This window comes from Cohnella sp. GbtcB17 (assembly GCF_019091135.1).
In the GTDB taxonomy this organism is placed as follows: Bacteria; Bacillota; Bacilli; order Paenibacillales; family Paenibacillaceae; genus Cohnella.
Genome location: NZ_JAGXJW010000029.1, coordinates 21,665 through 76,929 on the forward strand (window position 1 = coordinate 21,665; position 55,265 = coordinate 76,929).

Sequence of the window (55,265 nt, forward strand, 5' to 3'; positions counted from 1 at the left end):
ATCGCCTCTTCTTCGAGAGGCGATGGCCCTGCGGGGCGGCCCGCCCACCGTATCGCCTCTTCTTCGAGAGGCGATGGCTCTGCCGAGCCACCCGCCCGCCGTATCGCCTCTTCTTCGAGAGGCGATGGCCCTGCGGGGCGGCCCGCCCACCGTATCGCCTCTTCTTCGAGAGGCGATGGCCCTGCGTAGCCGCGCGCCAACCGTATCGCCTCTTCAACGAGAGGCGATGGCCCCGCGGAGCCGCGGACCAGCCGTATCGCCTCTTGTATGAGAGGCGATGGCTCTGCCGAGCCGCCCGCCCGCCGTATCGCCTCTTCCACAAGAGGCGATGGCCGCGCTCGCCGTCCCGGCTGCGGCACGTACTAAACATCTCCCCAGCCGAGCCGCACGCGCGTCGACAACGTCGTCGCGTGTGCGGCTCTTTATTTTCCCCGCCAGCCTCGTTGCCTCCGTCTGCCTAAACCGTGTCTTCCGGGTTATACTGGTTATCGACGGACGAGCGCCGTCACGATCAGTGGGTAAGGAAAGTTAGATACAAACACAACATACGGGGGAGGTTCGTGCGGGTGACGACGTGGCTGCTGCTGGCGCTGCTTATCTTCATATTCCAGTCCGGCACGATCCTCGTGCTGGAATATCGCCGTCCGGCCAACGCGATGGCGTGGCTATTCATTCTGTTTTTATTTCCGATCGTCGGCTTCATTCTTTATTACTTCCTCGCGCGCGAGTATGTGCGTCGCCGCAAGGTCCGTCGCAGAGGCGGCCTGGACGAGCAGCGGCGGGGCGAGATATTGACGAAGAGCCATCTGATCAACGAGCCGGGCGATATCCCGGGCGGCGGGTTTGCGGACGAGGCGCGGCTGTTCCGCACGCTGCGCAAGGCGGGGGCGTCCCCGATCACCGGCTGCAACAAATCGAGGGTGCTGACGAACGGAGAAATGACGTACGACGCGATGATGAAAGCGATTCGCGGCGCCAAGCATCACATTCATTTCGCTACATACATATACCGCGACGACGAGATCGGCCGCATGTTCCGCGACGCGATGATCGAGAAAGCGAAGGAGGGCGTCCAGGTCCGGCTCATCTACGACGGCATCGGCAGCGTTTCGCTCAGCAAGTCCTTTTTTGCCGCGTTCGAGGAGGCCGGCGCCGAATACGCCTGCTTTTTCCCGCTTCGGCCGGCTTTTATGAAGAAGCGCATGAACTATCGCAATCACCGCAAAATCCTTGTCGTGGACGGCACCAAAGGCTTCGTCGGCGGGATCAATGTGGGCGAGGAATATTTGGGCAGGCACAAAAAGCTCGGCTTTTGGCGCGATACGCATCTCGAGCTGGAGGGGGACGCGGTATACGGGCTGCAGGAGGTGTTCCTCAAAGACTGGGAGCTCGCGACGAAGCAGCGGCCAAGCGATCCCGGATTTTTGCCGGAGCACGGCTGTACGGGAGGCGAGGTCGTGCAGATCGTCGCCGGCGGACCGAACAGGAGAGCCGACGCGATCCACGAGACGCTGTTCGCCATTCTGGCGACGGCGAAGCGGCGGATTTGGATCACGACGCCGTACTTTATCCCCAGCGCGGGCGTCGTTATGGCGCTCAAGACGGCCGCGATGAGCGGCGTCGACGTGCGCATGATCGTACCGCTTATTCCCGATACGAAGCTCGTTCATGCGGCGACAATGTCGTACGTGGACGAGATGATGAGCTGCGGGATCCGGTTCTGGCAGTACGAGCGGGGCTTTATTCATGCAAAAGTCGTCATCGTCGACGACCTGATCGCCTCGGTCGGCACGGCGAACATGGATTTGCGCAGCTTCTTCAGCAATTTCGAGACAAACGCCTACCTCTTCCATCCCGATGCGATCGCCGCGCTGGAGCGGGACTTTCTCCAGGATCTGAAGGACAGCAGAGAGCTGGAGCTGTCGTCGTTCCGCAAGCGCTCCGGCGGGCGCAAGGCGGCGGAGGCGCTCTGCCGTATGCTGTCTCCGCTGCTCTAGCTTCGCTCGCAGGAAGGCTCGCCGTTTTACTTGATCTGCTCCAGCACGTCTCCGAGCCGCTGCGGCTTCATCGAGCCGATCAGATCGCCACGCTCCCGCAGCCGCGCGACGATGTTGAGCAGGTTGAAGTCGGCCGGACTCGGGTCGGCGCGCACCTCGCTCCAATCGAGCGGCGTCGATACCGGCGCTCCCGCGCGGGCGCGCGGCGAGTAGGCGCAGACCAGCGTGCGGCCGGGATAAAATTGCAGGTAATCGAGGTAGATGAGCGATCCGCGGTTTTTCTTCAGCCGTTCGACGGTGAAGAGCTGCGGATTTTTTGCAGTCAAATATTCGGAGACGAACTTGCCGAACCGTCTAAGGTCATCGTAAGTCGGACCGGGCTCGATGCGCATGACGACTTGGATGCCCGTCGCGCCTGACGTTTTGGGGACTGCTTCGAGGCCTAGCGAATGCAGCAGGTCGCCGACCTTGTCCGCGGCTTCCATTATTCGCGGTTCGACCTCAAGACTCGGGTCGATATCGAGCATCCAGCGGTCCGGCAGCGGCTGGGCGATCCGTTCGCAGGAGACGTGGTACTCCAGCGCGTACAGGCTGCCCATCCATAGCAGCGTCGGCAGGGAGTCGAGCACGACGTACCGGATGCCGCCTTCCGTCTCGACGCGCACGAAGTCAGGCACCGGCGTAGGCGCATTTTTTTGATAAAAGGATTTGCCCGCATAGCCCTCAGGGAAGCGGATCGTCGTCAAATAACGGCCTTCGCTATGAGGTAGCAAATAAGGCGCCAATTCAGCCAGCGTCCGCACGTAACAGAGCTTGTCGATGCCCATGTCGGGCCACAGCAGCTTATCGGGATGGGAAACGAGCAGCTCGCGATCGCCGAGCCGGAGCGTGACCGGGGACATCGTGGCCGGCGCCATGGGCGTTCCTCCGTTCTGAAGTCGCCCCTTTGCGTCGAGGCGTTAATCTTCCTAGTGTAGCCGGTATTCGGGCCCGCCATTCCAGGGCGAATTCCTTTCGCACTTTTGCCTCCGCACGCTCATACAACAATAAAGAAAGCGCTTGGGGAGGGATCGCTACGGATATGCCGCTGCTGCAGCACGCCGGCGCGCTGCTATCGCTCGTTTTGGTGTTTTGGACGGGGTCCTCGCTGTTCGCCTTGCTTCACCCCGGTACCGTGCTCCTCCTCGCCCGCGGCGGCCGGGACGACGGGCTCTCGCGCCGGGAGCCTGCGTCCGAAGGACGGATCCGCCTGCAGGGCGGCCTGATGAGCTTGGCCGGATTGATCCTGCTGGCGCTGCCGCTGCTGCTTTAAAATCGGTCGCCGAACGCAAAAAAAGATGCCGCCGAAGTCGATAGAACGACTGCGGAGGCATCTTTTTCGTATGCGGATCAGCCCGTGAACTCTTGCACCCATTCGCCGTTAAAGTAGGCGACGCCGATCGATTTGAAGTTCGCGTTCAAAATGTTCGCCTTGTGGCCGGGGCTGTTCATCCACGCAGTCATGACTTCAGCAGGCGACTGCTGGCCCATGGCGATATTTTCGCCGGCGTAGCTGTACGTCACGCCGAACTGCTTCATCATGTCGAACGGCGAACCGTACGTCGGCGAGTTGTGGTCGAAGTAGTTGTTGTTGTACATATCCTTGGCCTTCGCGTCGGCGACCGTCGTCAGCTTAGCGTCGGTCTTCAGCGCGGATAGGCCGGCTTTGGCACGTTCCTGGTTGACGAGATCGACGACTTGGGCGGCGAAGCCCGACTTCTGAACGGTTGCGCCGGTGCTGGCCGGTGCGGATGGCGCTGTCGCCGGAGCCGGTGTGGCGGTCGGAGCCGGCGTCGGCGTCACTGCAGGCGCTGGTGTCGGCTTGGCCGGAACCGGCGTGGCCGAAGGCACGGTCGTTGGCTTGGCTGGAGCGGTCGGCGTGGCCGTAGGCGCCGTGGGCGTCGTGGACGTCGGATTCGAAGGCGTCTGGCCGCCGAACGTGCCGCCGTTCAGCTGCGACAGCAGCGATTGCCAATCGAACGAGCCGAGATATTGCTGAAGCTGCGAGGCGTCAATATTATATGTGTAAGTCCGGGTCGTCTGGGTCGTCGTCGCGGCATTCGCAGAAGCGCCGAACGGGACGGCAAGCGACAGCAGAAGCGCGCCGGAAACAGCCAGTTGACCGATACGATTGTTTTTCATATAGACGAATTCCTCCTTGGAATGTAAGCCTGCGAGGTTAGCTGACGGGTTAGGTCGGAGAACGCCCTGCCGCGGCTGCGGCTTCACCCCGTATACTTGGTTCCCCCGCGCCCTGTCGGGCTTCGGCTCGGATGTCTCACATTCTATCAGCGGAATCTCGCAGGTTCACGGCATAAATATTACCACGGCCCAGATGTTGGGAAATATAAAAAGAGCCGGTCCTTGTCCCGCGCGGGATTCAGGTGTACCGGCCATTGCTTCTTAAAAAACTCTCATCGTTTTTCAAATGCGCATCGCTTGTTTATCCGCTAACGATCAGGGCTGCGGTTCGGTCGCCTTGCGTCTGCGGGAAGGCGCAGCCTTGGAGCCGGCGCCGACCGCTTCTTCGCCGCCGGCGACAGCGGCGCCGGGTACCGGCGGCTTGGCGCGCGTGCGCTTCGGCTTGTCGGCCGCGGGTGCCGAGCCGGCTTCGCCCGTATCGCCGCGGATCGCCGACTTGCGGCCGGCACCTCTGCCGGCCGTCGCGCCGGCCGCGGGCGCGTCGCCCGTCTTGACGGCGGCGAGGCTGGCCTGCAGCGCGGACATCAGGTCGATGACGTTGGTCCGTTCCGCCGCCGGCGCGGTCACGACGTCCACGCCTTGTCCCGCGACCTTGCGGCTGATGGCGTCCAGCATTGCCGTCCGATAGTCGTCCGTATATTTAGCCGCGTCAAACGGCGCAGACAGCTGTTCGATGAGCAGCTTGGCCATATCGAGCTCGCGGTCGTTGACGTTCTGGCTTTGCGGCAGGCCGGGGACGCCGGAGATCGACCGGATCTCGTCGGGATAGAACATCGTCTCCATGCAGATACAGTTGTCGACGCAGCGAATGGCCGCCAGACTGCTCTTGCTGCGGATCGCGATCTTGGCGATGCCGATGCGGCCGGACTGGCGCATCGCTTCGAGCAGCAGACCATAGGCGCCGGCGCCGGCCTGATCGGGCGACAAATAATACGTTTTTTGATAAAACATCGGATCGATCTCCTCGAGCGCCACGAAGTCGAGAATCTGAATCGTCCGCGTATTCTCCGGCTTGATCGCCTCCAGCTCGTCCTCGTCGAACAGCACGAATCTTCCTTTGTCGTATTCGTATCCCTTCGTGATTTCCTCCCACTCGACCGCTCTCTCGCAGTGCGGACAGCTCTTCGCGTAGGAGATCGGCGTGCCGCAAACCTTGTGGATTTGCCTCAGGTGCACATCCTTGTCCTCGGTAGCGGTAAACATCTTCACAGGCACGTGCACGAGCCCGAAGCTGATGGCGCCTTTCCAAACCGTATGCATGACGCTTAGCCCTCCTCATGATTCCGTATACCGTTCAGGATTCCCATCGTTGCATGGGATTCATACCGTCTGGGCATCCTTTACCGGACGATCTTTTCTAGGCGAAACGAACAACCTGGCGAAGGGAGCGGCGTTCATGAACGAAGAGAAAGCGACGGACGGCCGGGACCATATTTACGAAGGCCGCGACAACTACGACATGGACATCGACCGTATGATCAACGAAGGGCTCGGCGGTGGTCAGGTGACGTTGGACAACGGCCTCATCGAAGAGACGACGACCGATACGATGCGCGAAAAAGAAGGGGACGATCCGTCATGAATACGCAGCGCGCCAAGCAAATTTTCAATTCGAAGGACACGATCGCCGTGAAGCTGGAAGGACAGCCGGTATGGATCGAAGAAGTGGACGAAGCCAACGGCATGGCAACGGTGCAGGTCGGGCAGAAGCCGACCAATGTGCAGACGGTGTCGGTCGACCGGTTGACGGAATAGCGCGCGTCGGCGCAAAAAAGAGATCGTACCCTTCTGAAGCCAACGCTCGAGGAAACGATCTCTTTTTTTGTTACGAATGCTGTAATTTGAAACTTAAATTTTACATGATATAATCGGAAAAAACAGGAAGCGGTCATTCATTTGAACAAGATACCTTTAGATAAAGAAACAATCCTCAACGCGACGGAAGAAGTTATTCGCCGTTTTGGGCCGGAAAAAGCGAATATTTCCGATGTAGCCAAATCATTAAACGTTAGCCATGCTGCCCTTTACCGATACTATAATGGGAAAACCGCCCTCTGGGATGCCGTTACGGAACGCTGGCTTAATCGCATGAGTGCTGCTTCAATAGCTATATTAAAAGAAGATACGCCTGCTGATATGAAGCTTTTTCGATTACTCGAAGACTTTGCGGAGGGGAAACGCCTCAGCGCGATCGACGACCCGGAAATGTTCGCGAATTACATCAAAGTCGCACACAGCTCGGTGGAAGTCATTCAAAAAAGTATCGAAGAAGGCATTAATCGTATCAAAGAGAGTATCGCTCAAGGAATTTCGGAAGGTCTGTTTTTTACGGAATCTCCATATCAAGCGGCGAGAGCCGTATATTTTGCAACCAGTGCTTTTATTAACCCCAACACATTTGAAGACCCGAATCGAAAACAAAATATTGAAGCGGTTATCCATCTTCTGATAAGAGGACTTAAAAATCCGGATCTATGAATTGAACTGAAGCACACGATCCGCCATCGTTCGCTCGCAACGCCTTGTTTCCGAGAGGGGAATAGGATCGTTGCGGGCGTTATTTATTGCGACTGGTTACAAGTAATAAATATTGTAATTCGTTTCTTGGCATGATAGTATCTATCTCATGAGTGACAAAAAATAAATTTTGTAACTTGAATCTTGGAGTTTAAAGGAGAGGAATATGGATGCTAAATCAAAAATCGGGCGTCGATACGTCGGCAGTCGTGAGCAGAGCGGTACGGCTCGAGTCGTTCGGCGGTCCCGAGGTTCTTAACGTCCGCGAAATACCCGTGCCGCAGGCGGGCTCGGGGCAGATTCGCGTGCGCGTTGCCGCGGCCGGACTCAATCCGATGGACTGGGTCATAACTTCCGACGCAAATACCGCGGCCCGATTCGGCTTGCGTTTGCCGTGCGGCTTCGGAACCGACTATGCCGGGATCGTCGACCAGGTCGGTGAAGGTGTGACCGGGTTCGCTGTCGGCGATCGCGTGTTCGGCGGCGCTCTCTCCCGCACAGTAGCCGAGTATGTCATCATAGACGCGGCAGGGACCATCGCTTCAGGCGGCGAGGCGCATCCTACCCCCGACGGCGTCGACGGCCGCACCGCGGCCACCCTTGCTATCGCGGGCTGCACGGCATCCGCCGCCCTCGCCGTGGTCAACCTCGGTCCGGGCGACACGGTGCTCATTGGCGGCGCAGGAGGCGGGGTCGGCGGGTTCGCCGGCCAGCTCGCTCGACTGAAGGGCGCGCGCGTGATCGGAACGGGATCGGCGGCTTCGGGCGATGCCCTGCGCGCCCTCGGGGCGGATCCGGTCGTCTACGGCGACGGTATGGTCGACAGGGTCCGTGCCATAGCACCCGCAGGCGTCACTGCGGCGATCGATCTATTCGGGACAGACACGATGCAGGCTGCGCGAGAACTCGGCGTTTCGGACCAGCGCATCACCACCATCGCGGCACAAGTCGGCGGGATCAAGCCGGCAAACGGTGCCGGAGTCGCTCCTGGCGCCATAGAAGAGATCGCTCGCCTGGTCGCGGCGGGCCGGCTCCGCGGGCCGATCGCAGCAAGTTTTCCGATGGCGCAGATCCGCGCGGCGGGCGGGCTTCAAGCCGGCCGGCACGTGCACGGCAAGATCGTCATCGACATCTAGATATCGCCACGCCAGTCCATCTCCCGCCGCCGCAAAAATGTTGCTTTTTCCAGCCGAATACCTTTACCCGCCGCATAAGCGAACGAACAGAAGAATACGTATGAGGATGCGTTCTTCTGTTTGGAAACGCTGTCTCGCGGGTAAGGTCACCATATAACCAACTCATGCAAGAGAAGGGAGAGGCATTCATATGGATCGGCAAACGGAAGGCTGGAGCGACAAAATCAAAGGTGCAGTCAACCAGGCGAAGGGCGAGGCCAAGGACCAATGGGGTAACCTTACCGACGATCCGGGTCTCCAGGCAAGAGGCAAATGGGATAAAGCCAAGGGCAAGGTGCAGGAGCAGATCGGCGAATGGAAAGAAAACACCAAGTCGCGCACAGATCACTGACGCGTCCTTTATCCGCCTAAATATAATGTTCTGCCGGATAAGCAGCACGCCGGCGGAACGCAAAAACGCAGCCCAACAGCTGCGTTTTTTGCTATAATCTAGCAGGTCGAGCGAATACATAGGCGCTGCCGGACATATAATCTTTTTAATAGAAAAGGACGGGCCGTCGGCCTGAAGGAGCGGTTAACTATGGAAAAGAAGGCGTCGATCCGCAACATTCAGGTGCAATATCCGCTAGGGACGAGGCAAATCTCGGGATTCCTGCTGCTTTTCCTGCTCTCGCTGGGCAATGTAATCCACGGCGCCGAACATTTTGTCTTGTATGCGCAGGCGGGGGTTATGACGTTGAGCGGCGGTTGTCTCGTCTATTTGCTCGTTCGGCGGAAGGCGCTGAAGGCGGAGCTGACGCTGGCGGGCAACCGCTTGACCGTGAACGGCCTGACGATCACGGGCGATTCGCTGCTAGAGCTGCGGATCAATCGGGGCCTGATCGGCCTGCTGCCGCGGGGCAAGCGGATCGTGCCCGTACGTCTGTGCCTCGATCTGAAGGACAGAAGCGCCGGCCTGCTGCTGCTGCGCTGGGCGGAGAAGCAGGGAGTTCCCGTCAGGCAGGGGAGCTTCATGCGCTGGCTGTAAGCGCGCGGCCGCCGGCCGCCGTCTTGGCGTCAATTCTCCTCGGAGGCGACGATTTCTTTGCCGGCCGCGAAGAGCACGACGAGGCCGAGGACCATGCATAGGGACAAGATGACAATGTATAGCATACTGTGCAAGCACCTCCTCGAACGATCAGCGATTTAACAGTGCAAAAAAGACGGCCAGTACGATAACGACGCCTAACACGTACAACAAGCCAAGACGCGTCCACTTTTTTCCCGTTCCGCTTCCATAGCCCGCGTTTTCGCTTCGGTTGGCTTTGGACCAACCGACGCTTAGCGTGCCCGCAAACCCGGCGCACATCACGATGAATACCAGGCCGATCAAATAAACCATGCTCATTCGGCTGCATCCCCTTTGTCGTAGGCGCCCATCAGCCGGATCGCGGCTTCTTGGTTCGCCTCTTTGTCGTTGCTACAAGCATAGAAGGCTTTTCGTCTGCCGGCATCCTCCAATCAGCCGATTTTTAAGCCCATCCAATTCATCCTCCAATTGCAGGAAAGACGTCTTCCACAGTCTTGCCGCGTCCCTGACTTATGGGGATAATGGTACCATTGGAGGGGACGGCGCATGAGTTGGCAGCCCGATCGGTCGTTGGACAAGCCGGTGTACCGGCAGATCGCCGAGCATTTCGAACAAAGGATCCAATCGGGGGAATTGACGGCAGGCAGTCCGCTGCCCGCCGAACGCAAGCTGGCTGCACAGCTGGCGGTCAACCGGACGACCGTCATCCAAGCCTATGAGGAGCTGCGCGCCTCGGGATGGGTCGTGAGCAAGATTGGCAGCGGCACCGTCGTGGCCGGCGGAGACGCTTCTCCGTTAAGGCCTGCGGATTGGCGCAAGTATTTGGACGTCGGAACGATGCTGCCGAATTCGGACGCGATGCGACGGATCCGTTCCGGCCTGCGCAAAGAGAACGGCCTCGTGGATTTCGCGAGCGGGGAGTTGTCGGACGAGCTGTTTCCGGGGGAGACGGTGCGCGGCATTTTTTCCGAACGGCCCTACGACGGCCCGCTCGGCTACGACGATCCACAGGGCTACGGCCCGTTTCGCGAAGCGTTGGCCGCCTTTTTGTCGCGGCATCTGCATATCCGGGCATCTGCTTCTTCGCTGCTGATCACGTCCGGCTCCCAGCAGTCGCTCTTTTTGATCATGCAATGTTTGCTGAACCATGGCGATGCCGTAGGCGTCGAGACGCCTTCGTACTGCTTTTCGCTGCCGCTGCTACAATCGGCCGGGCTGCGCGTCTATCCGCTGCCGGTCGGTCCGGAAGGCATCGATCCTACTGACGTGGAGCGGCTGCATCGCCGGCACCGGCTTAAGATGCTGTTTTTGAATCCCAACTTCCAGAATCCGACGGGGACGGTGCTGTCCGCCGAACGGCGGGCAGCCTTGCTGCGGATCGCGGAAAAGGAAGGCATTCCGATCGTGGAGGACGATCCGTTCAGCCTGACCGCGTTCGACGGCCGTCCGCCGCTGCCGCTGAAAGCAGAGGATGCGGGCGGCCGTATACTGTACGTCGGCTCGTTATCCAAGATCGCAGCGTCGGGTCTTCGGGTCGGCTGGCTGGCAGGGCCGCAGGAGATCGTCTCGCGGCTCGCGGACGCGCGGCAGCAGATGGACTTCGGGATGAGCGTCATTCCGCAGTGGCTGGCCGCCAAGCTCATCGAGGGAGCGGCGTTCGACAGTCAGATCGGCCGTCTGCGCGACCGGTTGGCGCTGCGTCTGGACGAGCTGCGAGCCAGCCTCGATTATCATCTGCCCGGACTTGTAACGTTTGAGCCGCCGGGCGGGGGGCTGAACCTGTGGGTGAAGTGGCTCGGGGATTCGGATCCGAGGCAGCTTCGAGTGCTCGAACGCGCGATGTCCGCCGGCGTGGCCTACGTACCCGGGCAAGTGTTCGGCGCGGAGGAGCCGAGCCTGCGGCTATGCTACGCAAAGCCGCAGGCGGGGCAGATCGAGCTCGGGGTGATCAGGCTGAAAGAGGCGCTGCTGCGCAGCTAGGGGCGGTTCCGGTGCGGTGCGGAGCTTCCGCAAGGAGCACAGGCGGTCGCTGCTACTGCGATACGGGAGCTGCCGCTTGCTTCGTTCGGCGCCGCCTTAGCATCCACAGCGCCGCGAATGTCGCCCCGCATGCCAACGCGGGAGCTGTGGTGCCCCAGGCGGCCGGCGCATAGAGCGCGAGGCTGGCGCCGGCTCCGAGCGCTGCGGCACGATACGGCGCGACAAGAGCGGCGGAGGATGCTTTGGTCGCAAGCGGGGCCGGCACGGGAGCGCCGTTCAGGCGCGCGGCTTGCCGCCACAAGCGCATGGCGCCGGGCAGGGCCGTCAGCCAGACGGCCGCGATCGGCAGCGCGATCAACGTCAGTTGCAGCGCGACGCGTTCGGTCGAATAGGCGCCGTCGTACGATCGCGACAGCAGCCAGACGGCCGCGGCCGCGCCGATCGCCGACAGCGAGGCGAGCGCGGTCCAAGTGAGCAGCTTGCGCGACCTGCGGGCGAGTCGTTCGGCCGATCCGAACCATCTCAGCTTGCCGGCCTTGCTGCCGGCCGTCCATGCAAACGCGAGCAAGAGCAGCGTGAACCCTACAGCCATGCCGTTCAAAGCGCTGTACACGATTCATTCCTCCGATCGTATCTTTCATTATTTATGGTTATCATAACTCGCCGAGCCGGCCGTCCGGCACGTCCTCGGGGATAAGATGGAATGCGACTTCGGGCGGGGCCGGCGTCGGACTCGCGGAGGGCGCAGATTGGTCGCCAGCAGACGAGGGGAGTTTGACATGCGCAGTCAAACGTTGGCGGAGCTGATGGCTCCGAAGCCCGCAATTCCCGGATTGCTTTCAAAAAGTTCAATGAACGCTCCTTCCAGGCATCCTGTCGAACTTGGTCTGCTCATCCGTGCGAATCGAGATTTAATAAAAGCGAAAACGGACGCAGGGGAATTGATCCAAAATGGACGCAAGTGGCGAATTACTGGCTCAAACCCGAGCTGACTGGGCGCACTGCTGCAACGAAAAATCGATGAATTTACCCACGAAAACTTATACCCCCTAACTGCAGGCCTGTTTTCGACTTAAGACGACGTTCGCCGATCGCCTCCGGCGCGCTTATCTCTCCTTTCCCCTCCCCTCCATAGCTTTGCAAGTTCGCCCCCGCACCGATATAATTAAGGACAACCTGCGGACTGTCCGCATTGAAGGAGAACGATCGACATGCACGACTGGAGCGAAGGCGGCAGAGAGGCCGCCGGCGCCGGACGATTCGTGCTGGAGCTGCGGTCCGAGGCGGACACGGTGCGTTTTGCCGAACGGCTCGCGGACCTGTGCGTACCCGGCGCGCTGATCGCGCTGGACGGCGATCTCGGCGCGGGCAAGACCCGCTTCGCGAAGGCATTCGCGGCTGGCCTTGGCGTGCCGGGCATGGTGAACAGCCCAACGTTTACGATTGTGAAAGAGTACGAAGGCGGCCGATTGCCGCTCTATCATATGGACGTGTATCGCCTGTCGATCGCGGAGGCCGACGAGCTGGGGCTGGACGAATACTTCGACGGCGTCGGCGTATCGCTCGTCGAGTGGGCTTCGCTCGTCGAGCCGCTGCTGCCCCCCGAGCGCCTGCATATCCGGCTCGAGCTGACCGGACCGGAGAGCAGGCTGGCGACGTGCGCGCCGATCGGCGCCCGGTACGAGGCGTGGTGCGCGGAGCTGGGGCTTCGGCCGGCGAAGGAGGAGGGAAGCGGAGATGACGAACGGCAATAAGCGCACGGCAGGCGACAATCCGCTGATGCTGTGCTTCGACACGTCCACGGCCGTGCTGGCGGCGTCGGTTTGCCGCGGCGCGGAGGTGCTGGCGAGCCGTCACTCGCACACCGAACGCAACCATGCCGTGCGCATCGTGTCGGATCTGAAGACGCTGCTGGAGGAAGCTGGCGGCGAGGAGATCGACGGGATCGCGGTAGGACGCGGACCGGGCTCGTATACGGGCGTGCGCATCGGCGTGTCGGCTGCCAAGACGCTGGCTTGGGCTTGGGACAAGCCGCTCGTCGGACTGTCGAGTCTGGAGACGCTGGCCATGGCGGCGGCGCCTTATTTGCGCGGCGATAAACAGGCGACGGAGACGGCGGCGTTCGCATCGCGCCATGCAGAGCGGCCGGTCTGGGTCGTCCCGATCATGGATGCGAGGCGCGGACAAGTATACGGCGCCCGTTTCGAGACGACGGACGGATCGGTCTGGCGACGGCTCGACGAGGATGCCATCAGGCTCATCGGCGAGTGGGGGCCGTCTCTTGCCGCGAATGCTGCCGAAGCGGGCGCGCTGCTCGTTTTCGTCGGCGAGATCGGCCCTCATGCGGCAGTCCTTGCGACGCTCGAAGGCGCGGTCGCTTTGCCGCTGGCGATCGACGCGAGCGAGATGGGCCGGCTCGCGGCGGCAAGACTGGCCAAAGGGCTCGTAGAAGATGTTCATGGCTTCGCGCCCAACTACACGCAGCTGACCGAGGCCGAGACGAAGCTCGGCGACGGCGCCCGGACGGAGGGACAAGCTTGAACGACAAGATCGAGTTCCGGTCGATGACGCTCGCGGACATCGATGCCATCGTTGAGATCGAGCGGGAAGCTTTTACGGCGCCTTGGACGCCCGAAGCTTTTCACAACGAGCTGACGCAAAACCTTTTCGCTAAATATATGGTGATGGCCAAGGACAACGAAGTGCTCGGCTACGGCGGCATGTGGCTCATCGTGGACGAGGCGCACGTGACGAACATCGCGGTTCGCGAGGCGTATCGCGGCAAAGGGCTCGGCGAACGGCTGCTGCGGGAGCTGATGCGGACCGCGGCCTGGCTCGGAGCGGCGCGGATGACGCTCGAAGTGAGGGTGTCCAACGAACGCGCGCAGCGACTTTACCGCAAGCTCGGCTTCGGTCCCGCGGGACTTCGGCCGGGCTACTATTCGGACAACAACGAGGACGCGCTCATCATGTGGGCGGATCTGGATCCGTCGCTTGGCCGGGAGCGCGGGGGGATGTCTTCATGACGACGAAGCACGTATCGGAAAAGAAAGACGGTAGTCTGCTGCTGGCGATCGAGACGAGCTGCGACGAGACGTCCGCGGCGGTCGTTCGCGACGGTCGCGAGGTGCTCTCCAACATCGTCTCGAGCCAGATCGAGACGCACCGCCGCTTCGGCGGCGTCGTGCCGGAGATCGCTTCGCGCAAGCACGTCGAGAGCATCACGCTGATCGTCCAGGAGGCGCTCACGGAGGCCGGCGTATCCCGGCGGGACATCGACGCGATCGCCGTCACGCAAGGTCCGGGCCTGATCGGCGCGCTGCTGGTCGGCGTCGTGGCGGCCAAGTCGCTCGCGCTCGCCCTGGACGTCCCGTTGATCGGTACGCACCATATCGCCGGACATATTTACGCGAACCGCCTGATCGGGGACATCGTATACCCGGCGCTGGCGCTTGTCGTATCGGGCGGACATACCGAGCTGGTGCTGCTGCCGGAGGAGGGCGTGTTTCGAATCGTCGGCCGCACGCGGGACGACGCGGTCGGCGAGGCCTACGACAAGGTTGCGCGCGCGCTGTTCTTCCCCTATCCGGGAGGGCCTCACGTGGACCGGCTGGCGCAGCAGTCCGATGAGGAGATCGTGCTGCCTCGCGCCTGGCTGGAGGAGGGCTCCTACGATTTCAGCTTCAGCGGCTTGAAGTCGGCCGTGCTGGCGGAGATCAACCGCACCAAGATGAAAGGGCTCGATCCCGATTTTGCCGCGCTGGCGCGGGGATTCCAGAACTCGGTCGTCGACGTCGTGACGACGAAGGCGATGAAGGCTGCGGCGGAGTTCGGCGCGCGCCAGCTGCTGCTGTGCGGCGGCGTCGCCGCCAACCGCGGCATCCGGGAGCGCCTGGCCGCCCGCTGCGAAGAGGCCGGGCTGCCGATGCTCGTGCCGCCGATGTCGCTGTGCAGCGACAACGCCGCCATGATCGGCGCCGCCGCGGACCTCAAGTGGCGCAGAGGGCAGTTTTCGTCGCTCGATCTGGCCGCTGCCGCGCAGGTGTCGCTGGAGGAATGGTCCGTTTAATAATCGGAGCTTCGGTAAAAGGCTACAGCGACGGCAGCTTTGCGCCGTATGTATCCGAGTCCTGCTGGGCTTACGCCGATATTCAATCGAGGGGCACTATTTGGCATGTTTGTGTCAACTATTAATTTTTTATGTGATATATGTTGACATGGATTTTGCGGCGTGATAAAGTAACGGCATACCCCCTTTTGAAAAGCGTCTGAGCGAATCGACACCGACCCCGTCGATCGCGCAGGCGCTTTTCTTCATACTCGCATTTAACGAGAGAAAATCGACGTTTTGCCAGGAAGTCAATGGTTTCCGTTCCCAAATCGCAAGCAGGCTCATGTGGGTAAAGTTATGCACAGTCCCTGTGTATAATGGGGATAAAGCTGCCCAATGTGTTGGGAGAGTAAACGCAGTGTAATCTTGAAAACGGGGATTATATTTTCAAGCGTCTTTCTTTTGAGTTGGGGATTGTGGGGATAAGACGATCCTCCAACCGGGCGTGCCATATGCTGCGACTAAATCGTCTGCGTCACGAAGCTATTTTTAAATAGCAGAAACGCTTTTGCCGATGAATTATGCATGCACATGCAGTGGATAAGACTGTGGATAACATTTTTTTATGAAGACTTTTAAAATGCCATTTTATCGTCACAAAAAGGCCGTATACAAATACAAAAAAGCCGCCCTATGGCTCGTCAGACGACGAGTAGGACGGCAATTGGGCAAAGCAAGGACTGCGGCAAAGCTTATGAACGTCATCGCCTTCAAGCGTCAACGTTTATGCCATCAACGATTCCCAGACAGCGAACGCCGTCTCCAGCGCCCGCTGCTTCTCCTCTAGCTTCGCCTGAACCTCGCGCAGCCGGACGAAGTCCGTGCACACTTCGGGCAGTGCCATCTCTTCCTCAAGCGCCGCAACCTCAGTCTCCAGCTTCGAAATGTCGGCCTCGGCCTGCTCCAGCTTGCGCTGCTTCGCGCGTTCATCGCGTTTGGCCTGCTTTTCCGTCTCGTAATCGGTGACGGAGGACTGGGGGGCCGGGGCGGCGCTGGCCGCGGAAGAAGACGCGCCGGCTGCCGAAGAGGCGGCCCACTCCTCCAATTCGCGCTTTTTCGCGACCATTTCGTCATAATTGCCCAGGAAATGCACGGCACCCTCCGGGCCGAGCTCTACGACGCGATCCGCAAGCCTGTTCAGGAAATAGCGGTCGTGGGACACGAACAGCAGCGTCCCGTCATACTCCTCCAAAGCGCCCTCGAGCACCTCCCGGCTCCACAGGTCCAAATGGTTCGTCGGCTCGTCGAGCACAAGCACGTTGGCCTTCATCAGCATGAGCTTTGACAAGGCGACGCGCGCCTTTTCGCCGCCGCTGAGCGAGCCGACCGTCTTGCGGACGTCCTCGCCGCTGAACAGGAAGTTGCCGAGCACGGTGCGGATCTCGGCTTCGGGCAGCATCGGATAGCTGCTCCAGACTTCCTCCAGCACCGTGTTGGACGGATTGAGGCCGCGCTGCTCCTGATCGTAATAGCCGAGCTGCACGCCCGTCCCCCAGCGAATCGTGCCTGCCGCGAGCGGCAGCTGTCCGACGAGCGCGCGCAGCAGCGTCGTCTTGCCGACGCCGTTGGGACCGAGCAGCGCGATACGCTCGCCGCGCTTGGCCTCGAAGCCCACATGGCGGAAAAGAGGGCTGATGCCTTCTCCCGGTGCGGCCGAGGCGTCATATACCTGCAGCACGTCCTTGCCCGTGCGCCGTTCGGCCGTGAAGGAGAAGCTCGCCTGCTTCAGCGTGCCCGGACGCTCCAGCCGTTCGATACGTTCGAGCGCGTTCCGGCGGCTTTGCGCGCGTCGCGTCGTGGTGGCGCGAACGATATTTTTCTGAATGAACTCCTCCATCCGCTGGATGTCCTTGCGCTGCTGCTCGTACAGCTTCACCTTTTGGGCAAAATCGGCTGCCTTAAGCTCCATGAAACGCGTATAGTTGCCGGTGTAACGCGTCGCCGCGTGGCGCTCGATCTCTACAATAGAAGAGACGGTCGCGTCTAAAAAGTAACGGTCGTGCGAAACGATGACCATCGCTCCCGAATACGTGCGCAAATATTGCTCGAGCCAGGTCAGCGTATCGATGTCCAGGTGGTTCGTCGGCTCGTCGAGCAGCAGCAGCTCGGGCTGCACGACGAGCAGCCTGGCGAGCGCGAGGCGCGTCCGTTGTCCGCCGCTCAGCGAAGAGACGACCGTATCGCTCGGAAAGTCGCCGAAGCCCATGCCGTGAAGGACGGCGCGGATGCGGTTGTTCATTTCAAAGCCGCCGGCTTCGCGGAACCGGTCGTTCGCGTCGGCATACTGCGCGAGCAGCGCTTCGTAGCGGGCCGCGTCGGCTTGCTCGGCAAAATCGGCGATCCGCGCCTCGAGCCGTCCGAGCGCGCGCTCCTGCTCGAGCAGCGGACCGAACGCGGCGTTCATCACTTCCTGGATGGTCAACCGCTGGTCCAGCCCGCTGTTCTGTGCCAGATATCCGATGCGCAGCTCGCGCGGCTTCGACACCGAGCCTTGGTCGGAATCGAGTTCGCCGGCCAAAATTTTAAGGAAAGTCGACTTGCCCGCACCGTTTACGCCGACGAGGCCGATGCGGTCGCGTTCGCCGATTTGCAGCGAGACGCCTTCTAATATAGGGGTGACGCCGTAATGCTTGACGATGCCGGATGCCTGTAAAAGCAAGAGGATTCCCTCCGAACGAGATCTTGTAGTTGAATCAAGTTTATCGCAAAACCGCTTGAACGTCCAAAGCGCCCTCCCGGCCTCGGATGATGCGCATTTGCAGGATAGCGCCAGGCGAAGACCAGGCGGGTCGTTTTCGTGCAAAAGCGCTTTGGCGTACCGTGCGGAAAAATGATACACTATTGCTATCTATGAATTCGCGTGTATTAATGAGGGATGGCGGATGAGTGCGAGGGAGCCGGGAGGCGCGGGGAAGCCTGCGCTGCGCAAGGCGATGGCGGCACGGCGCGACGCGCTGACGCCGGACGAGCGCCAGGCGCTTTCGCGCAGACTCTGCGACGTCGTCGTGGCGCAGGCGCTGGAGCCGCTATGCCTGACGTTGGGGCGGCCGTTGACCGTGGTTCTGTACGGCGCGTTCCGCTCGGAGGCCGATCCGGCGGGCGTGCTGGCATGGTGCGTCGCCGGCGGCCATCGGGCGGTCGCTCCGCGCATTCGCGACGACGGCGGCGGGATGGACCTGCGGATCGTCTCATCGCCGACGGACTGGCGTCCGGAGCGTTATGGCGTGCCAAGTCCGGATCCGCTTCGCACGGAGCCGCTTGCGAAGGACGAACGGCCCGACGCGGTGCTGGTTCCGGGCATGGCATTCGACCGGCAAGGCGGCCGGCTGGGCTACGGCGGCGGCTACTACGACCGCTTGGCCGAGGCGATCGGCCCGGGGCGGTTGCCTTACTGGATCGGCTTTGCGTATGCGCTGCAATTGTGCGACGAAGCGCTGCCGAAGGAGGCGCACGATCTGGCGCTCCATGGCGTGGCGACCGACGAAGGATTGATCTGGTTTGCGAAGGAGGGTCCATGATGACAGGCGGCGAAGGACGATTGACGCATTTTAACGAACAGGGCCGCGCCGTCATGGTAGACGTATCGGACAAGGCCGCGACCGCGCGGACGGCCGTGGCGGAGAGCCGAATCACGATGGCGCCTTCGACGCTGTCGCGGATATTGGACCGTACGGTGGAGAAGGGCGACGTGCTGGCGGTCGCGCAGATCGCCGCGATTCAAGCGGCCAAGCGGACGTCGGATTGGATACCGATGTGCCACCCGCTGCCGCTTACGGGCGTGAATGTGAGTTTCGGCACGAGCGGCGACGATACGCTGACGATCGCGGCCGAGGTCAAGACGACGGGCAAGACCGGCGTCGAGATGGAAGCGTTGACGGCGGTGTCTGCGGCCGCGCTGACGGTCTACGATATGTGCAAGGCGCTGCAGAAGGATATGGTGATCGGGCCGACCCTGCTGCGGAGCAAGACAGGCGGCAAGAGCGGGGATTACCGGGCGGAGAGCTAGGCCGATCGGGCCGAGGCCGCTTGCTTAATATTTGAGGAGACGCGAATCGGGGGGATGGGCATGATTTGGAAAGTGGCGCTGCTGACGGCCAGCGACAAAGGCTCCCGGGGCGAACGCGAGGATACGAGCGCGCAGGTCATCCGGGAGCTCGTCGAGGAGGAGCTTGGCGGAGAGATCGTCGACTATCGCGTCGTGCCCGACGAACAGGACGAGCTGCGCGCCGCCTTGATCGAGATGTGCGACTATTTTCAGGCCGATCTGGTGCTGACTACGGGCGGCACCAGTCTCGGATTGCGCGACGTGACGCCCGAGGCGACGATGATGGTGTCCGAGCGGACGGTGCCGGGCATGACCGAAGCGATGCGTGCCGCGGTCATGCAGCGAAGCAGGCACTATATGCTCTATCGCGGCGTCATCGCCATCCGGGGCCGCTCGCTGATCGTGAACTTGCCGGGCGACCCGAAGGGCGTCAACGACATGCTGATGGCAATTATGGATCAGCTGCCCGAAGCCCTGCTGCTCGTCTCGGGCATCGGGAAGGACCGGGACTACTGATGAGCGGTCTATCCAGGCCGAGCGGGACCGTGCTTCGCGAGGTGAAGGTCGAGGATGCCGTCGGGCTGACGCTTGCACACGATCTGACGCAGATTGTGCCCGGTACCTTCAAGGGAAGGCTGTTCAGCAAGGGACATCGCGTCACGGCGGACGACATTCCGAAGCTGAAGGACATCGGCAAGGAGCACTTGTACGTCATCGAGCTTGCGCCGGGCGATCTGCACGAGGACGATGCCGCGCTTCGGCTCGCCGCCGCGCTCGCCGGAGAAGGAATCGCGTACGGCGAGCCCCATGAAGGAAAGGTGACGCTCAAGGCCGCATCGCCGGGGCTCGCCGTCATTGTGCGCGAAGTCGTGGACGCGATCAACGCGCTCGGCGAGATCGCGCTCGCCACGATTGCCGGCGGACGCTTCGTGACGGCCGGAGAGGCGCTCGCCGCTTCGCGGGCGATTCCGCTCGTCGTGCCCGAGGCCAAGATCGTCGCGGCGGAGGACATCGTGGCAAGCTACAGAGCGTCGCACGGCGGCGCAGCTCCCGTCGCGGTCAAGCCATTGCTCCGGATGCGCGCCGGGTTGCTGTCCACGGGAACCGAGGTGTTCACGGGGCGCATCGCCGACAAGTTCGGACCCGCCGTCCGGGCGAAGCTGGAGGCGCTCGGCTCGGAGCTCGCCGAGCAGCGCTTCGCACCCGACGACCGTCAAACAATTGTCAACCACTTGCACTACTTCCTCGAACGGCGTTATGATATGATACTGGTATCCGGCGGGATGTCTGTCGATCCGGACGACCGTACGCCGGGCGCCATCGCCGACGCGGGCGCCGACATCGTCAGCTATGGGACACCGATGCTACCGGGCTCGATGCTGCTCTTCGGCTATTTGGAGGGCGTGCCGATCTTCGGATTGCCGGGCTGCGTCATGCACGATCCGTATACGTCGTTCGACGTGCTGCTCCCGCGTGTGTTGGCAGGAGAGCGCATCACACGGCAAGAGATCGCCGCGATGGGGTATGGCGGATTGCACCGTTGACCGGCCACAATGTAGTCATTTCAGGCGCAATGTACGAATTTGCGACATGCGCCATTTCGTTTATTCGGTTTTAATGCAAGCCCAGTCACCAAGACAAGGGAGGGATAACCATGGGAGGTATTGGGGCATCAGGACTGATTCTGCTGATTCTCATCGCTTTGCTACTGTTCGGACCGAACAAGCTGCCCGAGCTGGGCAAGGCTTTCGGACGCACGTTGCGCGAATTCAAGAAGGGCGCCAACGATCTGATGGACGACAGCGAGCGTCCGGCTCGCCGCGAAGTCGCGGCGGCTCCTGAAGCGGAGCCGATGAAGGCCGAGCGCCGTCTGCCCGAATGACGGGTTGATGATTCCTTGCGGAACCTGCATGGATTCGGGTGGCCGGACATACTCATTTCATGAATACGGAGGGCGGCTTGATTTCCGGGAGCCGTCCTGATTTTTTATGCCCGGTGGGGCTGGGGGCGGAGGTCGCATATGGCGGAGCGCTCGGGCGCAAGGGCCGATACGATGGATATGGGCGGCATGCCGCTCATGGAGCATATCGGAGAATTGCGCAAAAGGGTCATTTATATCATCATCGTGCTGGTCCTCGCGCTGGTCGGAGGCCTGTTCGGCGCGGAGCCGCTGTTCGATTATCTGATCGACGCCGCACCGTCGGGGCAGGTCGACCTTAGCGCTTTCTCGCCGTGGGACGCGATCAGCCTTTATATGAAGTTCGCTTTTGTCATCTCGTTTGTCGTCGTTATTCCGTTCACCCTTTTCCAGTTGTGGGCGTTCGTCAAGCCCGCGCTCGGAAAAAAGGAACAGCGAGCGACGCTGCGATACATACCCGGAGCTCTTTTCATGTTTTTGGCCGGTTTGGCTTTTGCCTACTACGTGATTTTCCCGATGGCGTATTCTTTTACGGAAAAAGTGACAGAAAACCTGGGGCTGAAGCAAGTTTACGGGGCGAACCAATACTTTAGCTTCCTGTTCAACATCCTCGTGCCGATGTCGCTCCTGTTCGAGCTGCCGATTATCATCTTATTTCTCACCCGGATCGGCATCTTAAGCCCGGCGCTGCTGCGCAAGCTGAGGAAGCTGGCCTGGTTCGTCATGGCCGTCGTCGGCGTCGTCGTGACGCCGCCGGACGTCATCTCGGATCTACTCGTGGCGGTGCCGCTCATCCTGCTCTACGAGATCAGCGTGCTATTGTCTGCGAGCGCCTACAGCAAGCGTATGCGACGCGCCGCCGAACGGGAAGCCGCGTTGGACGAAGACGATTAGCGTGAATAGGGAACGTTTGCCGACAAGCGGCTGACTTTGCTTGCGCGGCGAACGTTTTTTTGTTTTTGCGCGTTTGAACGATATCCCCTTCGAACAGGAGAACGGGCACCATTTCCGCCAAATTCGTATGCGTCCTTGTATCTATTGAGTCCGGCCTAGGAAATTTGGCATGCGTTCCTGACTGAAGGGGATATCGTTCAAACGGGAGGAAACATAGTCTCCTAGGGCGAGAGAACCGTCCTTTTAGGGCGGTCGATTCAAGTTTGCCGACAAAAAATTAAAATCCTTTCATGCATTCGACATAATCCGATATTATCCAATACGAACTTGTGCTAAAATGTGTCTGTGATTCGAAATGGAAGTGCTTACATAGAAGTGGGCAAGCGACATTAATTCGGAGGGGTAAAGCATGCGCAATTCGGGATTCGGCTTGCAGACGAAGTTTTTGATCGGTTATGTCGCGTTGGTCGTTCTGCTGGCGCTGTCGTTTATTATGCTGGCGGCGGCTTCTGTGTTCAAAGGGCATTCGGCGTTATTAATCGAAGTGATCGTCATTTACGCGCTCATTGTGGTGGGCGGCGGCTTGGCGCTGCTGAGCGTCTCGCGCAAGCTGCTCCATTCGATCGGAGGCGTCACGGGTACGCTCAAGAACATTGCGGGTTCGGGCGGCGACCTGACCCAGCGCATTCCGGTTTATACGAAGGACGAGGTCGGCGATCTGGCGACGGCGGCCAACGCCATGCTGGACGGACTCCAGAAGATGATGAAGGAGCTTCGGGAAAATACGGCCGAGCTCGCGGCATCCGCCATTCAGTTGAAAACGGGCGCAGACGAGAACGCGAGAGTCAGCAGCGAAGTGTCGAGAGCGGTCGAGCGCGTAGCCGCGGGCTCGGAGACGCAAGTGACGCAATCGCAGCAAATCTCGGCCGTCATGACCGAGACGATCAGCGGTCTGACGCAGGTCGCCTCGACGACGACCGGCGTATCGGATGCCGCCCAGTTGACAAGAGACCGCGCGGAAGGCGGCTCCACGCTGCTTCAGACGACCTCGAGCGATATCGTGCAGGTCGAGTCGGCGTTCCGCTCGCTTCAGGAGACGGTTCGCGGCCTCAATCACAAATCCGAGAAAGTTATCGAAGTCATCGGATATATCTCGGAAATTTCGAGTCAGACGAACCTGCTTGCCTTGAATGCGGCGATCGAAGCCGCGCGCGCGGGAGAGCATGGCCGCGGCTTCGCCGTCGTCGCCGGCGAGATCCGCAAGCTGGCCGACCAGACGCAGCAGTCCGCCGTTCAGATCGCGACGACGCTCGAGGCGATGTCCGGCGACATCACCAAGGTGGCCGCCATGTTCGAGCAGAGCGCGGAGCAGGTGTTCGGCGCCGTATCGGGCATGCAGCACGCCGAGTCCGCGTTCAGAGAGATCGTCGGCGAGGTCGGCAAGCTGAGCGCCAACATCGGGGATGTCGCCGCGGCGGTCGAACAAATGTCCGCGGGCAGCCAGTCGGTGCAGCAATCGATCAGCGACATTACGCGCATCACGGAGGAGAATGCGTCCTTCACCGAGCAGGTCACCGCTATGAGCCAGCAGCAGCTGTCTTCTACGGAAGAGATGGCCCGTACGGCGGACAGGCTCAGCACGATGGCCGCCCGCTTGAAGACGTTGGTCGGCAACTTCCGAACGTAAAGAAGAGCTAAGTGGACGCTAGATGCCGCAACCCAAGCGTATAGGCCGGGACGTTTTGCGGAAACGATAAAAGGATGTCGAATGAGCGCGGATCCGCCTTTCATGCGGGTCCGCCTTTATTTTTTAACGCAAAGGGACTTGAAATGGTTATCCAAAATCAGTATTATAGGTATTGGTTATTAGCACTTAACACGATTGAGTGCTAAACTTCGCAAAATTCTCCGCAACGGAGTAAAAAAGGAGGCTATTTTCATGATCAAACCTTTGGGTGATCGCGTGCTTGTCGAAGCAAGCGCCAAGGAAGAAAAGACGCTGAGCGGTATCGTTCTGCCGGACACGGCCAAGGAGAAGCCGCAAGAAGGCACCATTATCGCGGTAGGCGCCGGCGCAGTCGGCAAAGACGGCGCGCGCATCGCGCTGGAAGTCAGCGTAGGCGATCGCGTTCTGTTCTCCAAATATGCGGGAACTGAGATCAAGTACGAAGGCAAAGAGTATTTGATTATGAAAGAAAGCGACATTCACGCGATCGTCGGCTAAGCCGGCGGACAACCGCTGACATAAGCAATCGCAAGCATTACCTATCCGAATAGGAACCAATTTCGAGGAGGGTTATTGAAGAATGGCTAAGGAAATCAAGTTTAGCGAAGACGCGCGCCGCGCGATGCTCCGCGGTGTGGACGCACTGGCCAATGCCGTTAAGGTAACGCTCGGACCGAAGGGCCGCAATGTCGTGCTCGAGAAGAAGTTCGGCTCCCCGCTGATCACGAACGACGGCGTGACGATCGCCAAGGAGATCGAGCTTGAGGACGCATTCGAAAACGCGGGCGCACAGCTCGTTAAAGAAGTCGCGACGAAGACGAACGACGTAGCCGGCGACGGCACGACGACCGCGACGGTACTGGCGCAAGCGATCATCCGCGAAGGCCTGAAGAACGTCACCGCCGGCGCGAACCCGATGGTCGTCCGCAAGGGCATCGACAAGGCCGTACGCGCCGCTGTCGAGCAACTGAAGGCGATCTCCAAGCAAGTCGAAGGCAGCAACGACATCGCGCAAGTCGCATCGATCTCCGCGGCTGACGAAGAAGTCGGCAAGCTGATCGCCGAAGCGATGGAGAAGGTCGGCAAGGACGGCGTCATCACTGTCGAAGAATCCAAGGGCTTCTTAACCGAGCTCGACGTTGTCGAAGGCATGCAGTTCGACCGCGGCTACGTGTCCCCTTACATGATCACCGACACGGACAAGATGGAAGCCGTGCTCGACAACCCGTACATCCTCATCACGGACAAGAAGATCTCCAACATCCAGGAGATCCTGCCTATCCTTGAGAAGGTCGTACAATCCGGCAAGCAGCTGCTGATCATCGCCGAGGACGTCGAAGGCGAAGCGCAAGCGACGCTGATCGTCAACCGTCTGCGCGGCACGTTCACTTGCGTAGCCGTCAAGGCGCCTGGCTTCGGCGACCGCCGCAAGGCGATGCTGCAAGACATCGCGGCTCTGACCGGCGGTCAAGTGATCACCGAAGAGCTCGGTCTTGAACTGAAGTCCACGAACGTGAACCAACTGGGCTCCGCCCGTCAAATTCGCGTCAACAAGGAAAACACGATCATCGTCGACGGTGCAGGCGACTCGAACGACATCAAGGCGCGCGTCAACCAAATCCGCGCTCAAATCGAAGAGACGACGTCCGACTTCGACCGTGAAAAGCTGCAAGAGCGTCTGGCGAAGCTGGCCGGCGGCGTAGCCGTCATCAAGGTCGGCGCAGCTACCGAGACCGAGCTGAAGGAGCGCAAGCTCCGCATCGAGGACGCGCTGAATGCGACTCGCGCAGCCGTCGAAGAAGGCATCGTATCCGGCGGCGGCACGGCGCTGGTTAACGTATACAACGCGGTTGCGGCCGTGAACGCCGAAGGCGACGAGAAGACAGGCGTCAACATCATCCTGCGCTCGCTCGAAGAGCCGATCCGCACGATCGCTGCCAACGCCGGCCAAGAAGGCTCGGTCATCGTCGAGCGTCTGAAGAAGGAAGAAGTCGGCGTCGGCTACAATGCCGCTACCGGCGAATGGGTCAACATGTTCGAAGCCGGCATCATCGATCCGGTGAAGGTGACCCGCTCCGCGCTGCAGAACGCCGCATCCGTCGCAGGCCTGTTCCTGACGACCGAAGCGGTCATCACCGACAAGCCTGAGAAGGACAAAGCGCCTGCAGGCATGCCTGGCGGCATGGGCGATATGGGCGGCATGGGCGGATTCTAATCCGAGCCACCGCGAATATACAAGCATACCGGCCGGACTCCAATCGGAGTCCGGCTTTTTTGCGTTGCGGCATATCGTCGGCAAGGGTAATAAAACGGTTATGGACACTATTTTGCTAAATAGGCGAGGAAAGAAGGCGTGATGCGGATGGAATGGGAATGGCTGCTCCGAATCGCGGCCGCCGGATTATGCGGAGCGATCATCGGCTACGAACGAAAGAGCAGAATGAAGGAGGCAGGCATTAAAACGCATTTTATCGTCGGCATGGGCGCGGCGCTGATGATGGTGCTGTCCAAGTACGGCTTCGGCGATCAGAAGGATTGGCCGAATCTGTCGCTCGATCCTTCGCGAATCGCGGCGCAGGTCGTCAGCGGTGTCGGGTTCCTAGGCGCGGGCATGATCATTTTGCAGAAGCAGACGGTCAAAGGGTTGACGACTGCGGCCGGCGTATGGTCGACCGCGGGGATGGGAATGGCGATCGGAGCGGGCCTGTATATTGTAGGCGGCGGCGCCGTCGTCCTGATCGTGCTCGGGCAGACGGTTCTTCAACGCAGCATCGGACGTCTGGGCCATGCGTCTGCCGAGCATGTCGGCATTCGGCTGGAGGACGGCGATGGCGCGATGGATGAACTGCTCGCCAAGCTGAAGGAGCTTCAGGTGTCGCTGGTCGCGATCGAGACGAATCGGGACGACAAAGGTGAGGTTGCCGTCGACCTGTCGATCAAGCTGCCGCCGTCCTGCGATAAGGAAAATGTGCTGACGTCGCTGCACGAGCTGCGCCACGTACGGCGCGTCGAATGGCAATAAAGCCATAATAGCGCGCAAAAAACGCAAGAAAAGGAAAGGGACAGTTTTTCCAGTCTATGGTACAATGAATACGCTTCAATACGGACGGAGCCGGGAACGCCATCCCGCCATACCAATCGTCAAAGGGGAAGATTTATCGTGCCAGCACTGGATATGCCGTTAGATCAGTTAAAGGAGTACCGGGGACGCAACCCGCGCCCGGCCGACTTCGACGAATACTGGGATCGCGCGCTCGCCGAGCTGAAGGCAACCGATCCGCAGGTCGAGCTCGTACCGAGCGAATTCCAGACGCCGCAGGCGGATTGCTTCGACCTGTACTTTACCGGCGTCAGAGGCGCGCGCATCCACGCGAAGTATATCCGTCCCAAAAACGTGCAGGAGCCGCATCCGGCCGTCGTGCAGTTCCACGGCTATTCGGGCAGCGCAGGGGATTGGAGCGACAAGCTCGCCTTCGCGGCGCTAGGCTATTCCGTTCTGTCGATGGACGCCCGCGGTCAAGGGGGCTCGTCCGAGGATGTGGGCGGCGTTAAGGGTAATACGCTGAACGGGCATATTATCCGGGGTCTGGACGATCATCCGGACAACCTGCTGTTCCGCCACATTTTCCTCGACACCGCGCAGCTCGCCGGCATCGCGCTCGGCCTGCCCGAAGTCGACCCATCCCGCGTCTACGCGGCAGGCGGCTCGCAGGGCGGCGCGCTCACGATCGCCTGTGCCGCGCTGGAGCCGCGCGTATCCAAGCTCGCGCCGGTCTTTCCTTTCCTCTGCGACTACAAGCGAGTGTGGGAGATGGACCTGGCGAAGGACGCCTATCAGGAGCTGCGCGACTACTTCCGCCGCTTCGATCCGACGCACGAGCGCGAGGAAGAAGTGTTCACCAGGCTTGGCTATATCGATCTTCAATATCTGGCAGACCGCATTCAAGGCGAAGTGCTCATGTTCGTCGGACTGATGGATTCCGTCTGCCCGCCTTCGACGCAGTTTGCCGCGTACAACAAGATCACGGCGAAGAAGGATCTGGTCGTTTATCCCGACTTCGGTCACGAAGGCCTGCCGGGTTCGAACGACAAAACGATGCAGTTCTTTATGCGGGACTAATTCGATATAACATGTTATAATAAGTTACGGTACGGACTCCCCCAGCGCGGGGGGGTCTGCTTTTGTTATTACACCCGAGGAAGTGAATGGCTTTGAACGTATCATGGAAGAGGAATTTGTACGTACTCTGGACCGGCGTGTTTTTTTGCAGCATGGCTTACTCTGCCGCCATACCGTTCATCCCATTGTTCCTGAAAAACGACCTGGGCGTGGAGCATCACGTCAACCAGTGGTCGGGTTTCGCGTTCGGCGTTACCTTTCTCGCAAGCGCGTTGATCGCGCCGTATTGGGGGTCTCTGGCCGACAAATACGGACGCAGGCCAATGCTGATCCGCTCGGGCTACAGCCTCGCGGCGCTGTACCTGATCACCTTTTTCGTGCAAGATCCGTACGTATTTCTGTTGGTCCGGGTATGCCAGGGCTTGCTCGCGGGCTACGTGCCGGCTTCGATCGCGCTGGTGGCGACGAACACGCCTGAGGAAAAATCGGGCTATGCGCTCGGCGTCATGGCGACGGCCAGCGCCAGCGGCGGCATCATCGGGCCGCTTGTCGGAGGCGTGGTGAGCCATCTGACGAGCAACCGGGAGGCTTTTTTATTTTCGGCGGCTGTCGTCTTCATCGCGGCGCTGATCGCAAGCTTTTTCGTCAAGGAGGAGAAGTTCAACCGCTCGGCGAAGCGGTCGAGCGTTCGCGAGGATCTGTCTCAGGCGATCCACAACCGCACGTTTATCACGCTGCTCCTGATCGTCGGCCTCAGCACCTTCTCCGTCATGATCCTCGAGCCGCTGCTCACGATCTACATGACTCAGCTTGGCGGGGAACAGGCGGACGCTTCGCTGCAGGCGGGCATCGTCTTCTCGGCGGTCGGCATCGCGACGCTCATCGCGGCGCCGCAGTGGGGGAAGATCGGCCAGCGGATCGGTTTTATCAAGGTGCTCGTCATCGGGCTCGCGGGCGGCGGCATCGGCAATCTGCTCCAATACTTCGTCGGGCACTACGTCGAATTCGGCGCGCTTCGCTTCGTATACGGCTTGTTTTTCGCGGGCGTCTACCCCGCGCTTAACGCCATGATCGTGCGGGTCACCGAGCCTGAATTCCGCGGCCGCGCCTTCAGCCTCAGCCAGTCGTCCACGCAGTTGGCCACGATGCTGGGACCGGTGCTTGGCGGCTTGCTGTCCGGTTGGATACCGATCCGCTGGGTATTCGTGCTGAACGGGCTCATGCTGCTCTGCTCGGCTGTCCTGCTGTTCCGCAAGCGGCACCTGGACCGAGTCGAGCCCAGCGTTGCCGGGGAGGCCCGCGGATGACCGTTTTTCTCCACATTCTCGTGAGCAACGTGCTTCCGATTTCGATATTGATCGCGCTCGGCATCGTATTGCAACGCGCCTTCAAGCTGGACATCCGGACGCTGTCGAAGCTGAACTTTTACTTATTTTCTCCGGCGATCATGTTCAAGCTGCTGTACAATACGGCGATCTCGCTCTCGCTGTTCGGCACGGTCATGGCTTTTTTCGCTTTATTTATGCTGCTCCAGTACGCGCTCGTCTCGGCGGTCGTCCGTCTTCGCGGATACGAGCCGTCGATGCGCAGCGCGATGCGATGCAGCGTGCTTTTTTACAATAGCGCAAACTACGGAATCCCGCTGAACCAGCTGGCGTTCCACAACAATCCGTACACGCTGTCCGTTCAGGTGCTGATCATGATGATGCAGTCGCTCATTCCGAATACATACGGCGTATACAGCGTCAACGCGCACAAGTCGGACTGGCGTCAAATTCGCCGGGTCATTCTGTCGATGCCGGTCATCTACGTGATTCCCGTGGCGCTGCTGATGCGCTACTTCTCGGTGCCGCTGCCCGACTCCGTCGTAACCTCCGTCGATTATTTGTCCAACGCCTTTATCGGCACGGCGCTCATCACACTCGGCGTCCAGCTGGGCAGCATGGCCTGGCGCATCAGTCGCAGGCTGCTGTCGGACATCAGCCTGTCCCTCGCGCTGCGGCTGGCCGCAGGTCCGCTGCTCGCCTGGGGCGCCTGCGAAATAATAGGCGCACACGGCCTGCTGGCAAGCGCGTTGATCGTCTCGTCATCCGTGCCGACCTCGCTCAGCAGCGTGCTGCTCGCCGTCGAGTTCGACAACGAACCCGAGTTCGCTTCGCAGACGGTTTTTGCCTCGACTGCGATCAGCACGGTGACGGTGGCGGCGGTGATCGCGATGCTGGGTGTTTGACGGCTGCATGCAACTATTCCTGATCTGGAAGCGTCTGGATGTTAGGCGGTAACAGAACGGAGGACGGCCGATGAGAAAATATGCGGTTTGCTGGCTATTGGGCGCGCTGCTGGTCTTGCAGGGGTGCGGAGCTCGCGAGGGTTTTAATGGGGCGGAGAACGGTGGAGAGTCGCCGAAGCCGCCTTCCGCATCCGCTTCGACCGCGCAGCTGCCTGCGTCGTCCGAAGACCCTTTTAAGATACCCGATGTGGTGCCGCATCTCGAGGTAACTGCAGGCGGCGTGACCTTTGAGGCGCAGAAGGGCGGCTACTGCTGGAACGACAAGGAGAAAGGCGTCGGCGTATGCGCGGATGCGGCAGCGATGCCGCCGAGCTTCGAGGATGTCAAGAACAAGCCGCCCGCGAACGCAGGTGACGAGATCGCGCTTGCCTGGTCGGGGGATCCGCCGGACAGCCTTCACAGCATCGTGTATTTCCCCGGATCGGAGCGGCCAGTCGAGGCCATCGAGCTGCAGGACGGGAAGCTCCGAGTCGCAGCCGGCAAAGGGAATCAATTGTACGTGGTGACGGCGACCTGGCCGCAAGGGACCGTGCCTTACTTTTTTGGCATTCGCGCAGACGTCGACGAAGATGCCAAAGAGACGACAGAGGCTGACACCGCCCTGCGCAAGCTTGCCTGGGAGGCGATGCCCGAGGGCGACAGGACAACCGTCGTCGGGGAGTGGCAGGAGGCGGAGATCGATGCGAAAGGGCTAGATCCGGCAGGCCTTGCTGCTGTCAATGGCGAGGGAGACGTCATCCAACTCCCTTCGACCGGAAGCGAGCGGCTAAGCACGGTTACTTTTCACACGAAAAATGAAACCATGCTCGGGCCGATGATTGCGGTGATCGAACGCGAATCCTGCGAGCTGCTTGGCTGGCTGCTCCGTGAATGAGCTTTGCAACCGATTGATACGACAGGCCGTTCTCGCCAATATGCGGGGACGGATTTTTTTAAATGTAAAGCGAAATTACACAGTTGACAGCCGCCCGATATTACTCTATATTTAGGATATGTTACTTAACTAAATAAAGCATGTTCCAAAATGTTAGTTAATTATGAGGAGGAAAATAAAATGGCAAAATCCGCATGGAATATTGACGCTTCGCACAGCTCGATCGATTTCTCGATCCGCCACTTGATGATCTCGAAGGTAAAAGGCACGTTCCACTCGTTCGAAGCGAGCGTTAACGCAGACGCTGAAGACCTGACGACGGCCGACATCGAGCTGTCCATCGACCTGTCCAGCATCGACACGCGCAACGCCGACCGCGACGCGCATCTGCGCAACGCCGACTTCTTCGACGTCGAGAATCACCCGAAGCTGATCTTCAAAGCGACGAAGATCGTCAAGACCGGCGACGGCGAGTATGACGTGACCGGCGACGTCACGCTGCACGGCGTTACGAAGCAAGAGACGTTCGAAGTGACGTACGAAGGCGCTTCGAAGGATCCTTGGGGCAATCAGCGCGCAGGCTTCAGCGCGAAGGGCAAGATCAAGCGCAGCGACTTTGGCCTGACGTACAACGCGGCGCTGGAGACGGGCGGCGTTATGCTGGGCGACGATGTTGCTATCTCGCTCGAGCTGGAAGCCGTTAAGGCGTAAGCCACGCAAAGCGAGCACTTATTTTTACTTGAAGCGGCGGAGCATCGGCTCCGCCGCTTTTTAGGTTGCCGAGCAACGCGATTCGCAGGTATATTAGCGCTAATAGCGCCGAGCGGCTATCGGCGCGCACGCAAGGAGAGTCGACATGCTCGAGATGTTCAGCTTCGACGCTGCGGTCCCGCTTCATCTGTTCGAATACGAACTGAGGAAGGAGCGTACCGAGCAGCATTGGCATTCCTTTTATGAGATCGGATATTGCATCGAAGGACGCGGCGCTTTTTTCATCGGGGAGGAAACGGTGACCGTCGAGCCGGGCACGCTGATGCTGTTCCCGCCTTACGAGCCGCATATCGCCATGGCCGAGGCCGAAGGGTGCCGGTTCGCGTTCGTTTATTTCAGCGAGTCGTTGTTCTCGCCGGAGGATCGGTATCTGCTGCGTCCGTTCGCGCGCGCGGCGACCTGGAGCGAGCCCGAATGGCGCTCGCATCGTCCTTCGTCGTTCGAACGGCCGGGCACGCTGCTCGCCGCGATGCTTGCCGAGTATGAAGCGAAGCCGTCCGCCTACGGTCCGCTGCTGCGATCGTCGATGCTGACGCTCGCCGTCTGGCTGTACCGCGCCGAGGAAGCGCGGTACGGACGCAGGGAATGGCGGGCGCGCAGCGATGCGCTTGAACGGCTGCGACCCGCGCTGGAGGCGGTGGCGGCGAGATTCGGGGAGCCGTTCGGGCTGCGCGAAGCGGCGGAGGCGCTGGCGCTCAGCGAATCGCGCACGCGGCATCTGTTCGTCGAAGGCGTGGGCAAGCGATTCAAGGAATATTTGACGTTCGTGCGGATGCAGGAGGCGAAGCGATTGCTGGCGACGAGCGATCTGTCGGTGACGGACGTGTATCTCGCCTGCGGCTTTCAGAGCGCGGCTCCGTTTTATCGATCGTTTCGGCAGCTCGTAGGCTTGAATCCCCAGCAATACCGGGAGAGATACATGAGCCGAGAATAGCCGTTTTTAAGAATGGAATCGGGGCAAAAAGAGATGAAAGCGCATCCCGTTCGGGTTAAGGTGAGGATAGCAATGACCGATACCGAAGGGGTGCGATAACGATGGCGGGATGGGAAAAGCTGAGCGAGCTCATGCGCAGGGAAATCATTCAAAGGGGCGAGGAAGGCTGCGCTGTGAGCGGGTTCGAGAGCAGGCGGGCGCAGTGCGGGGAAGACGAGGAGAAGCTGATGGCACTGTACGCGGAATTAAGCGCGCTCGAGCCGAGTCCGGACTTTCCTTTTGTCGAGCCGTCGGATCTGGCGGGCATCCGCGCGCTGCGTCCCGAGGCGAGCCGCAATCGAGAAGGCCAAGTCCCGGAGCTTGGCGAAGCCGCATGGCGCGACAAGTTTCTCGGCGCCTGGGCGGGCCGGCTGAGCGGCTGCGCGCTCGGCAAGCCGCTCGAGTCGTGGCCGATGATGGGGGGCTCGAACGGCAATCCGGGCTGGCGCAACGTGCAGCTCTGGTTCGAAGGCGCGGATGCGTGGCCGATCCGCGGCTATACGCCGCCGCGGTCGCGAGCCGAGTCTGAGCATATCAACCTGGCGCCATGGTGCATGAAGAGCACGCGCGAACAAATTCGCTTCATGGAGAGCGACGACGACGTGCGGTACACGGTGCTCGGCCTGCTCATGCTGGAGGAGAAAGGGCTGGACTGGGACGCTTGGGATATCGGCAAGCTCTGGCATGGCCGCTTGACCTACCAGCAGGTCTGCACGGCGGAGACGCAGGCCTATCTGAACTTCGGGCAAGTGACGTCCCATATGAACCGGGACAAGCCGGCGGATTGGGCGGCCAAGCAGGAGTGGGTGCGCACGTACCTGAACCCGTATCGCGAATGGATCGGCGCGCAGATTCGCGCGGACGGCTTCGCATACGGCGCCGCGGGCAATCCCGAGCTGGCCGCCGAGCTGGCATGGCGGGACGCCTCCTTTTCTCATGTGAGGAACGGTATCTACGGGGAAATGTTCGCGGCCGCAATGATCGCGGCAGCTTTCACGGAGACCGATCCTGAGCGAATCGTCGAAGCCGGTCTGCGAGAAATCCCGCGCACCTCGCGGCTTGCGCACGACATTGGCCAAGCGATAGATATCGCGAAAGGCGCGAAGGATCAGATCGAGCTCGTCAGTCGCATCTGGGAGGCGTTCAAGCATTACGACCCGGTCCATACGAACAACAATGCGGCGCTTGTGGCGGCGGCGCTGATCCATTCGGGCGGCGACTTCGAAAAAGGGATCGCGACCGCGGTGCTCGGCGGCTGGGACACGGACTGCAACGGCGCGACGGTCGGATCGATTCTGGGGGCCAGCCTCGGCGCTGCCGCCTTGCCCGCATCGTGGATCGAGCCGCTCAACGATACGTTTTACGCGGATCTGACCGGCTTCGACCCGATCTCGATCTCCGCTTGCGCGGAGCGGAGCTACCAAGTGTTCTTGCGAATCCGCGAACAGGCGGCGACGCTGGCCGGCAGATAAGGCGAACGGCGATCTATTTTGCGCCCTTCCTTCATAAGCATGAAGAGAGTTCGTCCCGAATTCGGCATGCTTAAGGAAGGGATGTGAGTCCCGGATGCGTAGAAAATGGGGACGCTGGCCGCCGGCTGGCAAAAGCTGGAGCTTGAGACTGCCCGCCTCGAGAGGCTGGAGAAGCGCGAGAAGCGCGAGAGGCACGAGGAATGCGAGGAGCGTCGCCTTCCGGCCGAGGCTGTTTTCCGGCTTCGGCAGAAGCAGGGGCTTCGTCGCCCGCCCTGGCAGGAGCAAGCCTGCCATACCGGGCCGCTCGTACTCAAGCCGCCCTCGCATAACCGGCAGCCGCGCGAGGCGGACGCCTCGGCTGCCGCGAAAGTACTTTTTTCTTGCGCTGCTCGCGATCGCGCTTTTCGCCGCCATCCAATCGTTTATGTACCTGGATCGCTATCTGAGAGAGCCGCTCATGTTCCTCGCCAAGGAGCGAATCACCGAGATGGCCGTGCAGGCGATCAACGCCGCCATCACGGAAAATATCGCGGCAGGGGCGGACGGCAGCAAGATGGTGCATTGGAAAACGAACGCGGACGGCAAGACGACGGGCATCGAGATCGATTACAAGGAGCAGATGCGCATCACCGCGCAGACGATCGCCGTCGTCGAGCAAGCGCTGAAGGAGCAAGAGGCACTGCACGAGCGCATCCCGATCGGCCATGCCATCGACAGCCCGTTCCTGTCGTCGCTCGGCCCGAGCGTGGCGGTCAAGCTGCACCCGATCAGCACCGTGCAGGCGGAGGTTCGGACCCGCCAGACGAGCGCGGGCATCAACAACGTCCTCGTCGAAGTGTACATCCACGTCAAGACCGATATCGCGATCGTCATTCCGTTCGACCGCGAGCCGAACCGGATCGAGACGGACATCCCGCTCTCCTACGTGATGGTAGCGGGGGATACGCCGCTCTATTATTACGACGGCAGCGGCAATCCTGTCGGCAGCGGCGCTTCGCAGGCGCCTGTGCTGAGCTTGCCAACGCCTTCCGCGTCCGCAGGTCCGTAAACGCAAGCTTGTTCCTTCCGAAGCCGGACTGCTATAATACAGGCAGCAAGCAACGAGCGCGAACGGAGGTCGGCGACATGGAGCTTCGCATATCGGAGGCCGCCGCGGCCTGCTTCCTGGAGGAATGGGAGTATAGCCGTGGAGACAAGGTCCGCGTCTACGTCCGTTACATTAGCGGAGGCAGCGAACCCTACGGCTTCGGCATCATGCTGGACGATCCGGTGGATCCCGCCGCGGAAGCGGATGCGGACGGCCTTCATTTTTATATGGAGAGCAAGGATGTCTGGTTCATCGAGCACGGTACGCTTACGATCGATCGCGACGAGGGCGGCATCGCCTTCAAGGTCGAATAGACTGGACGCGCAAAACTGACACCGTCGGAGGTTGGACTTTTGAGCAAGATTGCAGTCATTGGCAGCATTAATATGGATATCGTCAATCAAGTGGAAGCGTTCCCGCAGCCGGGCGAGACGATTCATGGCAGCGGCACCGTCTATCAGCCGGGAGGCAAAGGCGCGAACCAGGCGGTTGCAGCCGCCTTGGCGGGAGACGGCGCGCTCATGATCGGCGCCGTCGGCGACGACGCGTTCGGCGGCGTGCTGACCGACTCGCTGCAGTCGCGCAGCGTAGACACGAAGGGCGTATCGGTCAAGGCGGGCTCGTCGGGACTCGCGTTCATCACAGTCTCGGGGAGCGGGGAGAATACGATCGTCTTGTCCGCGGGCAGCAACGGCAAATTGACGGAGGCGGACGTCACGGACGAAGCGCTGTCCGGCGCGGAGATCGCGCTGCTGCAGAACGAGATCCCGCCGGCGGTCAACCTTCATGCGTTGAAGCTGTGCGCGAAGCTTGGGATCAAGGTGTGCTACAATCCGGCGCCGGCGGCGAAGCTTCCCGCGGAAGCGCTGCCGCTTATCGACACGCTCGTCGTAAACGAGACCGAGGCGGAAGTCGTCAGCGGCTTGACGGTGAACGGCTTGGAGGACGCCGAGCGGGCCGCGCGCGCGCTGCAGGCCGAAGGGGTCGCGCGAGTGATCGTGACGCTGGGCGGCAAAGGCGCGCCCGCGCTCGACCGGGACGGCGCCGCGCTGCGCGTGCCGGCGTTTAAGGTCGAGCCCGCGGACACCACCGCTGCGGGCGACACCTTTATCGGCGCCTACGCGGCTGCGACGGCGTCGGGGCTGGAGCTCGCGGCGGCGCTGCGCTACGCAGCGGCCGCGGCGGCGATCTCCGTTACGCGGCACGGCGCGCAGAGCTCGATCCCGGCGAAGGCGGAGATCGAGCGGTTTCTGCACGAGCGGGCGTAACGGGTACGGCCGGGCGCAGCGGATGGGCCGCGGCGCCGCGTTTGGCGGAACGGCAGAAAACGGCGCTCAGCGGGCGCCGTTTTTGTGCTGGTCCGCATCGGGATGCGAGTGCAGGAGCCGTTAGCAGGATTTCGCGCTGACTCGGTCTCGGGTGGTTATAGAGAAAATTGGAAGTGTTCTCCGTTGCTTCGCAAGCTGCAGAGCTTATGCCGCTTGCCGGAAAAACGGTACTGCTTTAGTGTAACTTTTTGCCCTTACACCACACGTTATATCGTATACGAGCCTGCAGAATAACTTTTTGACCTGCATTCCGTACAATCTACAGGACCGTTTCGGACCTACCTCTCTCCAGCACACTGTTCTGACTGCCGTTAACCGGCCACAGCCTCACCCGCCGCCCTTGCTGCGGCTTGAAAGCGCCTTGCGCTCGGATCGCTCCCAATTGTGAAGCAATGGGTACGGGTCGAACGCCCACTCCACCAAGCCGCGGTCTCGGTACACGCCGTAGTGCAGATGCGGCGGGAATTTCCCCTGCGTGCCAGGTCTTCCGTAACCCGAGCTGCCCACCCACCCGATCACGCGGCCGGGCTCCACGATGTCACCGGTTCGGATGCTTTTATCGAATCCGGACAAATGCGCGTAGTAATGGTACAGGTTGTCGATATCCCTGATGCCGATTCGCCATCCTCCGAATTTGTTCCAGCCCTTGACCTCCACCACGCCGTAGCACGTACTGCGTACGGGAACGCCCTGACCGGCGAAAATATCGGTCCCTTCGTGAATTCTGACGCCGCCCCATCCCCGCCTGTTGCCCCAGGTGCTGCGGTAGGAGTAGACGCTGTTCAACGGAAGCGGGAATACGTGTTTGGACAAGTTGAGCGTACCGAACGCCGAGTAGAGCTTGTCGAATTGCTGTACTCTTAGCACGGCTCGCGAACTCTGATAATATTCCCACAGCCCGATCGCCATATGGTCGACGCCGGTGCCCTGCAGCATCGTCTGCCGGACGACCGAATAAAGCCTGTCGACGTCGTTGTTCCTGTCGGCCATGCCGTCGCCGGACCCGTCGCGGCCGATGCCGCCGAATAGCGCGATCGAGAGTGGCGAGCGGTCCTCCGAATTCGGATTGAGCGCGCCGGCCCATCGTTCGGGCGCGACATAAGCGCCGCTGATGGCATGCTCGCCAAGCGGGCGCTCCTTGGGCCGCAGCCGTGTCATCGAGCGTTCGTACTGATCGACGGCCGCCACCTTTTGCCAGGTCAATCCCGTGATCGCTGCCACGTGGTCGTACAGCTCGCGCCGTGCCTTGTCCTCGCCGCCCGGCTCCTGGCCGTGAACGTGCGATACGATCGCAAAGCCCAGCGCGGCCGCCGCCGCCGCGACCCGCAGCGGATGCCGCAGGCGTATTGTCTGCGTTATTAGCCGTTCTAACATGATGCCACCTCGCATCGACTCCCCTTTCCCAAGTATCCGTAGCCTTTGCAGTACGTTGGTTTTTATGTGAATCATGCTATAATAAAGGACAGAAAGCGGGGGAATGGCATGAAGAACGGCGAGAAGACGCCCAAGCCCGACTGGCTGCGCATCAAGCTGACGACCGGCGACAACTATCAGGAAATCAAGCAGATGATGAGGGCCAAGACGCTCCATACGGTCTGCGAAGAAGCAAGGTGTCCCAATATATACGAATGCTGGGCGAATCGCACGGCGACCTTTATGATACTTGGCGATATTTGCACGAGAGCATGCCGCTTCTGCGCGGTGAAGACGGGGCTGCCGACGGAGCTCGACCTGCAGGAGCCAGAGCGGGTGGCCGAAGCCGCCGAGCAGATGAACCTGCAGCACTGCGTCGTCACCTCGGTGGCGCGGGACGACCTGAAGGACGGCGGCGCATCGATATTCGCCGAGACCATCAAGGCGATCCGGCGCAAGCTGCCGCTCTGCAGCGTCGAAGTGCTGATCCCGGATTTCCAGGGCGACCTCGAATCGCTGCGCATCGTCATGGACGCGAAGCCCGACATTCTCAATCACAATATCGAGACGGTGGCGCGGATGTCCAATCGCGTGCGCGCGAAGGCGAAGTATCCGCGGTCGCTCGAGCTGCTTCGCAGAGCGAAGGAACTGGCGCCGAAGATCCCGACCAAGTCCAGCATCATGCTGGGCGTCGGCGAGACCTACGAAGAAGTGCTGGCCGCGATGGACGATCTGCGTGCGAACGACGTGGACATTTTGACGCTTGGTCAGTACCTCCAGCCAAGTCCGGCGCATATGCCGATCGCACGCTACGTCCACCCGGACGAATTCAAGCAGCTCAAGGCCGAAGGCCTGGCGCGCGGTTTCTCGCACGTCGAGTCCGCGCCGCTCGTGCGCAGCTCCTATCACGCGCATTCGCAGGTGAAGTCCGCAGCGGCGACGGCGTCGGCCGTTCAAGGAGCGGCGGAGAGCTTGCCGGCGGCGGCAACGGGCGTCTGACGTCTAGCGCCTTGCGCGTCGGCGGGCCATGAATACCTTATTCGCGCGCGGCCGCTGGCGGTCGGCGCACGGGAGACGGAAGGAGAGCCTTGCGTGATCTATCTGACCGGGAACAACGCCTATTCCGTTGTTCGCGACCACAAGAACGGATGGAATCCCGAAGCGTTCCGGGAGAGATTCAGCGAGGTGCTGGAGCGATACGATTACATCGTAGGCGACTGGGGCTACAGCCAGCTCCGGCTGCGCGGTTTTTTCCGCGAGCCGCAGCCGAAGGCGCCGAAGGAATCCGTCATTTCGCATCTGTACGAATATATACACGAATATTGCAATTTCGGCTGCGCGTACTTTGTCCTCGAAAAGCTGGATCTTGCCGCCGTGCCCGAAGGCGCGGGCGTTCGGCTTGAAGAACTGCCGGCCGTTGCGCCGCAGGCCGCGGAGCAAGCCGCCGGCGACGCAGACGACGGCCAAGAGGGCGAGCCGGCTGCGCAGGCACCTGCGGCCGCCATCTCGCTGCCGTCCGGCGGCATGCTTATGCGCTGGCCGCTGAAGGAACGGCCGGGCGGCCGGGTGCCGGGGACGAGCCCGTCCGCGGTCGCACGCGCCGTATCCGAAGGCGCGGAGCGGCGCGCAGCCGCGGCGCAGACCGCGGCCGCGAGCGCACGCGACGAGATGTACGGGCGCGGCAGTCCCTTTGACGGCGCCCGCCAGGAGCGCGGCGGCGATAGTCGGGACCGCAAGCCGGGAGGCGGCGGGTACCGCGGCGGTTCGAGCGGCGGCGGCTACGAGCGGAGAACCCAGGGCGGAGGCTACAACAAGCAGGAGCAGCGCCAGCATCCTCGCGACGGCGGCGATCGCGCGACGACGTCCGGCGGCGAAGGCGGCGGGTACCGCGGCGGCTCTTCATCCGGCGGTGCGCCGGGCGGCGGGCATCGCAGCGGCGGCGCACCCGGCAAGTGGCCGAACAACAAGAACCGGCGTCGCGGCCCGCAAGGCGGGGGCCAGCCGGGAGGACCGGCGCCGGGCGGCGGACATTCGCAGCAGCGGTTTTCCCCGGGCGGCGCGCAGCAGGGCCATTCTTCGGGCAAGCCGCGCCACCACGACGGGAGCCAGCGGCCCGAGCACGGGCAGCGGGGCGAGCGGCCTGAGCACGGCGGGCGGCCCGAACGGAGCGACCGCTTCGACCAGGGTCCGCGCGCCGATCGTGCCGATTCAAGGCCGCGACCGGAACGCCCGAGCGGCGGCGCTCCAAGGTCAGGCGGCGAACCGCGAACCGACGGCGGAAGCAAGCCCGAACGGAGCTCCCCGGCAGGCGAGTGAGCAAGTACGTTAAAAAGACCGGCAGGGCGGCGATCGAACGCGCCTTGCCGGTCTTTTTGTCTTTTACTTGTGTGCTTCGTCTTCGCTCAAGTCGGCGAACGTCTTGCGCGGGAAGTTCTGGCTTAATATCTCCTTTGGCGATCCGATGAACGCGTTGCGCACGCGATTCCAGAACGGATGCGGCCGGTACCTTGCAAAGTGGATCTTCTGCTCAGCGACCGTACAAATAATCGAGCGCACCCCTTGAAAACGCAAGGTCAAGTGGTCGACGAGCAGCGACAGGTCGTCGGACGGATCGGTGACGATGTCGCAATGATGATGCTTCGGAAGAATGACGGACGAACCGAGCGTACGGTAAATCCGGTTGTTGATGGACGCCAGCTCCGCGATCTGGAGCGCCTCGAGCGAGGGATGAAGAATGGCGCCGTGCACGCTCTTGTTGTAGCCCGTGCTGCCCGACGGCGTAGAGACGACGATGCCGTCCCCGCGGAACATCTCGAAGGGCTCGTCGTTAATATTAAGCTGGGCGACGAGCGTGCCGCCCGGCCTTTTGAGCGTAAATTCGTTGAGGGCGAGATACGACTTGGACTCCGTATTCGTCACGACCTGAATATGCAGCAGCGGATAACTGACCTTCTGCGGCTCGGTGGACGCAATCAGCGAGACCAGCTCTTCGAGCTCGTTTTTTTTCCAATCGGCATAAAAACCCAGGTGGCCTGTGTGCACGCCGACGAAGGCCACGTCCTCGACGCGGTCCGCGAAGGAATGAAAGGCCTGCAGCAGCGTACCGTCGCCTCCGATCGAGACGATCAAATCCGGACTGCCGGGGTTGGACGTCAGCCCGCGTTCGCGCGCGAGCTTGTGGAACGTCTCCGCAAGTTCGCGGGAGAGCGAGTCGCCCCGGTCGAGCAGCGCATATTTCAATGGAATGCTCCTTCCCAGCTTAAGCGCTCAATCGTTGTCTGACATAGATGATAAACAATATCGGCGCTTAAGACAATGCCGGCGCGGCGCTTATGCCCCGTGAAGCCAGGGCCAGAGCAGGTAGACAAGCGCGACGCTGATTCCCGCATGCAGCAGCCGCGCGCGCGCGAAGGGGCCGTAACGCCAGCCGGTGCGTCCCATGAGCCCGGCGACCTGCGCATGCACGGACAGGCCGGCCCAGGCCAGGACGAACGCCGCGACGGCCACGCGGTCGATCAGGGCGGCGGGAATGCCGCCGAAGCCCGCGCTCGCTGCCGCCGCGGCGTTGCCCAGCGTCACCTCGAACGTCCCCTGCACGAAGGCGTTAGCGAGTCCGGGCTCGAGGCCGCAGGTTTGGAGCGCGAATACGATCGCATGCTTCAGCGGCAGCAGCAGGCCGCCGTGCAGGAGCAGCTGGAGCGTGGCCGAAAAGCAGACGACCAGACCGCCTACGACGATCATAAGGGCGAGCGAGGACTTGACGGCCTGGTTCAGCACGATGCCGAACGGCCGTCCATCCGCCATTCTCGCTTCGTGCATCGCCACAATCGCCCGTTTGAAACGGCCAAGCCCGAGCTTGGCGTCGCGTTTAGGCGCTTCAACCGGCGAAACCGGCTTCCCGGGGGCCGGCTTCGACCGCTCTTCGGGCTCCGGTTCCGGATCGTCCTTGCGCCACCGCAGCAGCAAGCCGACCAGCATCGCCCCGCCATAGTGAGCCACAGCCAGCACCGGCACGATGTCGAGCCGTCCGAAAAAGCCCAGGCAGACTGCGCCGATCAGAAAAATCGGATCGCTGGTCGTCGTCATCGAGACCAACCGCTCGCCTTCGCCGCGGCTCAGGAGGTTTTGCTCCATGAGCTGGGAGGTCAGGCGCGCGCCGATCGGGTAACCCGCCCCGAAGCTCAGCGCCAGCACGAAGCCGCCTGCGCCGGGAATGCGGAACAGCGGCCGCATGAGGGGATCGAGCAGCGCGGCGGCCAGGTGAACGATGCCGAAGCCGAGCAGCACCTCGGACAGGACAAAGAAGGGAAACAGTGCGGGAAACAGCACCTCCCACCAGACGGACAAGCCTTTGAGCGAGGCTTCGAGCGCGATGCTGGGCATGAGCAGCGCCAGCAGTCCGATGAGCAGGACGCATGCGCCAGCTCCGGTCACGGCCGCCACCCGAAGCCCTCTTCGAACGAAGCCGGCGTTTCCTTTTCGCGATAAGATGAAGTCGGACACGAGCGCACTTCCTTCCCTGGACCAAGCTGCCCTCTTGTCCGATTATATGCGGGGCGGGGCGGGAAAATTTCAAGGACGGCGCATTTGCGGCTGTTTAACTGCGGTTGCTTAACGAGAGCTGCTGCTATATATTGCAAGCATGGCCCGTCGATGGGCAAACGACGAGCAAACGCTTCGCAAACGAATCGAACGCAAGGAGGCGCGACCATTGAGCAGCGCAAACGCCGAATCGAAACTTTATGGGGGCGATTGTCCCGTCATTCCGCACTTCGAGGCGCTGTCCGCCATCCCGCGAAGCTCGGGACATGAACGGGCGGCGAGCGATTATGTGGCCGCATTCGCCAGAGCGCGCGGGTTTGAGACCGTGCAGGACGAATCTTTGAATCTGGTCATCCGCAAGCCGGCCTCGCGAGGTTATGAGCAGGCGCCGCCGGTCATCGTGCAGGGACATCTGGACATGGTCGGGGAAAAAAACGAAGGCGTCGCCCACGACTTCCTGACCGATCCGATCCGGCTGCGGCTGGACGGCGACTTCATGACCGCGGAAGGAACGACGCTCGGCGGGGACAACGGTCTGGGCGTCGCCTTCGCCATGGCACTGCTGGATGAGCGGAACGCGGAGCATCCTGCGCTCGAGATCTTGCTGACGACGGAGGAAGAGACGTCGATGAAGGGCGCAAGGAAGCTGGATCCCGCGCTGCTGAAGGGCCGCATGATGATCAACCTGGATTCCGACAGGGAAGGCATTCTCTATGTCAGCAGCGCCGGCGGGGCGCGCGCTTATCATACGGTGCCCGTCGAATGGACGGATGCGCCGCAGCAGGCGCGGGCGGGCCGGCTGCGCGTACACGGCCTAGTAGGCGGCCATTCGGGCGACGATATCGTTCACGAGCGCGCCAACGCCTGCGAGCTGCTCGGGCGGGCGCTCGACGGCTTGCGCAAGCGGCTGCCGTACGGCCTCGCGGACGTGCGCGGCGGCCTCGCGTCCAATGCGATCCCGCGGGAAGCCGAGGCGGTCTTGTTCGTGCCGGAAGCGCGTTGGGAGGAAGCCGAAGCGGCCGTACGGGAATGGGAAGCGGTATTCCAAACGGAGTATGCGGTGTCCGATCCGGGCGTAAGCGTCTCGCTTGAGGCGTCGGAGGGCGGCGCGGCTGCGGGGGATGAAGCGGCGCGTATCTTTTCAGACGCTTCCCATAGCAAGCTTGTCGATGCGCTGCTGCTCATCCCGAACGGCGTTCTTCGGATGGACAAGGCGATCCCGGGACTTCCGCGCACGTCAACCAACGTGGGCATCGTGAAGACGGCCGCGGACAGCGTGCGCTTCGAAAGCCTGGCCCGCAGCTCGCTCAGGTCCGAGCTCGATGCGGCCATGACAAGGATGGAGACGCTCGCCCGCCTTCTTGGCTGCGGCTTCGAAGCGGGCGATTATTATCCCGGCTGGCCGTATCGGATGGCATCCCGGCTGCGGGATGTTTTCGTGGACGTATACGGGCGCGAGTTCGGACGGCCGATGGAGGTCAAGGCGGTGCATGCCGGCATCGAATGCGGGATTTTCGCCGACAAGATTCCGGAGCTGGACGCCGTATCATACGGGCCCGACCTTTACGATATCCATACGCCGGCGGAGCGCTTCCGCATCTCTTCCGTCGAACGGACATGGCGTTATCTTCTCCTGGTACTGAAGTCGCTAAAGGATAATCCGGCATAAAAAAGCGGCGAAGACCTGCCCTTTCCGGGCAGGTGTTTTCGCGGTCATTTTTGTAAGCGATTGCAAAAAAGTAATGTCGCTGTTACATTCGTGTGGTACAATAGAACCACGATATTGCTTCAAGGAGTGATTAACGTGGCAGGAATCGTAGCAGGGCTTCTCATGTGCGCTTTCGTCTATGTCATTCGGGAGTCGCTCAGCGGTCCGGAGGAAGAGATTTAGGTCCCCGATCATCCAGTTTTCTACATCTTTCGATCGCCCGATAAGGGCGATTTTTGTTTTGTGCGAAAACGGCAAAATTAGGATAGAAGTCTTACGGTGTTGTGGTATAATAAAGGGACTTCAGGTAGTAAGTCCCGATAAATGCAAAATGAATCGGGAGGAGATTGCAACCTATGAACTACGGAACCGTGTACGAGGCAATCGGCGGAGCGCCTACAATCCGCAAAATGGTCGAAGGATTTTACCCGAAGGTGCTGCAGCATCCGCTGTTGGCTCCGCTGTTTCCGGAAGATATCATGCCTGTCATGGACAAGCAGTACATGTTTCTGACGCAGTTTTTTGGGGGACCAACATTATATTCCGACGCCTACGGACATCCGATGATGCGGGGAAGGCATCTGCCGTTCCCGATCACGCCCGCGAGAGCCGAAGCATGGCTGGATTGCATGCGTCGTTCGCTGGACGAGACGGAGCTGTCCGAGGAGCTCAAAGCCTTCGTGCTGGAGCGGCTGTCCGGTCCTGCGCATCACTTTATTAACAGCGAAGAGTAATTGACCGTCTCGCGCGTTCGCCGGGACGCGTCCTACATGGAGGGATCGGGATGGAACCCCTGTACCAGACCAAGGTTGCATGCGTGTGCTGCGAAGCCGAGTTCGTGACCTCCCGGGTAAGACCGAGCCTGAAGCGCGCGATACGATCGGATTCGGATTTTTGCTCTTATTTCAAATCGGTGAACCCCGATTTTTATGTTGTGCGCGTCTGTCCGTACTGCGGATTCGCCTCTACGGAGAATTCGAACCATCGTCTCTTGGACTGGCAGCGCAGCGCCTACCTCGAGCGCATCGGCAAGCATTGGAAGATGAACGACTACGGCGGAGAGCGCAGCGCGGCGGACGCGCTGGCGTGCTACAAGCTCGCGCTTCTGACGGGACAGATCATCAAGGAAAAGGATCGCGTCGTCGCGGGCATCCTGCATCATATTGCGTGGCTGTACAGGTACGAGGGCAATGTGGAGCAGGAACGCAGATTTCTGCAGTACGCGCTTGAAGCCTATATCAAGACCTACCAGTCCGAGCGCGAGCTGATGAACAATGCGCGCCTGCTGTACCTGATCGGGGAGCTGAACCGGCGGCTCGGTTTTTTTAACGAGGCGGTCAGATGGTTCAGCCGGGTCATTCACGACAAGAGCATCATGGATTCTGCGATGATACGGGCCTCGCGCGAAGGCTGGCAGGCGATCCGCGACGAGATGTCGGGAAAAGGCGCCGAACTGCCCGAAGAGATGCAGCGGATCGGGAGCTAAGGATGAGTCAGGCCCGAAGCGGCTTGTTCGCCAGCAAATAATCGCCGTCCGCATCTATGAGCTGAAGTCTCGACCGGCAGCAGGGCATGACGACCGTTCGCTTCATGAGTCCGCCGCGCAGCTGGTCGAGCTCTTCGGGCTTCAGCGGCAGGCGGACGTGGGATTGGCGGCAGAACGGGCATTCGGAAGCGTACACCTCGTTCATCTGGATGTCGTAAGGCAGGCTGTTGCGAAATGGAATCATGATCTTCCCCGCTCCTCTCTGGCAAAACCTTGTCCATTAACGATACAATAGATGGGACGGGCTGACAATGTCCGGGTGCCGATGGCGATCGGTCCGCCGATCGCCGGCAACGCGAGAGAGGACGGGATTATTGATGACGGACAGCTATTCCCTGATCTGGGATCTGGACAAAATCTTCTCCGGGGGTTCCGAATCCCCGGCATTTGCCGCGTTCTCCGAAGCGCTTGAAAAGGAGACCGCCGTCCTGCTCGCGGAGCTTCAGGCCGCGGCGGATGGCGAAGCTGCGGGCGACGAAGCGCTGAACGATTGGACGACCAGGCTTCAAGACCTGACGGCCCGGCTGCGGGAGGCGTTCTCCTACGTCGGCTGTCTGTCCGCGCAAAATATGGAGGACCGCAAGGCGACGGCTTGGACGGAGAAGCTCCAGACATTGTCCGCCAAGCTCGGCCAGTCGCTCGATCTGTACGATGCCGAACTGGCCCGGGTGCCGGAAGATCGGCTCGAGGCTTGGGTCGCTTCGGACCCCGTCTCCGAGATCGCCTTCGTCATTCGCGAGCGCCGGGACTTCGTCAAGGAGAAGCTGCCGCCCGCGCTGGAGGCGCTCGCCAGCGAGCTGGCCGTCGACGGCTATCATGGCTGGGGCGAGAACTATCAGACGATCGTCAGCCGCATCGCCATCCCGTGGGAGGAAGACGGCGCGGTCAAGACTTTGTCGGCGGGCCAGGCGTTCAACAAGCTGTCGCATCCCGTCCAGCAGGTGCGCGACGAGATGGGCGCCAAGTGGGAGGAAGCTTGGGCGGGGCAAGCGGATCTGGCGGCAGATACGCTTAACCGCCTCGCCGGCTTCCGTCTGAAGCTGTATCAAGCGCGCGGCTGGCACGATCCGCTCAAGGAGCCGCTGCTCATCAACCGGATGAGCCGGGACACGCTCGACGCGATGTGGGAAGGCGTCTCGGGCGGGATGGAGCCGCTTAAGCGTTATATGGCGGCCAAAGCCCGGCTGCTCGGCAAGGAACGGCTGGATTGGCACGACGTATCCGCCCCGGTGGGCGCGGAAGGCGGCGCAATCGGCTACGACGAAGCGGCCGCGCTGATCAAGGACGCCTTCGGCGGCTTCTCGCCCGCGCAGGCCAAGTTGGCCGAGCGTGCCTTCTCAGGGCGATGGATCGAAGCCGAAGACAGGCCTGGCAAGCGGCCGGGCGGTTTCTGCACCGACTTTCCGTTGACCGGGGAGACGCGCATCTTCATGACCTATTCCGGAACGCCGGACAACGTCTCTACGCTGGCCCACGAGCTGGGGCACGCTTACCATGATGTCTGCGTGGACGGGTTGCCGCAGTTCGGACGGAACTATGCGATGAATGTCGCCGAGACGGCGTCCACGTTCGCCGAAGGGCTCGTGAGCGACGCGCTGCTGCGCGCGGCAGGTAGCGACGCGGAGCGGCTGTCGCTGCTGGACGAACGGCTGCAGCGGGCTTCGGCGTTCTGCAACAACATCAGAGCGAGGTTCCTGTTCGAGACGAGATTTTACGAGGCGCGCAAGAACGGGATGCTCGATGTGCAGGCGTTGAACGAGCTGATGGTGGCGGCGCAGAAGGAAGCGTTCGGAGACGCGCTGGCCTCCTGGCACCCGCACTTTTGGGCGGCCAAGCTGCACTTCTATGCGACCGACGTGCCATTCTACAACTTTCCGTACACGTTCGGGTACTTGTTCAGCACGGGCATCGCGGCCGTGGCCGAAGCCGAAGGTCCGGGCTTTCACGAGCGCTACGACCGGCTGCTGCGGGATACCGGCCTGATGACGGTCGAAGAGCTCGGCCGGCGCCATCTCGGCGTCGATCTCGACAAGCCGGCGTTCTGGCAGGCCGCGGTGCGCCGCGCGACCGGCGACGTCGATGCGTTCGAAGCGCTATGTGCGCGTTAAGTTAATCGGTTGGACCGACGGCGAGAAGCCGATATATGGAAAATGAGCGGAAGAACCGCACACGATGGAGGTGTGCGGTTCTTTGCGTTTTCCGGGAAGTCGCAGATGCTGGATGGGTCGCAACGCCTGTCGTAGAGAAGGCGATTGCCGCTGAGCGGGCGGGATGGGGCTAAACGCCTGCTGTAGAGAAGGCGATAGCCGCTGAGCAAGCTGGATCGGTCGCAACGCCTGTCGTAGAGAAGGCGATGGCGGCTGAGCAGGCTGGATGGGTCGCAACGCCTGTCGTAGAGAAGGCGATGGCGGCTGAGCAGGCTGGATGGGGCGCAACGCCTGCTGTAGAGGAGGCGATTGCCGCCGAGCGGGCTGGTTCGGGCGCAACGCCTGCTGTAGAGAAGGCGATAGCCGCTGAGCGGGCTGGTTTGGGCGCAACGCCTGCTGTAGAGAAGGCGATTGCCGCTGAGCGGGCTGGATGGGGCGCAACGCCTGTCGTAGAGAAGGCGATTGCCGTTGAGCGGTCTTACTCTGGCGCAACGCCTATTGTAGAGAAGGCGATGGCCGCCAAATTTCCTCCGAGTAAAGCGAAAGTTGCCAATCAAATCGTCGTTTTATAAGTATATAAATCACAATATAAGAAAAAAATGAATCATTTAGTCGAATTTTCTAAATTTTTTGTTGAAATTTTTTATATATCTATCCTATAATGATTCATAAGTCATAGTTAATACTTGGCGACATTGGGGAGTAACTCCCAGATTAGAGGAGGAGAATTATGGCGTATGAGTTTGAAGTCCCGCTGGCGAGGCAAGTGGATGTGGCTTTCAGGCAGATGGAAGGCGAGTTGAAGGGCATGACGGCCGGGACGATTGTTCTGCAAGTGCGCAACGATACGGTAGGAAAGTTCGGAATACGCCATTTGCCGGTCGATTTGGCGGAACGCCGGACGACAGGGGATGCCAAACCGGACGGGCTGACGGATGAGTTGATCGTGGAGCTGCGTAGTGCGGCGGTGGAGGCGATGCGGCGCAAAACGAGCTGGACGCATGGCGAGGTTACATATGATTTTGGCATCAAGCATGGCAAATTATACTTAAGCGTAACGGTCGAATCCAACTACAATATGGCAAACGTTTTATTTCATGTAAACAACAAGAAATTCGGAAAACGCGACCGATCCGGCGAACAATAAGCGGACAGCTCGTTTCATATGGAGGCAAGCGCCAGGGGCGCCTGCCTCTTCTTTAATTCGTTTTAATGGAGCCACTGCAGCTTCTCGGCCAGGATCGAGCCGGCCAGCACGAGGCCGAAGACGAGGAGCGCGAAACGGATGACGAACGCTTTGCGGAACACGGCGAGCATGACGGTCAGTCCCTTGAGATCGATCATGGGCCCGAAGACGAGGAAGGCGAGGATCGCCCCCGGATGGAACAAACCGTCGAGGGGCGCCGCCACGAACGCGTCGGAGGTGGAACAAAGGGAGAGCAGGAATGCGAAGCCCATCAGAGATATATGCGATAACCAGCTGTGGCCTGCCGCGGCCTCCAACGTCTGCGCCCGAAGCACGGTTTGAACGAGCGCGGTCAGTGCGGCTCCGATCAACAAATATTTTCCCATGTCGCGCAGATCGATCATGGCGTGGGAAGCGATGGACGACACGGCGCCCGATATTCGCGCGCGGCGACCCAGCCCCTCGAACGCCCCATGACCATGTCCGTGTCCATGTCCGTGCCCGTGGCCATGTGCATGTCCGTGCCCATGATCGTGCCCGTGACCATGATGATGGTCATGCCCATGTCCATCATCATGCTCGTGCCCATGCGTGCATCCGACAGCGCCTGCGTCTTCCTTAAATGGGCTGCGCCGCATAAAGAGGAGCAGGGCCGTGCCTGCCGCCAGCGCTACGGCGAGGGCGAGCAGCAGGCGCGCGAAGGCCATCGCGGGATCGCCGTCAAAGGCGGCGACTGTGGAGGCGAAGACGATCGGATTGACGACGGGGCCGGCGATGATGTAAACGATGCCGATATACGCCGGCAGCCCCTTGCGGATCAAGCGGCGAGCGACGGGAATCATGCCGCACTCGCACAGCGGGAGCGCGATGCCGAGCAGGCTGCCGAACAGCACGCCGCCCAGCCGGTTTTTGGGAGCGGCGGCGCGGACGATCTTGTCGCTGACGAAGGTCTCGAGCGCCGCAGAGACCAGGGCGCCGAGCACAAGAAAAGGAAACGCGTCGAGCAGGACTGAAAAGAACGATCGTAAAAAAACGGCCGGTCCATTCGGGTTCAGTTTCCACATCAAATACAGGCATCCTGCGGCAGCCGCCCAAGTCGCGCCGCGCAGCGCAGTCAATGTCATGTCCATGCACGCTCCTCTCCGATCGGACGCGCGCGGGACGTCGTTCCCGCCTGGCAAGCACAAGCGAGCCGCGCGCCAACGATTACACATATGCGCGACTTGTCCGCTTCCAGAACCAGCAATTAAATGCGGGCAAGGACGTTGTCGCCCGTAACTCTGCCATGGAGCAGACAACCGGCAGCAGGCGGTTGACTTCTAACGCGCCTCGCGTATAATGAACGATAACATACGAGGCGATGATGAGAACAAGTAAGCAGGGCAAGGAACTTCAGAGAGCCGGCGGCTGCTGCGAGCCGGCGTTCCTCCAGTGCCGAATGGATCTCGGAGCCGACTGGGAAACGAATCTTCGCGCTGCTCGGGCCTTTGGCCTGCTTGGCGGGCAAGGCTCCCATCCAGTCCGTCCGTTCCCCGTTATCGGAACCAAAGGCTCGCGTTTGGCGCACCGTCTCAACCGGCGGCTTGCGATCGACGAGAGCGAATTAAGGGTGGCACCACGACCTCTTCGTCCCTTTGACGAAAGAGGTCTTTTTGCGTTTTATCCCTGCGAATCGAAGGAGCGATTGACAATGAGCGAAGCTATCGGAAAAAAACGCGTCCTCTCCGGCATTCAGCCGAGCGGCCAGCTGACGCTTGGCAACTACATCGGCGCGATGAAAAATTATGTCTCGCTGCAGCACGAATGCGACAGCTACTTCATGATCGTGGACCTGCACGCGATCACGGTGCCGCAAGAGCCGGCGGCGCTGCGCGAGAATACCGAATCGGTGGCGGCGCTGTATCTGGCGGCCGGCATCGATCCGGAGAAGGCGGCCGTGTTCGTACAGTCGCATGTGCACGAGCATGCGGAGCTGGGCTGGATGATGACGACGCTCTCCTACATGGGCGAGCTGGAGCGCATGACGCAGTTCAAGGACAAGTCGGCGGGCAAAGACGCGGTCGGCGCAGGCTTGTTCGTGTACCCGCCTCTGATGAGCGCGGACATTCTGCTCTACAAAGCGGACCTCGTCCCGGTCGGAGACGATCAGAAGCAGCATCTGGAGCTGACGCGCGATCTTGCGGGCCGCTTCAATCATCGCTTCGGCGAGACGCTGGTCGTGCCGGAGCCGTTTATTCCCAAGGTAGGCGCCCGCATCATGTCGCTGGACGACGCCACCAAAAAAATGAGCAAGAGCAATCCGAACGCCGGCAGCTACATCGCGCTGCTCGATCCGCCGGACGTGATTCGCAAAAAGCTGTCTCGCGCGAAAACCGACCTGGGCCGCGAGGTCGTATACGATCCGCAAAACAAGCCGGAGATCAGCAACCTGCTCAGCATCTACGCCAACTGCTCGGGCGAGACGATCGAGGTCGTTCAAAGCCGGTACGAGGGCAGAGGCTATGGGGACTTCAAGAAGGATCTGGCGGAACAGGTCGTCGGCGTGCTTGAGCCGCTGCAGCGCCGCTATGCCGAGATCCGCTCCTCCGGGGACATACACCGCATTTTGCGTCAAGGCGCCGAGCGGGCGAGCGCGGTCGCCGCGAAGACGTTGTCCGAGGTAAAGGAAGCGATGGGCTTCCTGCCGCCGCTAAAATAAGTACATGAAAAGGAAAGGCCTGCAACTTCCCCCGGCGGAGGCGTGCAGGCCTTTTCCATGCGATTAACGCTGTCTGATCTCTTGCCGCTTGGCCATCTTCGACTTGAGCGTGAAGCCCCAGCCGATGAAGGCGAACGCCAGCACGGCCAAGCCGGAGGCGAGCCATCCGTTATAATCGATCGATATCGCCGTGCCGAGCAGAAGCAGCATGGAGACGACCGCGAACAAAAGTCCCAAAGGTTTGTTCAAAATGTGTTCACCTCCCGAGTATAGTTTTCTTCAAGCATAGCATAATAACAACGCAAGCTTGCAACCAACACCACTCTAAGCAGGACGAAAGGAGAAATATCAATCATGGCAAGCAATAGCTCCGGTTCCCGTAATCAAGTTCTGGTCCCGCAAGCCCGCCAAGCGCTGGAAAGCATGAAGATGGAAGCCGCTCAATCCCTGGGCGTGCAAATCCCTTCCGACGGCTACTATGGCAACGTAACGTCCCGCGACGCAGGCTCCCTTGGCGGTTATATCACCAAGAAGCTGGTTCAAATGGCCGAGCAACAACTTTCCGGTGGCAGCCGCTAACATTCGTTAGCTCACCGAAAGCCCGAGGAAACCCCTCGGGCTTTTATTGTGCGCTTAACCGGCGTCAAGGTCAACCTTTGGCGGCAAAAAAATGATCGCGCGCGAAAAAAAGACGGCCGAGGCCGTCTTTTTTCGGAAGCGGGCGATCATTTGCGGCTAGATCGGCTAGATCGGCTAGTAGGCGTTCATGCGAAGCCGTTTTTCCAGCCGCTCGTCGCTAAGCCAACCGACGTACGACTGAAATACCTTATAGGAAGCGTCCATCATGACCGTCGCCACGAAAGGATACTGCTTGCGATGCCGGTACCGGATATCGATCCAGCGAACCTCGTAGCCCCAAGGCTGCTCCCTGACCTGCGCGCAAGGAAAAGGCGTGACGTTCAACAGCGCTTGCACGTCCTTGTTCTTTTTGGAGGCTTCCACTGCCGGGTGAACGTCGCATTTCGTATGGTCGATCCAATGCACAGCGCCTTTGTCCCATTCCCCGATGGCGAATGTGCAGTCCGTCGATTGCCGCACCAGATTCCACCGATGCAGGTTCAGCGTGGGCAGCAGCGTGTACTGATCGCCTTCCCGCCGCTGTGGATCAAGCGAGGGGATGCGGGCCGACAGGCGACGGTGTACGACGCTCCGCCAGGCGTAGTACACGGCCAGCAACGCGTACAGCACGGGGAAAACGACGGTGGGACGCGCCCAGCCGGTCAGCCATAGCAAAATGGCGACGAGATGCGCGCCGAAAATAAACGGATCGAAGATATGGATGATATTCCATGCGATCCACTTCCGCGTGACGGGCCGGAACGCTTGCGTGCCGTAGGAGTTGAACAGATCGCTCAGTACGTGAAAGAGCACGGCGAGCAGCACCCACAAGCCGATATGCCACCAGGACACGCTTCGGAACAGAAGAGACACCGCGAGCGTGATCAGGACGGTCCAGCCGGCGATGGCCGGAAAAGAGTGGGACATGCCCCTGTGGTTTTTGATATAATCGGCATTGCTCTTGAAGCGCAGCACCGTATCGAAATCCGGGGCCTGGGAGCCCGCGATCGTGCCGATCAGTACCGCGACGGGGCCGTAAGGCTCGGAGGCGATGACGGGATCGATCAAGGCGAGTCCGCCGAGTCCGAGCCCGAAAACGAGATGCGTCCCGGAATCCATGATCATGATCTCCTTTGCCGTCAAATTCGCCGCGGGCGCGGCATCGGTATAGTATGGGCGCCGCATGATTCAAATATGAGGGGGAGACGACGCATGTCCCTGATCCTGTTTTGCGAATACAGCATTCCGGAAGCGAACCGGGAACGATATCTGGCTTGGGTCCGCGAGGAACCGTCGAAATGGGAAGGCGCGGAGCTGGCGGAAAACCGGGAGCAGCCCGGCGTTTTCGTCGAGCTGCGCCGGGCCGCGAACGAACGCGAAGCCGAAGCCATGAAAAAAGAACGCCTCGAGGGGCGTTCCTGGTCGGAGATGGCGTCTTGGGCAAAGGGCGGACGGGAAGGTCTGAGAGTGTGGACCTTCGCGCCCGTCGTCCCCGGGACGGCGCCGCTTAGCGGCGAGTGACGGGATTGTTCGCCGAGCCGAAGGGCAAATTATAATTAAGCGGCTCGTCGAACGTAATGTAGTCGAGGTTCACCATGAGCAGCAGGAATCGCATGCCTGTAGCCGGATCGCTGATAATAATGTGATCTCGCCCAGCGGCTTCGAGGACGCCTTTGAAGATTTTGGCGTTCCATTCGCTGTTGTTTTCGTAGGTCATGTAGAGTGTGGCCACTTTGCCGAGGTTCATGCGCAGGATGTTCTCGACGAACGATTCCTCGCGGCCGGTCGTCGGGAGGAACGTGGTGACCGGCAGCGCGCCGGTCGCGGCCGGCGGCGTCATATTCATGGGCATCGAACCGTTCGGTGCGGTCGTCATACCGGAAGGCATCATACCTGGCATCATGCCGGGCATCATACCGGGCATCATGCCCGGCATCGTCTGCATGCCGGACATGGGCTGATTGGCGGTTGCGGGGCTCATCGACATTTGCGGCATGCTGCCTTGGGGCATAGCCATTCTGTTGTACAAGGGAGATCCTCCTTTAATTGGGCGGCGCTTATATGCGCCCGATCGTACACGAGCGGCCGATTCATGAAGCTTTAAAAGCAATGGGCGAATGTCTCCGTACAGTGTATTGCGCCCATGGGCGAAAGGTGACAGTATCCGCCGACGCTTTTTGACGCTTTGACGGCAAACGGATGTCGGCCGGGTGGCGCACAGGTGGCGATTTGATGAACAGCCCCGCGCGAACATTGTCAAGGTGTGCAGATTTGGTTATCATCTAATAGAAGGAAATAGATAACGTTTCAGCCGCTTGCGGCTTTTTATGTTTGAAGGAGGCACACCGTGTTCAAAGATCTTGTGGCCCTGACCAAGCCGCGCATCATCCGTCTTAACCTCATCGCGGCATTTGGCGGGTTCTGGGTCGCGTCGAGGTGGCAAATTCAGAACTGGGACTTTTGGGTGGAACTGTTCTGGATGCTGATCGGCACGACGCTGACGATGGCCGCGGCTTGCGTCTTTAACAATTACTGGGATCGGGACTTCGATACGAAGATGGCCCGCACGAGCGATCGCGCGCTCCCGCAGGGACGGTTGTCGCCGGGATTCGTGCTGGGCTATTCGATCGTGCTCGGCGTGCTCGGTCTCGCCACGCTGTTCGTGTTGGTCAATCCGCTATGCGGCTGGCTGGGACTGCTCGGCATGTTCGTCTACGGCGTCGTCTACACGATCTGGCTGAAGCGGACGTCCACCTGGAGCACGTCGATCGGCGGAATCTCCGGCGCGATGCCGCCGGTGATCGGGTACTGCGCGGTGACCGGCGAAGTGGATGCCGGCGCCTGGATTCTGTTCGCGC

At 60.8% G+C, this 55,265-nt stretch carries 59 protein-coding genes and 1 riboswitch (1 of these 60 cut by a window edge); of the genes, 45 read left to right on the top strand and 14 right to left on the bottom strand.

Annotated features, from left to right (window positions below):
- The first annotated feature begins 566 nt into the window (after positions 1–566).
- Positions 567–1,997 (top strand): cardiolipin synthase, encoded by a 1,431-nt coding sequence (gene cls, locus KVT38_RS16940; protein ID WP_217594918.1) that lies wholly within the window; start codon positions 567–569, stop codon positions 1,995–1,997.
- A gap of 26 nt (positions 1,998–2,023) precedes the next feature.
- Here the strand turns inward: cls and ligD are convergent, their stop codons facing one another.
- A complete protein-coding gene (gene ligD, locus KVT38_RS16945; protein ID WP_254639293.1) occupies positions 2,024–2,914 on the bottom strand; it encodes a non-homologous end-joining DNA ligase in 891 nt (296 codons plus the stop codon).
- 164 nt (positions 2,915–3,078) lie between these two features.
- Here ligD and KVT38_RS16950 point away from each other — a divergent pair, with 164 nt between their 5' ends.
- The gene (locus tag KVT38_RS16950) at positions 3,079–3,309 is read left to right on the top strand and encodes a hypothetical protein (RefSeq protein WP_217594919.1); all 231 of its coding nucleotides are present in this window, start codon (positions 3,079–3,081) and stop codon (positions 3,307–3,309) included.
- A gap of 77 nt (positions 3,310–3,386) precedes the next feature.
- On the opposite strand, the gene KVT38_RS16955 is transcribed toward KVT38_RS16950, so the two are convergent.
- Entirely contained in the window at positions 3,387–4,178 is a 792-nt protein-coding gene (locus KVT38_RS16955; RefSeq protein WP_217594920.1) for a CAP domain-containing protein, read from the bottom strand.
- Between the two features lie 10 nt (positions 4,179–4,188).
- Positions 4,189–4,316: riboswitch (cyclic di-AMP (ydaO/yuaA leader) on the bottom strand.
- Positions 4,317–4,493: 177 nt separating this feature from the next.
- The gene (ku, locus tag KVT38_RS16960; protein ID WP_217594921.1) at positions 4,494–5,498 is read right to left on the bottom strand and encodes a non-homologous end joining protein Ku; all 1,005 of its coding nucleotides are present in this window, start codon (positions 5,496–5,498) and stop codon (positions 4,494–4,496) included.
- Between the two features lie 136 nt (positions 5,499–5,634).
- On the opposite strand from ku, the gene KVT38_RS16965 reads away from it, so the two are divergent.
- The 6 genes from KVT38_RS16965 (at position 5,635) to KVT38_RS16990 (ending at position 8,918) form a co-directional block, all read left to right on the top strand.
- A complete protein-coding gene (locus KVT38_RS16965) occupies positions 5,635–5,820 on the top strand; it encodes a hypothetical protein (protein ID WP_217594922.1) in 186 nt (61 codons plus the stop codon).
- A complete protein-coding gene (locus KVT38_RS16970) occupies positions 5,817–5,993 on the top strand; it encodes an H-type small acid-soluble spore protein (RefSeq protein WP_217594923.1) in 177 nt (58 codons plus the stop codon). Before KVT38_RS16965 ends, KVT38_RS16970 begins: the two co-directional genes overlap by 4 nt.
- Before the next feature lie 141 nt (positions 5,994–6,134).
- Positions 6,135–6,716 (top strand): TetR/AcrR family transcriptional regulator, encoded by a 582-nt coding sequence (locus KVT38_RS16975; protein ID WP_217594924.1) that lies wholly within the window; start codon positions 6,135–6,137, stop codon positions 6,714–6,716.
- Between the two features lie 209 nt (positions 6,717–6,925).
- Entirely contained in the window at positions 6,926–7,891 is a 966-nt protein-coding gene (locus KVT38_RS16980) for an NADP-dependent oxidoreductase (protein WP_217594925.1), read from the top strand.
- A gap of 190 nt (positions 7,892–8,081) precedes the next feature.
- Entirely contained in the window at positions 8,082–8,282 is a 201-nt protein-coding gene (locus KVT38_RS16985) for a CsbD family protein (protein WP_217594926.1), read from the top strand.
- A 189-nt stretch (positions 8,283–8,471) separates the two neighbouring features.
- On the top strand, positions 8,472–8,918 hold the full coding sequence (locus KVT38_RS16990) for a hypothetical protein (protein WP_217594927.1): 447 nt from the start codon (positions 8,472–8,474) through the stop codon (positions 8,916–8,918).
- A 150-nt stretch (positions 8,919–9,068) separates the two neighbouring features.
- On the opposite strand, the gene KVT38_RS16995 is transcribed toward KVT38_RS16990, so the two are convergent.
- The gene (locus tag KVT38_RS16995) at positions 9,069–9,278 is read right to left on the bottom strand and encodes a hypothetical protein (protein WP_217594928.1); all 210 of its coding nucleotides are present in this window, start codon (positions 9,276–9,278) and stop codon (positions 9,069–9,071) included.
- A 228-nt stretch (positions 9,279–9,506) separates the two neighbouring features.
- Here KVT38_RS16995 and KVT38_RS17000 point away from each other — a divergent pair, with 228 nt between their 5' ends.
- Positions 9,507–10,940 (top strand): aminotransferase-like domain-containing protein, encoded by a 1,434-nt coding sequence (locus KVT38_RS17000; protein WP_217594929.1) that lies wholly within the window; start codon positions 9,507–9,509, stop codon positions 10,938–10,940.
- A 52-nt stretch (positions 10,941–10,992) separates the two neighbouring features.
- Here KVT38_RS17000 and KVT38_RS17005 read toward each other — a convergent pair whose 3' ends face one another.
- A complete protein-coding gene (locus KVT38_RS17005) occupies positions 10,993–11,553 on the bottom strand; it encodes a hypothetical protein (RefSeq protein ID WP_217594930.1) in 561 nt (186 codons plus the stop codon).
- 598 nt (positions 11,554–12,151) lie between these two features.
- Between KVT38_RS17005 and tsaE the strand changes: the two genes are divergently transcribed.
- The 4 genes from tsaE to tsaD are packed head-to-tail and all read left to right on the top strand — an operon-like array spanning position 12,152 to position 15,009.
- A complete protein-coding gene (gene tsaE, locus KVT38_RS17010; RefSeq protein ID WP_217594931.1) occupies positions 12,152–12,694 on the top strand; it encodes a tRNA (adenosine(37)-N6)-threonylcarbamoyltransferase complex ATPase subunit type 1 TsaE in 543 nt (180 codons plus the stop codon).
- Positions 12,678–13,481: a tRNA (adenosine(37)-N6)-threonylcarbamoyltransferase complex dimerization subunit type 1 TsaB gene (tsaB, locus tag KVT38_RS17015; RefSeq protein WP_217594932.1), complete on the top strand. Its 804-nt coding sequence runs from the start codon at positions 12,678–12,680 to the stop codon at positions 13,479–13,481. The genes tsaE and tsaB overlap by 17 nt, the downstream gene beginning before the upstream one ends.
- The gene (gene rimI, locus KVT38_RS17020; protein ID WP_256454867.1) at positions 13,478–13,966 is read left to right on the top strand and encodes a ribosomal protein S18-alanine N-acetyltransferase; all 489 of its coding nucleotides are present in this window, start codon (positions 13,478–13,480) and stop codon (positions 13,964–13,966) included. The genes tsaB and rimI overlap by 4 nt, the downstream gene beginning before the upstream one ends.
- Positions 13,963–15,009, top strand: coding sequence for a tRNA (adenosine(37)-N6)-threonylcarbamoyltransferase complex transferase subunit TsaD (tsaD, locus tag KVT38_RS17025; RefSeq protein WP_217594933.1), 1,047 nt, complete (start codon positions 13,963–13,965; stop codon positions 15,007–15,009). The genes rimI and tsaD overlap by 4 nt, the downstream gene beginning before the upstream one ends.
- Before the next feature lie 766 nt (positions 15,010–15,775).
- Here the strand turns inward: tsaD and KVT38_RS17030 are convergent.
- A complete protein-coding gene (locus KVT38_RS17030) occupies positions 15,776–17,710 on the bottom strand; it encodes an ABC-F family ATP-binding cassette domain-containing protein (protein ID WP_217594934.1) in 1,935 nt (644 codons plus the stop codon).
- 223 nt (positions 17,711–17,933) lie between these two features.
- On the opposite strand from KVT38_RS17030, the gene KVT38_RS17035 reads away from it, so the two are divergent.
- From KVT38_RS17035 to rbsK, 20 genes are all read left to right on the top strand, one after another.
- Positions 17,934–18,569: a 5-formyltetrahydrofolate cyclo-ligase gene (locus tag KVT38_RS17035; protein ID WP_217594935.1), complete on the top strand. Its 636-nt coding sequence runs from the start codon at positions 17,934–17,936 to the stop codon at positions 18,567–18,569.
- Complete coding sequence (gene moaC, locus KVT38_RS17040; protein ID WP_306795325.1) at positions 18,566–19,057, top strand: cyclic pyranopterin monophosphate synthase MoaC; 492 nt, start codon at positions 18,566–18,568, stop codon at positions 19,055–19,057. The genes KVT38_RS17035 and moaC overlap by 4 nt, the downstream gene beginning before the upstream one ends.
- A gap of 60 nt (positions 19,058–19,117) precedes the next feature.
- Positions 19,118–19,612, top strand: coding sequence for a MogA/MoaB family molybdenum cofactor biosynthesis protein (locus KVT38_RS17045; RefSeq protein ID WP_217594936.1), 495 nt, complete (start codon positions 19,118–19,120; stop codon positions 19,610–19,612).
- Positions 19,612–20,640 (top strand): molybdopterin-binding protein, encoded by a 1,029-nt coding sequence (locus KVT38_RS17050; protein ID WP_217594937.1) that lies wholly within the window; start codon positions 19,612–19,614, stop codon positions 20,638–20,640. The genes KVT38_RS17045 and KVT38_RS17050 overlap by 1 nt, the downstream gene beginning before the upstream one ends.
- Before the next feature lie 110 nt (positions 20,641–20,750).
- Entirely contained in the window at positions 20,751–20,978 is a 228-nt protein-coding gene (tatA, locus tag KVT38_RS17055; protein ID WP_217594938.1) for a twin-arginine translocase TatA/TatE family subunit, read from the top strand.
- A 138-nt stretch (positions 20,979–21,116) separates the two neighbouring features.
- Positions 21,117–21,908 carry a twin-arginine translocase subunit TatC gene (tatC, locus tag KVT38_RS17060; RefSeq protein ID WP_217594939.1) on the top strand — a complete coding sequence of 264 codons (792 nt, stop codon included), beginning with the start codon at positions 21,117–21,119 and terminating at the stop codon, positions 21,906–21,908.
- A gap of 409 nt (positions 21,909–22,317) precedes the next feature.
- Positions 22,318–23,595, top strand: coding sequence for a methyl-accepting chemotaxis protein (locus KVT38_RS17065; RefSeq protein ID WP_217594940.1), 1,278 nt, complete (start codon positions 22,318–22,320; stop codon positions 23,593–23,595).
- 252 nt (positions 23,596–23,847) lie between these two features.
- Entirely contained in the window at positions 23,848–24,132 is a 285-nt protein-coding gene (gene groES / locus KVT38_RS17070; protein ID WP_090110743.1) for a co-chaperone GroES, read from the top strand.
- Between the two features lie 82 nt (positions 24,133–24,214).
- The gene (groL, locus tag KVT38_RS17075) at positions 24,215–25,849 is read left to right on the top strand and encodes a chaperonin GroEL (protein ID WP_217594941.1); all 1,635 of its coding nucleotides are present in this window, start codon (positions 24,215–24,217) and stop codon (positions 25,847–25,849) included.
- Positions 25,850–25,996: 147 nt separating this feature from the next.
- Positions 25,997–26,656 (top strand): MgtC/SapB family protein, encoded by a 660-nt coding sequence (locus KVT38_RS17080; RefSeq protein ID WP_217594942.1) that lies wholly within the window; start codon positions 25,997–25,999, stop codon positions 26,654–26,656.
- 138 nt (positions 26,657–26,794) lie between these two features.
- Positions 26,795–27,754, top strand: coding sequence for an alpha/beta fold hydrolase (locus KVT38_RS17085; RefSeq protein ID WP_217594943.1), 960 nt, complete (start codon positions 26,795–26,797; stop codon positions 27,752–27,754).
- A gap of 92 nt (positions 27,755–27,846) precedes the next feature.
- Positions 27,847–29,061 carry an MFS transporter gene (locus KVT38_RS17090; protein ID WP_217594944.1) on the top strand — a complete coding sequence of 405 codons (1,215 nt, stop codon included), beginning with the start codon at positions 27,847–27,849 and terminating at the stop codon, positions 29,059–29,061.
- Entirely contained in the window at positions 29,058–29,984 is a 927-nt protein-coding gene (locus tag KVT38_RS17095; protein ID WP_217594945.1) for an AEC family transporter, read from the top strand. The genes KVT38_RS17090 and KVT38_RS17095 overlap by 4 nt, the downstream gene beginning before the upstream one ends.
- A gap of 70 nt (positions 29,985–30,054) precedes the next feature.
- On the top strand, positions 30,055–30,918 hold the full coding sequence (locus KVT38_RS17100; protein WP_217594946.1) for a hypothetical protein: 864 nt from the start codon (positions 30,055–30,057) through the stop codon (positions 30,916–30,918).
- 180 nt (positions 30,919–31,098) lie between these two features.
- Complete coding sequence (locus KVT38_RS17105) at positions 31,099–31,629, top strand: YceI family protein (RefSeq protein WP_217594947.1); 531 nt, start codon at positions 31,099–31,101, stop codon at positions 31,627–31,629.
- 145 nt (positions 31,630–31,774) lie between these two features.
- On the top strand, positions 31,775–32,623 hold the full coding sequence (locus tag KVT38_RS17110) for an AraC family transcriptional regulator (protein ID WP_217594948.1): 849 nt from the start codon (positions 31,775–31,777) through the stop codon (positions 32,621–32,623).
- A 101-nt stretch (positions 32,624–32,724) separates the two neighbouring features.
- Positions 32,725–34,134, top strand: a complete 1,410-nt coding sequence (locus KVT38_RS17115; protein WP_217594949.1) for an ADP-ribosylglycohydrolase family protein — start codon at positions 32,725–32,727, stop codon at positions 34,132–34,134.
- A gap of 94 nt (positions 34,135–34,228) precedes the next feature.
- Entirely contained in the window at positions 34,229–35,182 is a 954-nt protein-coding gene (gene yunB / locus KVT38_RS17120; RefSeq protein WP_217594950.1) for a sporulation protein YunB, read from the top strand.
- Positions 35,183–35,259: 77 nt separating this feature from the next.
- Complete coding sequence (locus tag KVT38_RS17125; protein WP_217594951.1) at positions 35,260–35,535, top strand: iron-sulfur cluster assembly accessory protein; 276 nt, start codon at positions 35,260–35,262, stop codon at positions 35,533–35,535.
- 39 nt (positions 35,536–35,574) lie between these two features.
- Positions 35,575–36,489, top strand: a complete 915-nt coding sequence (rbsK, locus tag KVT38_RS17130; RefSeq protein WP_217594952.1) for a ribokinase — start codon at positions 35,575–35,577, stop codon at positions 36,487–36,489.
- 387 nt (positions 36,490–36,876) lie between these two features.
- Here the strand turns inward: rbsK and KVT38_RS17135 are convergent, their stop codons facing one another.
- Positions 36,877–37,923, bottom strand: a complete 1,047-nt coding sequence (locus KVT38_RS17135) for a M23 family metallopeptidase (RefSeq protein WP_254639294.1) — start codon at positions 37,921–37,923, stop codon at positions 36,877–36,879.
- Positions 37,924–38,031: 108 nt separating this feature from the next.
- Between KVT38_RS17135 and lipA the strand changes: the two genes are divergently transcribed.
- The gene (gene lipA, locus KVT38_RS17140; RefSeq protein ID WP_217594954.1) at positions 38,032–38,961 is read left to right on the top strand and encodes a lipoyl synthase; all 930 of its coding nucleotides are present in this window, start codon (positions 38,032–38,034) and stop codon (positions 38,959–38,961) included.
- Positions 38,962–39,054: 93 nt separating this feature from the next.
- Positions 39,055–40,278 (top strand): YutD family protein, encoded by a 1,224-nt coding sequence (locus KVT38_RS17145; RefSeq protein WP_217594955.1) that lies wholly within the window; start codon positions 39,055–39,057, stop codon positions 40,276–40,278.
- 63 nt (positions 40,279–40,341) lie between these two features.
- Here KVT38_RS17145 and KVT38_RS17150 read toward each other — a convergent pair whose 3' ends face one another.
- Both KVT38_RS17150 and KVT38_RS17155 read right to left on the bottom strand, forming a co-directional pair.
- Positions 40,342–41,202: an NAD kinase gene (locus KVT38_RS17150; RefSeq protein WP_217594956.1), complete on the bottom strand. Its 861-nt coding sequence runs from the start codon at positions 41,200–41,202 to the stop codon at positions 40,342–40,344.
- A 90-nt stretch (positions 41,203–41,292) separates the two neighbouring features.
- On the bottom strand, positions 41,293–42,465 hold the full coding sequence (locus KVT38_RS17155) for a nucleoside recognition domain-containing protein (RefSeq protein ID WP_368859115.1): 1,173 nt from the start codon (positions 42,463–42,465) through the stop codon (positions 41,293–41,295).
- Between the two features lie 208 nt (positions 42,466–42,673).
- Here KVT38_RS17155 and KVT38_RS17160 point away from each other — a divergent pair, with 208 nt between their 5' ends.
- The 3 genes from KVT38_RS17160 (at position 42,674) to KVT38_RS17170 (ending at position 45,698) form a co-directional block, all read left to right on the top strand.
- On the top strand, positions 42,674–44,173 hold the full coding sequence (locus KVT38_RS17160; RefSeq protein WP_217594957.1) for an aminoacyl-histidine dipeptidase: 1,500 nt from the start codon (positions 42,674–42,676) through the stop codon (positions 44,171–44,173).
- A gap of 395 nt (positions 44,174–44,568) precedes the next feature.
- Positions 44,569–44,946 (top strand): globin domain-containing protein, encoded by a 378-nt coding sequence (locus KVT38_RS17165; protein ID WP_217594958.1) that lies wholly within the window; start codon positions 44,569–44,571, stop codon positions 44,944–44,946.
- 44 nt (positions 44,947–44,990) lie between these two features.
- Positions 44,991–45,698, top strand: coding sequence for a DUF2225 domain-containing protein (locus KVT38_RS17170; RefSeq protein ID WP_368859116.1), 708 nt, complete (start codon positions 44,991–44,993; stop codon positions 45,696–45,698).
- 7 nt (positions 45,699–45,705) lie between these two features.
- Here KVT38_RS17170 and KVT38_RS17175 read toward each other — a convergent pair whose 3' ends face one another.
- Positions 45,706–45,942, bottom strand: a complete 237-nt coding sequence (locus KVT38_RS17175) for a hypothetical protein (protein ID WP_217594960.1) — start codon at positions 45,940–45,942, stop codon at positions 45,706–45,708.
- Between the two features lie 133 nt (positions 45,943–46,075).
- On the opposite strand from KVT38_RS17175, the gene KVT38_RS17180 reads away from it, so the two are divergent.
- The 3 genes from KVT38_RS17180 to KVT38_RS17190 all read left to right on the top strand — a co-directional run bounded on the left by KVT38_RS17180 (position 46,076) and on the right by KVT38_RS17190 (position 49,052).
- A complete protein-coding gene (locus tag KVT38_RS17180) occupies positions 46,076–47,866 on the top strand; it encodes a M3 family oligoendopeptidase (RefSeq protein WP_217594961.1) in 1,791 nt (596 codons plus the stop codon).
- A gap of 296 nt (positions 47,867–48,162) precedes the next feature.
- Entirely contained in the window at positions 48,163–48,477 is a 315-nt protein-coding gene (locus KVT38_RS17185; RefSeq protein ID WP_217594962.1) for a hypothetical protein, read from the top strand.
- A 158-nt stretch (positions 48,478–48,635) separates the two neighbouring features.
- Positions 48,636–49,052, top strand: coding sequence for an O-methyltransferase (locus KVT38_RS17190; protein WP_217594963.1), 417 nt, complete (start codon positions 48,636–48,638; stop codon positions 49,050–49,052).
- A 62-nt stretch (positions 49,053–49,114) separates the two neighbouring features.
- Here the strand turns inward: KVT38_RS17190 and KVT38_RS17195 are convergent, their stop codons facing one another.
- The gene (locus KVT38_RS17195; protein WP_217594964.1) at positions 49,115–50,215 is read right to left on the bottom strand and encodes a permease; all 1,101 of its coding nucleotides are present in this window, start codon (positions 50,213–50,215) and stop codon (positions 49,115–49,117) included.
- Positions 50,216–50,781: 566 nt separating this feature from the next.
- Here KVT38_RS17195 and trpS point away from each other — a divergent pair.
- The gene (gene trpS, locus KVT38_RS17200) at positions 50,782–51,789 is read left to right on the top strand and encodes a tryptophan--tRNA ligase (RefSeq protein ID WP_217594965.1); all 1,008 of its coding nucleotides are present in this window, start codon (positions 50,782–50,784) and stop codon (positions 51,787–51,789) included.
- Between the two features lie 63 nt (positions 51,790–51,852).
- On the opposite strand, the gene KVT38_RS17205 is transcribed toward trpS, so the two are convergent.
- Complete coding sequence (locus KVT38_RS17205; RefSeq protein WP_217594966.1) at positions 51,853–52,038, bottom strand: hypothetical protein; 186 nt, start codon at positions 52,036–52,038, stop codon at positions 51,853–51,855.
- A gap of 105 nt (positions 52,039–52,143) precedes the next feature.
- Between KVT38_RS17205 and KVT38_RS17210 the strand changes: the two genes are divergently transcribed.
- On the top strand, positions 52,144–52,368 hold the full coding sequence (locus KVT38_RS17210; RefSeq protein WP_217594967.1) for an alpha/beta-type small acid-soluble spore protein: 225 nt from the start codon (positions 52,144–52,146) through the stop codon (positions 52,366–52,368).
- A 174-nt stretch (positions 52,369–52,542) separates the two neighbouring features.
- On the opposite strand, the gene KVT38_RS17215 is transcribed toward KVT38_RS17210, so the two are convergent.
- Positions 52,543–53,526 carry a metal-dependent hydrolase gene (locus tag KVT38_RS17215; protein WP_217594968.1) on the bottom strand — a complete coding sequence of 328 codons (984 nt, stop codon included), beginning with the start codon at positions 53,524–53,526 and terminating at the stop codon, positions 52,543–52,545.
- Positions 53,527–53,619: 93 nt separating this feature from the next.
- Between KVT38_RS17215 and KVT38_RS17220 the strand changes: the two genes are divergently transcribed.
- Entirely contained in the window at positions 53,620–53,928 is a 309-nt protein-coding gene (locus KVT38_RS17220) for a hypothetical protein (protein ID WP_217594969.1), read from the top strand.
- On the opposite strand, the gene gerQ is transcribed toward KVT38_RS17220, so the two are convergent.
- Positions 53,915–54,394: a spore coat protein GerQ gene (gerQ, locus tag KVT38_RS17225; protein WP_483298178.1), complete on the bottom strand. Its 480-nt coding sequence runs from the start codon at positions 54,392–54,394 to the stop codon at positions 53,915–53,917. The two genes, KVT38_RS17220 and gerQ, sit on opposite strands and share 14 nt — an antisense overlap.
- Positions 54,395–54,754: 360 nt before the next feature.
- On the opposite strand from gerQ, the gene cyoE reads away from it, so the two are divergent.
- Positions 54,755–55,265, top strand: the 5' portion of a protein-coding gene (gene cyoE, locus KVT38_RS17230) for a heme o synthase (protein ID WP_217594970.1). 359 nt of this gene lie beyond the right edge of the window; the window shows 511 of its 870 coding nt (coding positions 1–511); its start codon is at positions 54,755–54,757; the stop codon falls past the right edge of the window.

What these genes read in the sequence shown, in the direction of transcription:
- KVT38_RS16950 (WP_217594919.1), top strand. Translation starts at nt 3,079, where the DNA reads ATGCCGCTGCTGCAGCACGCCGGCGCGCTGCTATCGCTCGTTTTGGTG.
- KVT38_RS16995 (WP_217594928.1), bottom strand. Translation starts at nt 9,278, where the DNA reads ATGAGCATGGTTTATTTGATCGGCCTGGTATTCATCGTGATGTGCGCC.
- KVT38_RS17215 (WP_217594968.1), bottom strand. Translation starts at nt 53,526, where the DNA reads ATGGATTCCGGGACGCATCTCGTTTTCGGGCTCGGACTCGGCGGACTC.
- trpS (WP_217594965.1), top strand. Translation starts at nt 50,782, where the DNA reads ATGAGCGAAGCTATCGGAAAAAAACGCGTCCTCTCCGGCATTCAGCCG.
- KVT38_RS17135 (WP_254639294.1), bottom strand. Translation starts at nt 37,923, where the DNA reads ATGTTAGAACGGCTAATAACGCAGACAATACGCCTGCGGCATCCGCTG.
- KVT38_RS17220 (WP_217594969.1), top strand. Translation starts at nt 53,620, where the DNA reads ATGTCCCTGATCCTGTTTTGCGAATACAGCATTCCGGAAGCGAACCGG.
- KVT38_RS16965 (WP_217594922.1), top strand. Translation starts at nt 5,635, where the DNA reads ATGAACGAAGAGAAAGCGACGGACGGCCGGGACCATATTTACGAAGGC.
- KVT38_RS17190 (WP_217594963.1), top strand. Translation starts at nt 48,636, where the DNA reads ATGGCGTATGAGTTTGAAGTCCCGCTGGCGAGGCAAGTGGATGTGGCT.
- KVT38_RS16955 (WP_217594920.1), bottom strand. Translation starts at nt 4,178, where the DNA reads ATGAAAAACAATCGTATCGGTCAACTGGCTGTTTCCGGCGCGCTTCTG.
- tsaE (WP_217594931.1), top strand. Translation starts at nt 12,152, where the DNA reads ATGCACGACTGGAGCGAAGGCGGCAGAGAGGCCGCCGGCGCCGGACGA.
- ligD (WP_254639293.1), bottom strand. Translation starts at nt 2,914, where the DNA reads ATGGCGCCGGCCACGATGTCCCCGGTCACGCTCCGGCTCGGCGATCGC.
- KVT38_RS17210 (WP_217594967.1), top strand. Translation starts at nt 52,144, where the DNA reads ATGGCAAGCAATAGCTCCGGTTCCCGTAATCAAGTTCTGGTCCCGCAA.
- KVT38_RS17095 (WP_217594945.1), top strand. Translation starts at nt 29,058, where the DNA reads ATGACCGTTTTTCTCCACATTCTCGTGAGCAACGTGCTTCCGATTTCG.
- KVT38_RS17035 (WP_217594935.1), top strand. Translation starts at nt 17,934, where the DNA reads ATGAGTGCGAGGGAGCCGGGAGGCGCGGGGAAGCCTGCGCTGCGCAAG.
- KVT38_RS17175 (WP_217594960.1), bottom strand. Translation starts at nt 45,942, where the DNA reads ATGATTCCATTTCGCAACAGCCTGCCTTACGACATCCAGATGAACGAG.
- tatC (WP_217594939.1), top strand. Translation starts at nt 21,117, where the DNA reads ATGGCGGAGCGCTCGGGCGCAAGGGCCGATACGATGGATATGGGCGGC.
- KVT38_RS17065 (WP_217594940.1), top strand. Translation starts at nt 22,318, where the DNA reads ATGCGCAATTCGGGATTCGGCTTGCAGACGAAGTTTTTGATCGGTTAT.
- KVT38_RS17185 (WP_217594962.1), top strand. Translation starts at nt 48,163, where the DNA reads ATGGCGGCTGAGCAGGCTGGATGGGGCGCAACGCCTGCTGTAGAGGAG.
- ku (WP_217594921.1), bottom strand. Translation starts at nt 5,498, where the DNA reads ATGCATACGGTTTGGAAAGGCGCCATCAGCTTCGGGCTCGTGCACGTG.
- KVT38_RS17045 (WP_217594936.1), top strand. Translation starts at nt 19,118, where the DNA reads ATGATTTGGAAAGTGGCGCTGCTGACGGCCAGCGACAAAGGCTCCCGG.
- KVT38_RS17165 (WP_217594958.1), top strand. Translation starts at nt 44,569, where the DNA reads ATGAACTACGGAACCGTGTACGAGGCAATCGGCGGAGCGCCTACAATC.
- KVT38_RS17080 (WP_217594942.1), top strand. Translation starts at nt 25,997, where the DNA reads ATGGAATGGGAATGGCTGCTCCGAATCGCGGCCGCCGGATTATGCGGA.
- KVT38_RS16980 (WP_217594925.1), top strand. Translation starts at nt 6,926, where the DNA reads ATGCTAAATCAAAAATCGGGCGTCGATACGTCGGCAGTCGTGAGCAGA.
- tatA (WP_217594938.1), top strand. Translation starts at nt 20,751, where the DNA reads ATGGGAGGTATTGGGGCATCAGGACTGATTCTGCTGATTCTCATCGCT.
- KVT38_RS17115 (WP_217594949.1), top strand. Translation starts at nt 32,725, where the DNA reads ATGGCGGGATGGGAAAAGCTGAGCGAGCTCATGCGCAGGGAAATCATT.
- moaC (WP_306795325.1), top strand. Translation starts at nt 18,566, where the DNA reads ATGATGACAGGCGGCGAAGGACGATTGACGCATTTTAACGAACAGGGC.
- yunB (WP_217594950.1), top strand. Translation starts at nt 34,229, where the DNA reads ATGCGTAGAAAATGGGGACGCTGGCCGCCGGCTGGCAAAAGCTGGAGC.
- KVT38_RS17195 (WP_217594964.1), bottom strand. Translation starts at nt 50,215, where the DNA reads ATGACATTGACTGCGCTGCGCGGCGCGACTTGGGCGGCTGCCGCAGGA.
- groES (WP_090110743.1), top strand. Translation starts at nt 23,848, where the DNA reads ATGATCAAACCTTTGGGTGATCGCGTGCTTGTCGAAGCAAGCGCCAAG.
- KVT38_RS16970 (WP_217594923.1), top strand. Translation starts at nt 5,817, where the DNA reads ATGAATACGCAGCGCGCCAAGCAAATTTTCAATTCGAAGGACACGATC.
- KVT38_RS17110 (WP_217594948.1), top strand. Translation starts at nt 31,775, where the DNA reads ATGCTCGAGATGTTCAGCTTCGACGCTGCGGTCCCGCTTCATCTGTTC.
- KVT38_RS17000 (WP_217594929.1), top strand. Translation starts at nt 9,507, where the DNA reads ATGAGTTGGCAGCCCGATCGGTCGTTGGACAAGCCGGTGTACCGGCAG.
- KVT38_RS17180 (WP_217594961.1), top strand. Translation starts at nt 46,076, where the DNA reads ATGACGGACAGCTATTCCCTGATCTGGGATCTGGACAAAATCTTCTCC.
- KVT38_RS17100 (WP_217594946.1), top strand. Translation starts at nt 30,055, where the DNA reads ATGAGAAAATATGCGGTTTGCTGGCTATTGGGCGCGCTGCTGGTCTTG.
- KVT38_RS16985 (WP_217594926.1), top strand. Translation starts at nt 8,082, where the DNA reads ATGGATCGGCAAACGGAAGGCTGGAGCGACAAAATCAAAGGTGCAGTC.
- KVT38_RS17050 (WP_217594937.1), top strand. Translation starts at nt 19,612, where the DNA reads ATGAGCGGTCTATCCAGGCCGAGCGGGACCGTGCTTCGCGAGGTGAAG.
- gerQ (WP_483298178.1), bottom strand. Translation starts at nt 54,394, where the DNA reads ATGTCGATGAGCCCCGCAACCGCCAATCAGCCCATGTCCGGCATGCAG.
- tsaB (WP_217594932.1), top strand. Translation starts at nt 12,678, where the DNA reads ATGACGAACGGCAATAAGCGCACGGCAGGCGACAATCCGCTGATGCTG.
- tsaD (WP_217594933.1), top strand. Translation starts at nt 13,963, where the DNA reads ATGACGACGAAGCACGTATCGGAAAAGAAAGACGGTAGTCTGCTGCTG.
- KVT38_RS17125 (WP_217594951.1), top strand. Translation starts at nt 35,260, where the DNA reads ATGGAGCTTCGCATATCGGAGGCCGCCGCGGCCTGCTTCCTGGAGGAA.
- KVT38_RS16990 (WP_217594927.1), top strand. Translation starts at nt 8,472, where the DNA reads ATGGAAAAGAAGGCGTCGATCCGCAACATTCAGGTGCAATATCCGCTA.
- groL (WP_217594941.1), top strand. Translation starts at nt 24,215, where the DNA reads ATGGCTAAGGAAATCAAGTTTAGCGAAGACGCGCGCCGCGCGATGCTC.
- lipA (WP_217594954.1), top strand. Translation starts at nt 38,032, where the DNA reads ATGAAGAACGGCGAGAAGACGCCCAAGCCCGACTGGCTGCGCATCAAG.
- KVT38_RS17105 (WP_217594947.1), top strand. Translation starts at nt 31,099, where the DNA reads ATGGCAAAATCCGCATGGAATATTGACGCTTCGCACAGCTCGATCGAT.